The sequence below is a fragment of the Akkermansiaceae bacterium genome (genome assembly GCA_017798145.1).
Taxonomy (GTDB): Bacteria; Verrucomicrobiota; Verrucomicrobiia; order Verrucomicrobiales; family Akkermansiaceae; genus Luteolibacter.
The window spans coordinates 2,189,511-2,245,910 of the sequence record CP059069.1; the positions used below are offsets into that span (position 1 = coordinate 2,189,511).

Genomic DNA, 56,400 nt, shown 5'->3' on the forward strand with positions numbered 1-56,400 from the left:
TCGATAGTCTTCGCTTCCTATGGAGAACAGAAACCAGTAAAGATCGTCCCATCGAGATCCGATTCGCAGTACGCATAGACCGATCCACGCCAGCGACAGGAGTATCTGAGATCTAGGCTTCATCAGTTAATTATGCGAGTGAAACGATTATTATCTGGGAGGCAGCTTGCTTCACGAGAAATTTCTCTGGCGAACGTTATAGGAATGGCGGCGCCGGGGTCAACTCCCAAAATGATCAGACGGCTTCCTCGGCGTCGCCATCTCCGACTTGTTCTGCATCTTGAATTCAGAAAGTAAGTGCACCGCTGGAACCTTGCAAGGGTGAAGGGATAGCGGCCAAAAGCACTTGCCATGAAATACACACAACTGAGCCAGGAGGAGCGGCACCGGATCACGGCGCTGAGGATCGAGAAGAAGAGCTTCGCTGAGATCGGCCGCACGCTGGGGCGGGCGGGCTCGACGATAAGCCGCGAGCATGCGCGGAACCGCTCGCCGTGGGACAACTTCTACAGGGCGTCCCACGCCCAGAACCGCGCCAACAAGCGCCGCAGGGAATCGAGGGCGGGAAGCCGCTTCAGCCCGACGGATCGCGGTGAGGTGGAGCGGCTGCTTCGCAAGGACTGGAGCCCGGAGCAGGTGGCCGGGCACCTCCGGGGAACCGGAGGGCTGCGCATCAGCCACGAGACGATCTACGGATGGGTATGGCTGGACAAGGAGATGGGCGGGACGCTGTGGCAGCATCTGCGCAGCTCGGGCAAGAAGCGGCGGAAGCGCTACGGGGCATACGACAGCCGCGGGAGGCTTGCCGACAAAAGGATGATCGGCGAGCGGCCCGCAGAGGCGGAAAGCCGGGCCACCTGCGGCCACTGGGAGGTCGACACCGTACACGGATCCGGCAAGCACTCGGTGGTGACCCTTGTGGAGAGAAAGAGCGGCTATGTGGAGATCGGCAAGATCGCGGCGGTGACCGTCGCGGAGACGAATCTCTCGATGGCATGCCTGATCGCCAGGAACCTGCGCAGCTACGGGAGCATCACCGCGGACAACGGGGCGGAGTTCCACGGCTACGCCCTGCTGGAAAAGGTCACGGGCGTCCCCTTCTACTTCGCCACCCCGCACCACTCATGGGAGCGGGGAACCAACGAGAACACCAACGGCCTGATCCGGCAATACCTGCCCAAGGGGAAGGATCTCAGGCATGTCACCCAGGCGGACTGCGACAGGATCGCGGCGACCCTCAACCGCCGCCCGCGCAAAAGGCATAACTACAGGACACCGGAGGAAGTTTTCCGCGAATCATCTAACGGTGCACTTCACTCTTGAAGCTAAGCCTCTTTTCTTCATTGCCAGTGATGCCGCCAGTTGCCATTTGATTCCCGATTAACGGTCTCAGAAGATTCGAAGCCTATATGGACTCCGTCCCTACCATCTGCAGGATAATCGAATTGCTTTAGTAGATTGCGAAGCCGGATCATAAGCTCCTTGTCAGCTTCCAGCCTGGCCTTCTCTGAGTCACTGTCCACGCATATCCAATACACGAGATGCCGTGGATGAATATCATTCGCCCCGTAGTGAGTGACCCACAACTTCTCTTGAGTCGTGGATTTCATTAGTTTCTTCATCTCCGCTTCAATCTCGAGCGTGACCTTCTCGATTGGAGATTTCGGCTTGAAGAACATTTTCTTGCAGAACGTTATAGTAGAGCAGCGGCGGTGGAAACCCCCCAATTTAATCAGACGGCGGGTTCGGCGTCGGCTCCTACGCCTTGTTAGGCTTTTTGATTAGGTTCTAGGGTTCCCGATATTCCAAAATCTGACTCCTCCAACCATCGTCATGTTTTGAAACTTCGTAGAAGAAGGTCAGATGTTCCATGTAAATCACCAAATACCAATGACCAACTAAGCAAGACGATGCCTGATGGGGATTTGGATTTTTTAGAATATCAAATAAATCAGAAGGGTTCTCTGCCTTGGCTTTGTCCCTATCAACGATTCTATACTCATTGTCAGAAAAAGGTAAAATCTTGTTCACTGTCATCGCCGCGGATCGTCTCAACTATTTTTTGAGGTAATGGTTACTTCACGCGTCTCTATTCCCTTGTCGATCTCTAGAGATTTAAGATCCACTTTCCTAATTTCGATTAGCACCACTTTCTGATTAAATGCCGTGAGCTTGATGAAGTTCTCTGGTCGCACCATATCAGCCACTGATGTCAGTCCCGCAACCAGATGAACCGCACAAACATAGAGTGTGCAAACCAAGTTGTTCGTCATAATGGTGCGGAGTGACATCAATTCTTTTGCCTAACGTCAAAGGCCTGCCGCCCGCTACTGGGAGCGCACTTCCGACTCGGGTTTAGGGTTTGTGATTACCCTCCGGCTTCGACTCCGGAGCGGTAGCGGGTTGGTCAGCGCCGCCTTGTTCTGCCTTGTTTCCATTTGTTCCGCCAGAGCACGCCTTGACGATTACCGCCGCGATCTTCTCCGCCTCCTCGCGACTGCCGGAATCGACTTGGTAGCTCCTATTCTCCGTGAATGCAGATTTCGGCGTTGTTTCTTGGAGCGGATCAGAGCATGCGGGTCGTGACTCGCACCTTGAACGGTGCCTCCTTATCTTCCTCGCGCTGGCTCCGATAGATCAACACTGCATCTATAGCTTCAGCTCTGACGTAGGTATCTTCCTGCTCTCCTTCATCAACCGTGCGAAGATGGATAAAACGACCCGCATCAACAAGTGAGGTTTGCCCGTGGGCAGACGCGAACAGAAGTAGAAATGCACCAAGAATCTGGATTGTCTTCATATTTGGTATAAATTTCTGAGCCTTGGCACCCCTACCAGGAACGCCACGCCTCAAAAAGGATTAAAGGTTGTAGTTAAACGGTGGATTTGGTCTCGGATCGGGTGGCGGGTTGCCAAACTGCGGCTCGTTGCTCATTTCTTGGTAACACGGCTGCCTGCGGAATATCGATGTAAACTAAAGCCCCCTTGCGATCCGTGTCCCGAATCTTTGGCTGAATTGGAAAAGTATCATTGCCAATCCCAGAAACGAAATACCAACCACCGTTCGAGCAAGCAGACGTTCGCCAAGGCTGGATGTCGCGAAAGCAATGCCTGCGATTTGCTCCGTCGGCAGATCTCCCGTTGGAGACCCCAAGGTCCCCAAATCGGACTTCGTCATTTCCAAACATTACCCTCTGCGATTCAGCCTCTCGCAGGTAGACGGCAGGCATCGAGAGCAGGACTAGACAACCTTGGACGGCTATGTAGATCGCAACAAATCTCACTAGAACGGTTGAAAATGCGGAAGGGTTCATTTGTTCATTTCTTCGCAGAGACCCTATGGCTGCCCGTTGAGCACGGCGCAGCATTTCAGATCCATTCTTTATTGGTTTGAAAGGTGGCGTGTCCGGTTCAATCCGTGGGCTATCCCGAGTGAACGGGACCTATCCAACATTCATATGAACAAACAAATGAAAACGAACTCGGACACGCCACGCGCACTCTACATCGGACTCGACGTCCATAAAGAAAAAACATCCATCGCCATCCTCGAAGCGGAGCGCGATGCCGAGCCACGCCTCTACGGCGAGATCAACACCACCCAGCACGCCCTCGAACGCGCCGTCCGCAGGATCGCCAAAAGCAACGGGCGCAAACTCTCCGACCTCCACGTCTGCTACGAGGCGAGCGGATGCGGGTTCTGGATCGCGCGGCGGCTTTTGCAGATGGGCGTCCGCTGCGAGGTCATCGCCCCTTCCCTCATCCCCACCAAGTCCGGCGACCGGGTCAAGACCGACAAGCGCGACGCCATGAAACTCGCCAAGAACCTCCGCTCCAACGACCTCGTCCCGGTCAACATCCCCGACAGTGTCGACGAGGCCGTCCGCGACCTGTGCCGCGGCCGCACGGATGCCGTCGACGACCTCCGACGCGCCAGGGCCAGGCTCCTCGCCCTGCTCCGCCGACTCGGCTACAAGTACGACGGCAGGACCCACTGGAGCCAGGCGCACATGAACTACCTGCGCGGCCTCAAAATGCCCGACAGCGCCCACCACATCGTCCTCGAGGACAACCTCACCCTCATCGACTTCCATGAGAAACGAGTCGAACGCATCGAGGCGGAAATGCTCAACCTCCTAGGCGGCTGGCAGCGCAAACCCCTCGTCGACGCACTCATGGCCTTCAAGGGCTTCAAGCTCGTCGCCGCCATGGTCACCGTCTCGGAGATCGGCACGTTCAGCCGTTTCGAACACCCCAAGAAACTCATGGCCTTCCTCGGGCTCGTCCCTTCGGAAAACTCCAGCGGGGGCAAACAGAGGCAGGGAGGCATCACCAAATGCGGCAACCCCCACGCCCGCTGGCTGCTCATCGAACAGGCCACCCACTACCGCTTCCCTCCCAAGGTAAGCGAACAGCTCTCGCGCCGACAGAGCGGGCAGGCGCGCTGGATCCTCGAGCTTTCATGGAGCACCCAGCTGCGGCTCAGCACCCGCTTCATGTCGCTGGCCAGGCGCAGGCTGCACCACAACAAGATCAAGGTCTCCGTCGCCCGCGAGCTCTGCGCCTTCATCTGGGAGCTGGGCACCAGGATCGAATCCAAGACACCAATCAGGAAAACGTCCAAACCCTCCGCCATGCCCGCCCGCCGCAGGAACCGATAACCGCACCACTCCACCTTCCCTTTTTCAAATCCCCCGGCGTCCCTTGGGGGGGATTTGAAAAACGAAAGTTTCCGTTACCAGGGACATAAGAAACCACAAAAGAAAGAGACATATACCGGTCATCTGCGTTGCAGACCGGGATGGGAAGCGCCAGCCGGCCCAATCCTCGATAGACGTTCTGGGTTAGTCCGGCATTGCCGGACGAGCACCCGTGCAGAGACTGAAACAAGGGCCACAAACGTGAATAAAGAAACTGTTGGAAAGGCTCCGAAAGGAGCAGCCCACGAATAGCAGCATACCAAGCACTAGGCGAACCTGCTGATCACAACTGGATCAAACAACGCCATTCCCATCCCGGCCTACAGCATAGAGAAACCGGAAGAAACCTCATCAGATACCATCGATGACATAGAGAAACTTTTGCCCATTGACAAACAGGCAGCCATAGCAACGTCTAAGGAATGGCGGCGCCGGTGTAAACTCCCAATTTGATCAGACGGCTTCCTCGGCGTCGCCATCTCCGGCTTGTTCAGCACCTTTTCGTCTCCGCATGATCCCGGCGCTCCCGAACTCGTGGGAACACGCAAGCCGAGCAATCGAATCATGAACGGCTTTCGCTTACAGGAATTCATTCGCCACGTCTGGAACTTCCGAAACCTCGTCGATCCGCCGCCACGGAGCATTATCTTTCCTCTGCGATCCAGGGATTTTTATTAGCTGAACGTCTAAGGAATGGCGGCGCCGGGGTCAACTTCCAAAATGATCAGACGGCTTCCTCGGCGTCGCCATCTCCGACTTGTTAGCCTTCTTTTTTGGTTGTTCTAGTAACGTGCCAGAATAACCAGACCATGCTGAATCCCATCCAGACATATCCAACGGTAGCTAAGTCCGTAGAAAGCTTCTCGTAAGGCATCGAGTGACCCAAAAACTCCGGATCTCCTGCAATCTGGCGAGCTGCACTAAACGAAAATCTATGAGCCCACCAGAGGGGATAAATGAAGCCTAAGAACAATGCACCAAGTAGCGCTTTGATTGTGTATCTTAGGACGGTCATGGTATTGAACTAGAAGGTTCCGACACAGATCTTCATATTATCTGGCTAACGTCTAAGGAATGGCGGCGCCGGTGTAAACTCCCAATTTAATCAGACGGCTTCCTCGGCGTCGCGGCTTTTTGTTATAGTAATGAGGCAGAATCAGTTTGGGTGATGACTTTAGTCTCACGACGCAATCCGGCTTCCTCTTCGAAATAGCCCGCGAACAGGAAGAACATCTCTCCACTGGATTCTCTCTCGCTTATCCCCCCATTGAGTTCGCCGACGAACAGCATCGGTCGCCCATCCATGAATGGCCACGGAATCTCGTTGTTGAGCCAGTTCGGCCTCGCGTTGACACATCGAAACTCCCGCGCGAACCGATCCACAATCCATCTGTTGAGGTCAGCCGGACTACCATCCGATTCGTAAGCCTCATAGATGCCGCTGATCCATTCGAAGCCGCCGCCAGTGATTGAGGCCGAGAACCGTTCGCTGGCTATCTGTATCGCTACCTCAACGAACTCAAGAGGGGGTTTCTTCATTTCTTTGCCGAACGTAATAGGAATGGCGCGCCGGGGTGAAGCTCAAATTTTATCAGAAGGCTTCCTCGGCGTCGCCATCTCTGCCTTGTTAGCCTTCTTCGTTCTTATGGGGAAGGCTGCATTGTGGCCGTGGCGGCACGCAAATCTGCCAACCTCCCACAAAGCTCGAACCCGATAAGCACGAAACCTAGAATGACCAACATGGACTTCATGAGAAACAGGGTAAATGCTGGCCAATCCAGCCACCGGGGCTTCGGGACATCGCTATCAATCGGCTTCGACTTCTGGATCAGCTTAAACTCTTCACGCTCCACATACCACTTCGTCAACAATGCTCCAAAAAGGCTATGAAGAATATCGCAAATAAAATAGGCCACAAAAGCACCAATAGCCCAGTATATCAGGGGAGGGAACGTGAACTGGGTAGTCCGAAATATCCAACAAATGGCAACGCCCGCAAAGCCGAGCTTGCGCGCATGCTCAGTAAGATCGCGGGTATAGCCCTGATACTGAGTCCAAAGAGCGGATGTCTTCATCGGGTCTCTCGGACAGTCCCGAGGTCACGTGTTCCGGGATTCCCAGTGTCGGTAGTTGGTTTCGGCTTTGGTTTTGGTTTCGATGCCATGGTAATTTCTTTGACTAACGTAATAGCAATGGCGGCGCCGGCTTGCACGCACAAAATGATCAGACGGCTTCCTCGGCGTCGCCATCTGCGACTTGTTCTGCCTTATCTTTATCGACCGCGACTTCATCGTGAATCATCCACCCTCCAGGCACAGGCCTGTAACGCGTAACGACATCAACAGAGCCTGGTTCCCAAGCAAAATAGTAGCGCCACAAAACGCCTGCAGCCCTGTCGAGAAAGAATGATGAACGGCCTACGGAGCCATCACCTACATAATCGACAGACTCCAGCGATACACCTCGAAAACGTCGAGATGTAACAGCCTCTTTGGCGATCAGATCATGCGCGTATGAAACTGTTGCCTCATGGTAGCTATGGGGCGGCAAAGCATATACGAAATCCTTAACGGAGGACGTTCTCATGTCCAGAGCCTCGATATTCGGAGCCGCTGAAAACGATTCGCTCAGTTGAGGGGAGACATTCCGCCCTGTTCCAACGCAGCCATATAAAAAGGGAATGACCAACATGACCGCGATTAAGGGAACTCTCATTTATTTGCAGAACGTCTAAGGAATGGCGGCGCCGGTGTAAACTCCCAATTTAATCAGACGGCTTCCTCGGCGTCGCCATCTCCGCCTTGTTCGGTTTCTTATTCGTTAGTTGGCTGAGATATTCTTGCATGTCCGGGGAGAATTGATCGTTCCGCACTCGAAGGGTACCGCCATTGTTGGAATACATGTAACTGGACACCAACACGGGGTATCTTGCCTTGAAACTCGCAAGACTCTCTCGCGAGATCTCCCCACTGACGACGATCAGCGTAGAGCCATGATGTAGAATTAGGAGCGGATAAAGGGTAATAGCGTTCCCGATCAATGTCGCAGCAATAAAAGATAGCCACCGTGGCACGGGCTTCTTGATCCTCATGATTAAGGACACCCCAACGATGTATGCTCCAAGAGCTGTCCAAGGGATATAAGGAATGGCAGCCGAGCCAGAAAGGTCTAGCTGCTGTGCAAAGCGGCCGTGTATCGCAGCGAATGAGCTTCCGTTCATGAAGATCGTTATTCCGAAGAGTATGGCGAATGCGATCATCATTATTTACCGAACGTCTAAGGAATGGCGGCGGCGGGGTCAACTTCCAAAATGATCAGACGGCTTCCTCGCCGTCGCCATCTCCGCCTTGTTCGCCTTTTTGTCTTATTGTCGGAATGTAGATGGAACAACAAGTCCAGGAAACCTAAATCTTAACCGAAATCTGGTCACTTCCTTCTCGCACGCCATTCTTTGATACCTACGATGAAACTGAATAGCCCAACAATGAAGATTGCAAATCGCCACAGAGGCGTTCCGCTATGAAATACGGTCTCTGGAGGCCATAAATTCGTTGAAATCTTCCCGATGCCAAAGACGGTCATCAGGAGAAGGCCGACACCAATTGTCACTGGGATTATTGGATGATCGCGCATTGCGCTGTGTCTATTTTTATTGGCGAACGTCAGAGTAATGGCGACCAGAGGCTCAGAGCCAGATGGATTACCGGAAGAGTTTGAGTCATCCCAGAAAATTGATCAGACGGCTTCCTCGGGGTCGCCATCTACGCCTTGTTCATCATCTTCATTGTTTGATGGCGCGGAGTCTAGCGATCAGCGAAACCGCGGCTTCTCGCTCAACGAGAATGGATCGCCCGGGATCGGATCGCAAGCGGATCTCGACGTGGGGGCTTCGGGGACAGGTGATGCCAATCGTGGAGATGTCATCGATGTTGATCCACGTCTCCATAGGGACGGAGGCGGGAGTAGTGACCATCTCTTTGGAGTTGGGTATGAGGAGGAGCTTCGGGAGCGGCATATGTTGGGTTGGTTGAGGGAACGGTTAGTCGAATGCGGTGGGAATTCGCTGGCACTTCACCATACGGACGCATTCGGTGGCAATACCAGAAGACTGCTGGCGTTCATGCAGGTGGTCGGTCGGGGAGTGACTCTAGTCGGAGAGCGTGACTGTCGAATTGAAATGAGAGGTGCTCATCTTGATATTTTTTGGATGAACGTAATAGCAATGGCGGCGCCGGCTTGCACGCACAAAATGATCAGACGGCTTCCTCGGCGTCGCCATCTGCGACTTGTTCTGCCTTATCTTTATCGACCGCGACTTCATCGTGAATCATCCACCCTCCAGGCACAGGCCTGTAACGCGTAACGACATCAACAGAGCCTGGTTCCCAAGCAAAATAGTAGCGCCACAAAACGCCTGCAGCCCTGTCGAGAAAGAATGATGAACGGCCTACGGAGCCATCACCTACATAATCGACAGACTCCAGCGATACACCTCGAAAACGTCGAGATGTAACAGCCTCTTTGGCGATCAGATCATGCGCGTATGAAACTGTTGCCTCATGGTAGCTATGGGGCGGCAAAGCATATACGAAATCCTTAACGGAGGACGTTCTCATGTCCAGAGCCTCGATATTCGGAGCCGCTGAAAACGATTCGCTCAGTTGAGGGGAGACATTCCGCCCTGTTCCAACGCAGCCATATAAAAAGGGAATGACCAACATGACCGCGATTAAGGGAACTCTCATTTATTTGCAGAACGTCAAAGGAATGGCGGCGCCGGGGTCAACTTCCAAAATGATCAGACGGCTTCCTCGGCGTCGCCATCTCCGCCTTGTTCGCTTTGTTGCTTCTGAGAAATGTTGCCATAACGGGCGGTGCGGCAGGGTAGGCCAACGACATCTCATGCTGTCGAATGATGTTGCGTAAAATGAGAGCGAGAATCCCAAGTATCGCTAACTCTATTCCAAGAATACAGTAGTTCAGGCTCTTATAATGCTCGAAAAAATACCACGGTGCAATAGCCGGTGGTATCCATTACGTTCGCCATGCCGTATGGCTGGTAAGTCCAAAAATGAAAATTCAATGAGAAGAACCAATCAACGTTGAATAGCGGCGGACGAGAAGGACTCGAATACTCGATCCACGGTGGAAAACAGAAAACGACTGCACACACCAAAAAGTAACCGAACCACATTCCGAAACGGAAGCGGGATCTTATTGGCTTAACCTCTGATCTATCCATTTTTCTTAGCGAACGTCAAAGGAAAGGCGGCGCCGCGATGAAACGTCCAACTTCATCAGACGGCTTCCTCGGCGTCGCCTTCTCCGCCTTGTTAGGCTTCTTATTTTTGGGTGCGCGTGTCATTCGGGGAACGTGGAGTCAATGTCTGCATCCACATCGAGAGCGCGTGGAGGTCGATCATCAACCAGTGCCGCAATCTGAGGATTCATCGCCTCAAGGTGCTCGTAAAACTCCTGCAAAGAGTCCACTTGGATTTGGGCTGCGTCGATACCGTCAAGTCGCCGATCAACTACACGCAGCTCCTCGACTACCGCATGTAAAGATGCGACCTGCCCATGAAGTCTTGCAACTTCGCGAGCAAGCCAAAGTGTCAGCACGGCTAAATCATTCGCGTTCATGTGGAGATATTCATTCTTCGCCTAACGTCTAAGGAATGGCGGCGCCGGTGTAAACTCCCAATTTAATCAGACGGCTTCCTCGGCGTCGCCATCTCCGCCTTGTTGTGCTTCTTTTTGTTTGATTCTGACGGCTCAGGATCACCCTCTCGGATTACGAACTGGAAATCATCCGCAGTGGCTGAACCACCACCGAAAGCGCTCACATGGACTACAGCTAAAGGGTATCCGTGGGATCGGTAGTATGCTTCGATACGTGATGCACTATCCGTGAGTAGTTCGGGTGTTGGAGGCTCTGCATTCTTGCCGCGTCTGATCTCAATCTTCTTCGCGAGATTCTGATCGGAGAACGCCGCATTGCCTACGAATAAGACCTACTCCATGGTAGGCCTCGTCGTGACCTCGAAGATCAAACCGACTTTGTCGCCCTTAGGTTCGGCCAGCACTCGAATGTCGTCCACGTAACCGCTCTCGAATAGAGCCCGGATATCAATATCCACAGCATGAGCTGTGTAGGTGTCTCCAGTTGCAGATCGAATAATAGACTTGAGCTTGTTCTCATCGATAAACTTCTCTCCGACGAGATCAATCGCGACAGTCTCGATGACCTTCCCTCGGGAGTCCAAGTCTGTTCTTGGTGATCGCACGAGACCAAGCCGAGCATTGAGATCATAATAAAGATTGCGAAACGACTCTTCATTTCTTGCACAACGTCTAAGGAATGGCGGCGGCGGGGTCAACTTCCAATATCATCAGACGGCTTCCTCGCCGTCGCCATCTCCGACTTGTTCAGCATCTTTTCGTCTCCGCATGATCCCAGGACTCCCGAACTCGTGGGAATACGCAAGCCGAGCAATCGAATCACGAACGGCTTTCGCTTACAGGAATTCATTCGCCACGTCTGGAACTTCCGAAACCTCGTCGATCCGCCGCCACGGAGCATTATCTTCCCTCTGCGATCCAAGGATTCTTTCTTGGCTGAACGTCTAAGGAATGGCGGCGCCGGTGTAAACTCCCAATTTAATCAGACGGCTTCCTCGGCGTCGCCATCTCCGCCTTGTTAGCCATTGTCCGTTTTGGTGATACGGACGGTTCGTAGGGGTAACTCCGTCATCCCTCCTTCTTCGTGAACAGGTCAAACTTGGCCGAACCAATCAGATCCTTCTGGAGAGCGAAATAGTAGTGAATCTTGCCATTCTTCTCTCTGCCAGAAATAGCCCAAGAAGCTATGAGCCTTCCCTTGTCGTCCCAGGCAGCTAGGTTCACCCCCAGATCCGGTTCTAGAAATCCCTTTGCCACAATCAGTTCGCCGGAAATTGCACCGGCGTTGAACTTGTCTTCCTTAAGTAGGCATCGGACGGCCTCATTGTCGGTCTTGCCGGTTCGACTATTCGCGTCACCCTTGATCTGTGGAAATGCGATCGACAGCCCAAACGCTTGAAAGGAAAAATGCGAAGAGAATTAGAGTTGCGAATACAGTTCTCATTTTTTGGCTAACGTCTAAGGAATGGCGGCGCCGGTGTAAACTCCCAATTTAATCAGACGGCTTCCTCGGCGTCGCCATCTCCGCCTTGTTCGACTTCTTTATTGGTTTGATTGTCTTAAGTATTGAAAATGGAAAGTTCGTGTCAGAAGGTAGCGACTTAGCATCACCTACTAAGAGCCCGTAAACGAAGAAATCGCCAAAATTTATTGAAACTGTGTAAGACACAATATCAGATCCCATCACTTTTCCTTCGTGTCTGCTAAGTATACAAAACGGATGCTTGCGATAATTTTTTGTCTTTGTGGCTGACCATCTCCGTCCTCCCTGACCACTTTAGCGAAGCGAAATCGCCTCTCAAACGTGTCTTCCAAAACTTCTCCCAGCCATCTTCAACGGCTGGATACTTCATTGCGGTGAAAACGACATCGCCTGATGCGCTCTCTATCTGATAGAGCTCATCGCCTCCGGTCTTCTTCCAGCCATCTGGAACTGTGATTGTGTAGCTCTCGAATAACGACAATTCGACGGACTTCGATTCACTATCCTCAGAATTGGAGATCCCAGTTCCCAGAAAGGTCACTAAACATGAGGCGATTAGTCTAAGTCTTTTCATTTTCCTGTCGAACGTCTAAGGAATGGCGGCGCCGGTGTAAACTCCCAATTTAATCAGACGGCTTCCTCGGCGTCGCCATCTCCGCCTTGTTCGCCTTGTTGTTGTCTTTGCTGGATAGTTCTAAAATGCCCGAAACAATGTCTTTGATCGAAAAGTATCGGTGAGCAAAATCAGCTCGAAAAAATTCGACGATGTCGGCATCGTCCACACGATCAGGCAACCTTCGGACAATTCGGAAAACTCGTAAGCCTTGGAACACGAGACAAGCAATGAGAAACGCTAAACCTCCACCGATCCGATTGCTGATCCCAAGGCCGCCATTAAAGATGAAGGCAAAACCGAACAGCACGATCAGAACCAGTATCCACCAGTTGATCATGCAAAGAATAGTCTTTGGTGCGAATTTGATCACGTATCGATTGATGTGTGTGCTCGAATCAATGAGGAAGTTCTTTGGCGAACGTCTAAGGAATGGCGGCGCCGGGGTCAACTTCCAAAATAATCAGACGGCTTCCTCGGCGTCGCCATCTCCGCCTTGTTCTGCCTCTTTATTTTGCATCGGTGTGAGGATCAGTAGAGCCATAAACGCAAGCATGTGGGCAGCGAAGAATGGCTCTATATGCTGCCTGAACCCACCGACCGAAGCCATGACAGTATAAACCAAAATTCCTATCGCCGCTGCAATAAGGATACTCGAATGCGAAGACCCCATCAGCAGCCCGCCTACGAGTGCAATAGCCAATGCGAGACCCGCGACAAGCGCTAGAGAAGTCCACGGTTCACGCCCCTTGCTGATTGATGTGATCGGTAACGAGAGATAGCCACCGCCGATGATACCAAGAAGCGGTATTATCAGGATCAAAGCTGGATCGAATTTCTTTTCCATAATTCCGGCTCTTCTTTCTTTGCAGAGACCCTATGGCTGCCCGTTGAGCACGGCGCAGCATTTCAGATCCATTCTTTATTGGTTTGAAAGGTGGCGTGTCCGGTTCAATCCGTGGGCTATCCCGAATGAACGGGACCTATCCAACATTCATATGAACAAACAAATGAAAACGAACACGGACACGCCACGCGCACTCTACCTCGGACTCGACGTCCATAAAGAAAAAACATCCATCGCCATCCTCGAAGCGGAGCGCGACGCGGAGCCACGCCCCTACGGCGAGATCGGCACCACCCAGCACGCCCTCGAACGCGCCGTCCGCAGGATCGCCAAAAGCAACGGGCGCAAACTCTCCGACCTCCACGTCTGCTACGAGGCGAGCGGATGCGGGTTCTGGATCGCCCGGCGGCTTTTGCAAATGGGCGTCCGCTGTGAGGTCATCGCCCCTTCCCTCATCCCCACCAAGTCCGGCGACCGGGTCAAGACCGACAAGCGCGACGCCATGAAGCTCGCCAAAAACCTCCGCTCCAACGACCTCGTCCCGGTCAACATCCCCGACAGCGTCGACGAGGCCGTCCGCGACCTGTGCCGCGGCCGCACCGATGCCGTCGACGACCTCCGGCGCGCCAGGGCCAGGCTCCTCGCCCTGCTCCGCCGCCTCGGCTACAAGTACGACGGCAAGACCCACTGGAGCCAGGCGCACATGAACTATCTCCGCGGCCTCAGGATGCCCGACAGCGCCCACCACATCGTCCTCGAGGACAACCTCACCCTCATCGACTTCCATGAAAAGCGCGTCGAACGCATCGAGGCGGAAATGCTCAACCTCCTCGGCGGCTGGCAGCGCAAACCCCTCGTCGACGCACTCATGGCCTTCAAGGGCTTCAAGCTCGTCGCCGCCATGGTCACCGTCTCGGAGATCGGCACGTTCAGCCGTTTCGAACATCCCAAGAAGCTCATGGCATTCCTCGGGCTCGTGCCTTCGGAAAACTCCAGCGGGGGCAAACAGAGGCAGGGAGGCATCACCAAATGCGGCAACCCCCACGCCCGCTGGCTGCTCATCGAACAGGCCACCCACTACCGCTTCCCTCCCAAGATAAGCGAACAGCTCTCGCGCCGACAGAGCGGGCAGGCGCGCTGGATCCTCGAGCTTTCATGGAGCACCCAGCTGCGGCTCAGCACCCGCTTCATGTCGCTGGCCAGGCGCAGGCTGCACCACAACAAGATCAAGGTCTCCGTCGCCCGCGAGCTCTGCGCCTTCATCTGGGAGCTGGGCACCAGGATCGAATCCAAAACCCCCATCAGGAAAACGTCCGAACCCTCCGCCATGCCCGCCCGCCGCAGGAACCGATAACCGCACCACTCCACCTTCCCTTTTTCAAATCCCCCGGCGTCCCTTGGGGGGGATTTGAAAAATGAAAGCTTCCGTCACCAGGGACATAAGAAGCCGCATAAGAAAGAGACATATACCGGTCATCTGCGTTGCAGACCGGGATGGGAAGCGCCAGCCGGCCCAATCCTCGATAGACGTTCTGGGTTAGTTCAGCATCGCTGAATGAGCACCCGTGCAGAGACTGAAACAAGGGCCACAAACGTGAATAAAGAAACTGTTGGAAAGGCTCCGAAAGGGGCAGCCCACGAATAGCAGCATACCAAGCACTAGGCGAACCTGCTGATCACAACTGGATCAAACAACGCCATTCCCATCCCGGCCTACAGCACAGAGAAACCGGAAGAAACCTCATCAGATACCATCGATGACATAGAGAAACTTTTGCCCATTGACAAACAGGCAGCCATAGCAACGTCTAAGGAATGGCGGCGCCGGTGGAAAGCCCCAAAATTAATCAGACGGCTTCCTCGGCGTCGCCATCTCCGCCTTGTTCAGCATCATTTTTTTGCCTCCGCATAATCCCGACGCTCCCGCAGAAATGTCTTCACGCAAGCCGAGAAATCGAATCATGAAACGCTTTCGCTTACAGGAATTATTCGCCACGTCTGGGACTTCCGAAACAACGTCGATCCGCCGCCACGGAGCATTATCTTTCCTCTGCGATCCAAGGATTCTTTTTTGGCTGAACGTCATAGGAATGGCGCGCCGGGGTGGAGTCCAAAATTGATTAGATGGCTTCCTCGGCGTCGCCATCTCCGGCTTGTTCTGCATCTTGATTCTACAATGGTTTGCCGAGGTATCCATAAATTGCTGCTCTGACAAACACGAGAACCACCCAACTCAAAAATCATGATGCCTCCAATCGCCATGAACTCTCCCATCGGAAGCAATCCCTTCATTCGTGTAACTAGCATCGGAATACCGACAGAGAAAAAAATGCCGCGAAGAACAGTAAGTTGCCGAATTCCCCTCAAGGCTAGCTGCGATAATCATCACGACTGGCATGATTGCCGCAATGATCACTAATCGAGGGTGCTTTCTGATTATGGCCATCTGTATTAGTCTTCAATTCTTAGCAGAACGTCTAAGGAATGGCGGCGCCGGTGTAAACTCCCAATTTAATCAGACGGCTTCCTCGGCGTCGCCATCTCCGCCTTGTTCGACTTCTTTATTGGTTTGATTGTCTTAAGTATTGAAAATGGAAAGTTCGTGTCAGAAGGTAGCGACTTAGCATCACCTACTAAGAGCCCGTAAACGAAGAAATCGCCAAAATTTATTGAAACTGTGTAAGACACAATATCAGATCCCATCACTTTTCCTTCGTGTCTGCTAAGTATACAAAACGGATGCTTGCGATAATTTTTTGTCTTTGTGGCTGACCATCTCCGTCCTCCCTGACCACTTTAGCGAAGCGAAATCGCCTCTCAAACGTGTCTTCCAAAACTTCTCCCAGCCATCTTCAACGGCTGGATACTTCATTGCGGTGAAAACGACATCGCCTGATGCGCTCTCTATCTGATAGAGCTCATCGCCTCCGGTCTTCTTCCAGCCATCTGGAACTGTGATTGTGTAGCTCTCGAATAACGACAATTCGACGGACTTCGATTCACTATCCTCAGAATTGGAGATCCCAGTTCCCAGAAAGGTCACTAAACATGAGGCGATTAGTCTAAGTCTTTTCATTTTCCTGTCGAACGTCTAAGGAATGGCGGCGCCGGGGTCAACTTCCAAAATGATCAGACGGCTTCCTCGGCGTCGCCATCTCCGCCTTGTTCGCTTTTGTTATTTGGTTGGTTAGTAGTCACCTTTGCCGTCTGGATATCTCGATTGTTCGGCTCCAAGACCTCCACGCGATTTGATCAACTTGCTAATCTTCGCTGAGTCGTAGCGTAAGGTCTCATGCAACTTGTAGTCGTAGGCAGATGTAAATGAGGTATCATCCTTCACGACCACTACACTTCCATCCGAACTCCAGAATACGCGAGAGTCAGACCCCTCTGAGAATAGAACCGACTCGAGAGAAACTGGTTTAGTGAACGTATGCGGCCAATCCGACGCACACAAAACAAAGGAAAGATCTCCGAAACTACGATTCTCAATGAACGCTCGATTTGAGGATCCAGATGATCCGACCACTTGAGTCCTGCCCGGCGGGTAGAATCTCGATCGCACTACTAAGAGCAAAACAACAACGACGAGTATCGCGAAGGTAAATAAGATGCGAATCAGGATTCGTGCGAACTTTGACTTGGCTTTGGGCGCTGACATATCGTCTCTTTTTCTTAGCGAACGTCGAGGCTAGGCACGCCGCGAAAGACTCCGACTAAATCACAGGGCGGGACGGCGTTGCCTACGCCGTCTTGTTAGCCCTCTTTTGAACAACCAAACGACTATGCAAACACTAAAAACAATCGGGCAAGAAGCCCACGAAATCAACGCTAGCAACGGGTGGGACACCTTCCGCCCCGAAGACTGGAATGCTGAAGTCTCCGACGCAGATAAAATCGCCGCGTGGGACTTCCCCGCCGCTCATCTGGTGACAGGGAATGAAAGCCAAGATGGATCTTGGATGCCCGACTACTGGCGCGTGTTCGCCTCTCGGAAGAGCGACGGTGAGGTTGTGTCGGGATATGGAAAAAGCCCCGATGAGGCAATGGCCGCCGCACATATCAGAGTCCTAAAGGAAAGTGAAACGCTCAAGCTCTGCACCCACATGGCGCTCGTTCATTCGGAAGTGAGTGAGGCGACTGAGGCGATCCGTCACCGCGACCGCGCAAACTTCGATGAAGAGTTGGCGGATGTGGTGATCCGCGTCGCGTCGATTGCTCACGGACTCGGCACCGACCTGGATGCCGCGATCCGTGCGAAGCTGAAAATCAACAAAACACGCGGACTCCACCATGGCGGCAAATCTGTCTGAGGCTAACGTCTAAGGAATGGCGGCGCCGGGGTCAACTTCCAAAATGATCAGACGGCTTCCTCGGCGTCGCCATCTGCGCCTTGTTCTGCTTCTTCGTTCTCACGTCGAAAGCTTGATTGGGGTTCGTGATCCGTAACCGTCGTGCGAGACGATCGTGACCGGAATTATTATAGCTTGGACATCAACCCCATCCCAAACGGTAGTCAACCAATCCGCCGCACAATCCGTCAGAGCATCGTGAACAGAGAAATCCTCATCGAACGGATCCATCAGTGGCATCGGCGGAACCATCTGTCCGTCTACCATCTTCGTGTCGAACAATAGAGCACAATCCTCTATAGCCTTGTTGATAACGTAAAGATCCGAGCCGTCTAACGTCGCTCTGACAGTCAGGAAACCTTCGCCGTCCTGATCTACGAATATCGTAAGCTCGATTGCTCTCGCCGCGTTGGGCAAGAGTCCAGGAAGCTTGGTAAGCTGCGACCGTGCCTGATCGGTATGACCATCGAGAATGGATCGCACTTCATCTGTGTATTCCGACTCAGTCATTTCTTGCAGAACGTTATAGGAATGGCGGCGCCGGTGTAAACTCCCAATTTAATCAGACGGCTTCCTCGGCGTCGCCATCTCCGCCTTGTTCGCTTTTTTATTAAGTTATGGCGCTCACGACCGAGGTTAATCCAAATGCAATTCCCGAAGACAGGAAAACCTTCCAACTCCATTGCCAGGCTATCGAAACCAATCGTGCTTTGGGATCAGGATCCAACGCGAGCGAAGAAAGCACGAACCGATATTCCCACTTCATCCTAGATGGCTCTAGAATGGAAGACTGCCCCATAATGCCATTCTCTTTGAAGTCGCTAAATTGCTCCTCGCTCAGAAATCGTGCTGAGACGAAAGAACGAAGGAGATGGATAGAGATTAAAGCGAGAACGAAAAATGCAAGTGTGGTCGTCAGGACTATCTGGACGGGTGCATTCATTTCTTAGCGAACGTTATAGGAATGGCGGCGCCGGGGCAAAGCTCAAAATTAATCAGACGGCTTCCTCGGCGTCGCCATCTCCGCCTTGTTGGGCTTCTTTTGTATTCTTGCTTTACTTAGCGCACCCTCAACGAACTCTAAAGCACCAACAAAATCTGGGTCGTAGTAATCAGAATCGTGTGGATAGACCGATTCCGGCGTATTGAGAACCTGATAAGCGAGTCGAAGATCATCCAATAGTCCGCCAATCAGGGATCTACATTCTCCGAGAGCAGCCCGTGACTCAGAGCTTAGATCCTCCTCCTGTATAGTTCGATGTAGCGCTCCACGCAAATCGAGCAAAGCCTCCTCAATTCGGCTGAGCATTGGTGAAAACTGCGCAATCATTGGCAGAACCTCTGCGGCTCTCGCTCTCGCACCAGCAAGATCCTCCTGCGTCTTCCAGTCCATCGGCTCGTCTGAAAGTTCAACCTGCCGAAGTATCACGAACTCTCTTGTCGCTCTAATAATCAGATCGAGCCTCGGAAATTCTTCGATCGCTACGCGTGCCCGCATGAGGCTTTGTTGCGCCAAAAGGATTCGGCTCTCCTCCGCAGACCCAATGGAGCTTGAGTGCTGAGGAGCTTCGTCGCTATCACAGCCAGCAATGAGTGCCGCTATTGCGATAATTGCTACTTTCAGGCTCCTCACATTGTTGTAACGGTCTCGCGGGAGTTTTCTTTGCCCAACGTCTAAGGAATGGCGGCGCCGGGGTCAACTTCCAAAATGATCAGACGGCTTCCTCGGCGTCGCCATCTCCGGCTTGTTCAGCACCTTTTCGTCTCCGCATGATCCCGGCGCTCCCGAACTCGTGGGGAACACGCAAGCCGAGCCATCGAATCACGAACGGCTTTCGCTTGCAGGAATTCATTCGCCACGTCTGGAACTTCCGAAACCTCGTCGATCCGCCGCCACGGAGCATTATCTTTCCTCAGCGATCCAGGGAATTTATCAGCTGAACGCCCGATGAATGGCGACCCGAAACCCAACGCACCGCAAACCATGAGTGATCCAATCCCCAAAAAATAAGCCCGAAGATCAGAAAGCTTCCTTGGGGGTCGCCATCTCAGACTTGTTGTGGTTCTTTGCCGGAAAAGCCTGCACACACCGATCCATGCAACGGCTGCGGACTGTGCTGCATGCTGCAAATATGCCCAATCGGAGAAATGACGTTCCCCGGCCAGCAAGCGCCCTGTCCTGCCCTGATTATGGATGATGGGAAAGCGCGTTGCGGAATCGTGATGATGGAGGCGGCTGCGGGGATGGAACCATTGGCTGCTAAGTCTCTTGGGATCGGGTGCGGATGTTCGATGCCCGACGAAGATACGACCGAGGAAGAAATTGCCGCCTTCGATCTCCGCTCCCGCGCAATGGTTTATCACCACAACGTCTAAGGAATGGCGGCGCCGGGGTCAACTTCCAAAATGATCAGACGGCTTCCTCGGCGTCGCCATCTCCGCCTTGTTCGGCTTGTTGTTGGTTGCTTATGGATGGCGTAACGAGATGGACGATGCTGGGTATGGCGGCAAGGAAGCCGATCACGATCAGCGCAACGCCACGCTTCCCGATCTGCGGAATCAGTCCCGCAAGCGGCAGCAGCATTAGGAGCACTGAAAATGAAATCCACACGATCTGAGCAGTAGTCAATCCCTGAACATCGTAGATCGCTCCGCTATACGAGGCCACGAATATCTCGATGACGTATCCGTAAACGACAAAGATTCCGAGGACTCCCGCGCAAGCAACGAAAGGTAACATGTGACGATACATCGAATGACCTTCTGGAGCTTGAATCATCCAGTAGATCGATGCCGCTACCATCGCAATGCAGGCTAGTAAATGGAAGGCCACGGAGATCATGTATTTCTTTGCCGAACGTCTAAGGAATGGCGGCGGCGGGGTCAACTTCCAATATCATCAGACGGCTTCCTCGCCGTCGCCATCTCCGACTTGTTCAGCATCTTTTCGTCTCCGCATGATCCCAGGACTCCCGAACTCGTGGGAATACGCAAGCCGAGCAATCGAATTACGATCGGCTTTCGCTTACAGGAATTCATTCGCCACGTCTGGAACTTCCGAAACCTCGTCGATCCGCCGCCACGGAGCATTATCTTTCCTCTGCGATCCAGGGATTTTATTAGCTGAACGTCTAAGGAATGGCGGCGCCGGGGGTCAACTTCCAAAATGATCAGACGGCTTCCTCGGCGTCGCCATCTCCGCCTTGTTCGGTATTCTTCTTGTTAGTTGCTTCGGCGGCTTGAGTGGGATGCTGCCTTAAGGTCAAACTTGCTGCCGTTAAAGACAGTAGCGCGGCAATCGGCATCCAAACCGCTAGAAACACTTCTGTGAGTCCGCCGACTGCAAATAGGGCTGTATTCGGCTGGAAATGCGGAAAAAAATGATTCCGCAAACCTCGCAACCCTATCCGGAGTTCCGGCGAGTGTCCTCCCGCCAGATTGAAAAAGAACTAACGAAGCAGGGATCGCATAGAACGATGCGTTGCAGATCCAGAAGAATAGCGAAGATCCACGCTGCTTGCCGTGGAGGATGTTGCCATAGCCGATGATGCAAAGGAACGTAAGAAAGGCTAATGCGAGGCCTAAGCCAGTAGAGCCTGGGTCTACCATGCAAGTGACGAATGATTCCTTCTTCGCGTATGCCAAATAGGGTAATAACGAGATGTAACCAACTATGCGCAGGATGTGGCAAATGGCTCTCATCGTTTCTTACCGAACGTCTAAGGAATGGCGGCGCCGGGGTCAACTTCCAAAATGATCAGACTGCTTCCTCGGCGTCGCCATCTCCGCCTTGTTCGCCTCGCTGTTTTATTGATGAATCGGGTCGCCTTCTCACAAAAATACCTCTCAGAATCAATGATGGGACACACCCGATCAGCGCGAGTAGCCAGCCCGCCATCATTATTCCTACATTGCCGCCTACGCCATCGTAACCGATATTCCCCGATCGACGCGCGGCATCGATTAAAATTGGAAGTGTAAGAAGCCGATGAGCTATGAGTCCCGCCCAAACGAGAAGAACTGTAGCCGATAGTCTAGCGACCATAGATCGAGGCCAAACTGGTAGTCGAGGCCACACTAGCAGTAAAAGGAAGGCCGAACCAAATTAGCATTTGGCTCGCATCAACCCAAGTTCTGCTTGTGATCATGATTTCTTGGCGAGACCCTATGGCTGCCCGTTGAGCACGGCGCAGCATTTCAGATCCAATCTTTATTGGTTTGAAAGGTGGCGTGTCCGGTTCAATCCGTGGGCTATCCCGAATGAACGGGACCTATCCAACATTCATATGAACAAACAAATGAAAACGAACTCGGACACGCCACGCGCACTCTACCTCGGACTCGACGTCCATAAAGAAAAAACATCCATCGCCATCCTCGAAGCGGAGCGCGATGCCGAGCCACGCCTCTACGGCGAGATCAACACCACCCAGCACGCCCTCGAACGCGCCGTCCGCAGGATCGCCAAAAGCAACGGGCGCAAACTCTCCGACCTCCACGTCTGCTACGAGGCGAGCGGATGCGGGTTCTGGATCGCGCGGCGGCTTTTGCAGATGGGCGTCCGCTGCGAGGTCATCGCCCCTTCCCTCATCCCCACCAAGTCCGGCGACCGGGTCAAGACCGACAAGCGCGACGCCATGAAGCTCGCCAAAAACCTCCGCTCCAACGACCTCGTCCCGGTCAACATCCCCGACAGCGTCGACGAGGCCGTCCGCGACCTGTGCCGCGGCCGCACCGATGCCGTCGACGACCTCCGGCGCGCCAGGGCCAGGCTCCTCGCCCTGCTCCGCCGCCTCGGCTACAGATACGACGGCAAGACCCACTGGAGCCAGGCGCACATGAACTACCTTCGCGGCCTCAGGATGCCCGACAGCGCCCACCACATCGTCCTCGAGGACAACCTCACCCTCATCGACTTCCATGAGAAACGGGTCGAGCGGATCGAGACCGAGATGCTCAACCTCCTCGGCGGCTGGCAGCGCAAACCCCTCGTCGACGCACTCATGGCCTTCAAGGGCTTCAAGCTCGTCGCCGCCATGGTCACCGTCTCGGAGATCGGCACGTTCAGCCGTTTCGAACACCCCAAGAAGCTCATGGCCTTCCTCGGCCTCGTGCCCTCGGAAAACTCCAGCGGAGGCAAACAGAGGCAGGGAGGCATCACCAAATGCGGCAACCCCCACGCCCGCTGGCTCCTGATCGAGCAGGCCACCCACTACCGCTTCCCTCCCAAGGTAAGCGAACAGCTCTCGCGCCGACAGAGCGGGCAGGCGCGCTGGATCCTCGAGCTTTCATGGAGCACCCAGCTGCGGCTCAGCACCCGCTTCATGTCGCTGGCCAGGCGCAGGCTGCACCACAACAAGATCAAGGTCTCCGTCGCCCGCGAGCTCTGCGCCTTCATCTGGGAGCTGGGCACCAGGATCGAATCCAAAACCCCCATCAGGAAAACGTCCGAACCCTCCACCATGCCCGCCCGCCGCAGGAACCGATAACCGCACCACTCCACCTTCCCTTTTTCAAATCCCCCCCGGCGTCCCTTGGGGGGGATTTGAAAAATGAAAGCTTCCGTTACCAGGGACATAAGAAGCCGCATAAGAAAGAGACATATACCGGTCATCTGCGTTGCAGACCGGGATGGGAAGCGCCAGCCGGCCCAATCCTCGATAGACGTTCTGGGTTAGTCCGGCATTGCCGGGCGAGCACCCGTGCAGAGACTGAAACAAGGGCCACAAACGTGAATAAAGAAACTGTTGGAAAGGCTCCGAAAGGAGCAGCCCACGAATAGCAGCATACCAAGCACTAGGCGAACCTGCTGATCACAACTGGATCAAACAACGCCATTCCCATCCCGGCCTACAGCACAGAGAAACCGGAAGAAACCTCATCAGATACCATCGATGACATAGAGAAACTTTTGCCCATTGACAAACAGGCAGCCATAGCAACGTCTAAGGAATGGCGGCGCCGGGGTCAACTACCAACTTAATCAGACGGCTTCCTCGGCGTCGCCATCTCCGACTTGTTCTGCTTTTTTATTTCTTCTCGCCTTCGGGTTCTGAGGCTGAGACAATCCACTGCGTATTAAGCCATAGCTTTTTGGTAAATGTCTTTGGCTCCTCAGGGGCAGGTTGTGGAGTCCCCTGGCGTAGCAACTCGTGGGGGAGGCCAAACCTTTGTGGTGAATTCGACGAAGATCCATGATCCTTCGCCCTTGCGGATGATCTTAATCTGCCCATTGCTTTGTCGCGCATTCTCAGCAAACGAGACGTTGTATGTTTTCCCCAGTTCGGGGAAGGTTTCATTGTCGGCGTGCGCGAAAGGACTACACGCCACTGCCATGATAGCGATTAGTGCGATTCTCGATAGTGGTTTTTTCATTGGTATGGTTTTCTTGCAGAACGTCTAAGGAATGGCGGCGCCGGGGTCAACTTCCAAAATGATCAGACGGCTTCCTCGGCGTCGCCATCTCCGCCTTGTTAGCCTTCTTTAATTTGGATCCTAGTATTGTCGTCTTACGTAGTTCTGTGGGGGAATGTCTATGTATCCTGTCTAGCAAACCAATGCGCTAATTCATCAACCGCGCGGGACAGATCAAGCAGATCGTCAGTTGTTAGTCTCTTTGCCTTAGCTTGCCATAATCCTTCTTCACCGACCGCAGTAACTCCAGTCGTGTCCATCGCTTGCTCGATAGTCGCGACCCACTCCAAGGCGTCTTCATCAAGTGACTCCCTATCAAGATCATCGAATGCGAACATACAGGAAACAAATGCTGCTGATACTGAGGCCTCCGCATTCGGGACGTGCGGAAGCATTAAACTGCGCCTCGCATATGACAATCGCTGGCTCTGATACGAGTATTTCATTTTCTTGGCTAACGTCTAAGGAATGGCGGCGCCGGGGTCAACTTCCAAAATGATCAGACGGCTTCCTCGGCGTCGCCATCTCCGACTTGTTATGCTTCTTTGATTTATTCGGCAAACGGATCGCTGTCATCCTGGTGTCTCGTATTCTCCTTCGGAGCCACCGCTTCCTTCTTCGGTTGCTCCTGTCGGTAGAGCGCTGTGTAATTCGATGAATCTTCGAGTATTGGAAGACCGAATTCGCGACACAATGCTTCCAAGGCGACGAGATCTATCAGGTTCGATACACCCTTGGGTCGAGCAACATAATCATCGCATAAGAAGCAAATATCGATCGAGGCAACCACCTTCCAATCCCGATCGTAAAAGACGAATGCGTGATGAGGATCGTAACAATCGACATCACCATGCTCGCTCTCTGAGTCGGTCGATAGCAATGCTCTCAACTTTACGGTTTGAGCATCATTGAGCCTTAGCGTTGTTGCACGGATCACGCCTTTGTGAAGGCTGCCATCGGGGAAAGTGATCGAACTACCTCGTTGATCCTGCGTGAAGTCATAGCAGTATGCCACGACGTGCTGGAACGGTTCAGACGGCCACTGCTTGGGCGTGTCATCAGCGTGCACGATGGTGATGAGGAATATCGCAAGCAGAGTCTTCATTTTTCTTTGCATAACGCTCAAGGCATGGCGGCGGCGGAAACGGCTCCCGAAAATGATCCCTCAACTTCCTCGCCGTCGCCATAGCCGCCTTGTTCTGCCTCTTAATTACGAATCACCAAACAACACCTATGAAAGTAACAACCCGGTATGAACCACCAACGCAGGAACTCGATGTGGAAATCACCGTCGAAGACATCACTCGCGCCCTAAAAGAATCCCCCGACTCGCCATCCGAGTACTGCAAATCATGGGCGCTATTGCTCAATCGTTAAAAGCTACGACAGACGAAATCATTGCGGGGATGCTGCCCACACAGAAGAAGATCATCGCTGAATTCCTCGCGGATCAGTCAGCACGATTCTGGGAGAACGTCATAGGAATGGCGCGCCGGTGTAAAGCCCGAATTTAATCAGACGGCTTCCTCGGCGTCGCCATCTCCGCCTTGTTAGGCTTCTTTGTTTGTTTGGATCAGGGCTTATAGCGGTTAGGACTATTGTGCATCTTTGAAACTACGAACATCGCGATTAGACCGATGAACGATAACAGTCCAAGAAGACACCAAATTGGCTCGATTCGCAGCGCCTTCGCGTAGAAATGGCATCCGGTCATCCATAGACCAATCGAAATAATGTTGATTATCCACCATCCGACAATCGGACTCAGACCTAGCGCGAAATCGGGCGGAATGGCACCACTGCCAAATCGAACAAGCAAGCCGACAACAAGAAATGCAACTGCATATAGCTGGTTGTGTCGGTTGCTCCGAAACCGACCATGCGGCTTCTCATCTCGGACTATCTGCCCAGCTTGCCTGTACTGTGGTCTTTCCATGTTTTTCTTGCCTAACGTCAGAGGAATGGCGCGCCGGGGTCAACTCCCAATTTAATCAGACGGCTTCCTCGGCGTCGCCATCTCCGCCTTGTTAGCCTCTTTGGTTTGTTTGGCTCGCTTCGCCTCACCAGAAACCTCCAAGTATTCGGTAGTCGCAACGCCAATAGCTGGAGCCACGCTACACCAGAGTCTGATCTCACCATCCTTCCGAAAATACCAATAACCAGGTTCTGTGTCGTGCCACCCACTATCCCCGGCATACCCTCTGAGCACATGCTTAAGATCGGGAATAGGAGCAGAGTGAGACGACCAGTAAACAATCGAGCACGCTACTCCCTTCCATGCGGTAATAATGACTTCGTGAAAAGCGCTAGGCTGGAACGTGTAGCACATTGCTCCGTCTAAGTCCTCATGTTCCGTTGTCTCAATTGGATCGCCATATGTCACGATTACATCAGCAATCGGAGTGTTCAGTGGGATAAGTTCGATATGCTCTAGGCGATTCCACTTTAGGAAGACGCGACCGAACCAAAAAAATCGAAGGCGAAAGTGCGAGAGCTACCTTTGTAAGTAGTGGTGAAAGCTCGTCGGAATCGCTCATTTCTTTGGCTAACGTTTAAGGAATGGCGGCGCCGGTGTAAACTCCCAAATTAATCAGACGGCTTCCTCGGCGTCGCCATCTCCGCCTTGTTCTGCTTCTTCATTGTTAGCTCCTTGAGTGCACCAAGCAATGTCTTGTCAAAGCAGGTGCCCGCCTCACCTCGATGCGATGAGCCTTCAAAAACATTTGGGACGTTCCCGATTGGTCTAAGTGCTCCAATAGCTACCCGAGAGCCGTTGAACGTCTTGTTGTCCTTCTTGTATTCAAAATATGCGATGTAGAATCGGCCTTCAGAATCCTTGAGGAGATATTCGATTCCTGATCCGAAAAAGGGATCGTTGGATCTATCGTGCTCTGACGCCTCTTTGAAAAGCGCAGTGAAATCATCGACTTCTACAGTACTCCACCTTGTCTCCTAAACGAAACAGGGTTAGGTATGTGGTGTTGTCTTCGTCGCCGCCTTCATCCCACTCAATATCTGCATTCTTCGAGTCGCAAAAATAAACTTCAACTTTCTCGGCATTCGCACTCAAAGCGATGAGGAACGTTAGAATGAGCGTTAGTAAGGTCTTCATTTCTTTGCAGAACGTTAGAGGAATGGCGGCGGCGGGGTCAACTTCCAATATCATCAGACGGCTTCCTCGCCGTCGCCATCTCCGCCTTGTTCAGCATCTTTTGGACTCCGCATGATCCTGGCGCTCCCGAACTCGTGGGAACACGCAAGCCGCCATCGAATCACGAACGGCTTTCGCCTACAGGAATTCATTCGCCACGTCTGGAACTTCCGAAACCTCGTCGATCCACCGCGACGGAGCATTATCTTCCCTCTGCGATCCAAGGATTCTTTCTTGGCTGAACGTCTAAGGAATGGCGGCGCCGGTGTAAACTCCCAATTTAATCAGACGGCTTCCTCGGCGTCGCCATCTCCGGCTTGTTCGCCTGTTTGGTTCCTTGCGGTTGTGATCTCTGACGATGAAGCGACCTTCAGTATGGGAGGAATGGTATCTCCCCACGGGATCGGAGATTCAGCAGAGCGATCAGGCCTCGGAGTAAGGGGTGAAAAACGCGAATTGCCACAGTAATGCGAAGCAGCTGATTATCATCACTGCGACTGCAATGTAACCCAACCCTGGCCACCAGCCATATTCCCTGGAAAACATCGCCCCGACAAAACCGCCTAAACCGCCACCCACTCCACCCATCCACCTCAATGATCGTAGGCTGAACTCGGAAATCTCTCCGCATTCACTACACCGATAGCCTTTGCTCTTCCTGTAGGCGAAGAATCGCAACGGATTGCACAAATTGTGACAGTGGGGACAACGGGTCATTTTGTGGCGAACGTCTAAGGAATGGCGGCGCCGGTGTAAACTTCCAATTTAATCAGACGGCTTCCTCGGCGTCGCCATCTCCGCCTTGTTCTGCCTCTTCATTTCTTAATCACCGGCGTTGAGAAATGGCTGTAATCTGTGTCTACCAACCCGATTAATCAGTGTCAGTCCCAGTATCCACAGCGACCCGCAAATGCCCATCGCCACAATGACGTGCCAAATACACAACACGACGACATTGCTAAGAAGATCGATGTCTACAAATTGGTTAATTCTGTATGCTAGCTCATTGCATAATAGGTGAACCTCAAAACCAAGGCTGAGTGTCGCCCAGCCCATCCACCAATCATCAGAAGTAACGGGGTAAGAAGTGAAGCGAATCAGGAAGAGGATCGTTGAAATGAGACAATATGCCGTCGCGATCATCCAAATCGTGTTCCATCGACGAAGCGTGATCATTTTCTTGCAGAACGTCATAGGAGAGCCGCGCCGGGAAGGAGGCTCGAAATGATCAGACGGCTTCCTCGGCGTCGGCTCCTCCGGCTTGTTCTGCCTCTTCGATTCATTGGATGTAAGGCTCTAAAACTTTGGATGCGATTAATGAGAAGAATCCAAGAGCCAGGAGAATATTGCGAATCCTATAAAACAGCGCAGATTTATCGTTCAAGGCTTCCATGGAGGATTCAATTTGTTCAGCGGCCTTCTGATGCTGCCCGTATAAAACGCGTGCTTTCTCAACGGTGAAATACTCACCAGTAGAACCATTATAGCCATCCTTACCCGCAGCCACTACTCCCATCATGCTCCCTGCCTTCTCCGAATGCTCAAGAAGCTGCCCGTTGGTGAATAACATAATGTGGTGCATCTCAATACGACGGAACCCGAAATAGACGGAAACAGCAAGTAGTAGCAGAGAAAAATAGATTGATCGTGAAGTAATTCCAACCAAGCCGCTCCGGCACAAGATGATTAACCAGATAAGAAAAAACGGCTCCCGTGAGTGCCGTAATGAAATAGTCAAACTTGCGGGACGCCTCCTGTCCGGTAGCGATGGTCTTATAGGCGGTAGTCTCGCTCATTTCTTGCAGAACGTCTAAGGAATGGCGGCGCCGGGGTCAACTTCCAAAATGATCAGACGGCTTCCTCGGCGTCGCCATCTCCGACTTGTTCTCCTTGTTTTTGAGTATTGGGATGCGCTACTTCCCGGCAATGGCACGAATCTTCTTCCGCAAAGCAGGTGGCATTCGAAACCGTTCGGCACTCTTCGGGCTATATCCAGTTCCGGATATGGAACCAATACGGAAATGCCCATCCGTATCCCTGATCTCAAAAAAATATAGCGGTGCTCCCGGAGTCGCTGGAAAGAATTGTTTGGCTGCCGGAAACCTCCATACTCCCTCTTCTTCATCGTATTGAGGCTTAGCCAAGGTGAATCCATCGTGAAATTCGGCCGTGCTCTTGTCGCCGAGGATTATGGCACCAATCGCACTGACGTTCGCTTTCGTTAGCGTGGGTTCAACTGCGCTGGCGCTACCCGCCATGATAGTTGTAGCGATCAGCAGTGATGCAAAAGTCTTCATTTCTTTGGAGAACGTTATAGGAATGGCGGCGCCGGTGTAAAGCTCGGATTTAATCAGAAGGCTTCCTCGGCGTCGCCATCTCCGCCTTGTTCGGCTTCTTCCATTATTCGATCAAGTGGTTGTTCAGAAGATACTTCCGCCCCTTGGGTATCACAACATGGTGAGGGGTCTCCCAAGGCTCCATAATCTGGTCGATCATGCCCGCCTTAACAAGTTCGTGGAGGCAGTCGTCAACCCGCGCTTGCGAAAGCTGGGTAACTTCAGAAAGCTTCGAGTCATCCTCGCCCGCCTCATACACGGCGACGAGAACTTGGTCACGGTGAGTAACTTCCTTCAAAGCTGGGGAGGGGCGAGACTGCAATGAAAGAATCTCCTTCTCCAACTTGGAAATCTTGGATCTCAGACGGGTGGTTGCTCTTGCGCCGTTCCAAAGTGAAATTCCGAGACATATTGCTAGGATGGCTATTCCTAACGCTACTAGCTGCATATCTATGTGTGGGGCTGCAATCGCTAGAAGTGCTGACAAGGCCGCTACCACCACTATGGCACTCCACGCTCCAACTCGCGACAACAGCCATCGCAGGATTTGGATTTCTGTTGGTTCTACCTCTCGCATTGCTTCTTAATTTATTGCCGAACGTCATAGGAATGGCGCGCCGGTGTAAAGCTCCGAATATAATCAGACGGCTTCCTCGGCGTCGCCATCTCCGCCTTGTTCTGCTTGTTGATTTTGTAGTATGGTATTACTGATCTCCTCAGAAATGGTGAAAACGATCTTAGCGTCACCGGAATCTGTTCCCACCGTTAGCTGCTTGTGCGTTCCTAGTCTCCCACTGTCTCGAAACTCGGAAAACGGGATTCTAAGAGGACGGTGAAACAGGCTGAAGATGGCTGTAGGAACAAAAGCGACCCATCTTTCGACTTCTTCGACCTTCACATTACAAGAGTATGAGGTTGATCCCCACGCCGAACCACTCATTCCGAACGAGTCTCGCTTGCTTCCGCTGAAATTCGGAACCGGATCAAAAAACCTACTGAGCTTCTGCCATCCACTGAGCTTACGCATCAGTAGAATGCCGAACAACCAAAGCATCACAAAACCCACAAGCGCCGGAATTACTATCAACGGATTTTCTATGGTCGCGAACAAAGGCATTTCTTGCAGAACGTCTAAGGAATGGCGGCGCCGGTGTAAACTCCCAATTTAATCAGACGGCTTCCTCGGCGTCGCCATCTCCGCCTTGTTCTCCTTCTTTTTTGAAGTCGAAGGTTCTCGATCCAATCTGTTCGGAGTCGTATGCAAGATCCACGACTAGTCTATCGAAGCTCTTCATGTCGTAAATTACTAGCTGGGGTGCTGGGGAAGCCATGTCGCCCTTTGCCACAGTGAGCCATCTGCTAGACGCCTGCTCTTCGACCTGTACAAAATCTCCATCGCTAGACTTGAATAATACGATGATAATCTCCAGCAAACTTGCGTCGTAGGCTTCTTGTTCAGTTAGTGTGAGCGTTATCTCATTCTTCGGTTCATCCCAAACCGCCTCTTGGATAATGACCGGCGCAGTATCTTCGACTTGCTCCTCGTCCGGCGTTCGCTCAATTGCTGAGGAAGGCTTGCAAGACGCGACAATAAGAGAAAGGCAAGGAACGAAGATAATTGGTGATACTCTCATTTCTTGGAGAACGTCTAAGGAATGGCGGCGCCGGGGTCAACTTCCAAAATGATCAGACGGCTTCCTCGGCGTCGCCATCTCCGCCTTGTTCTCCTTCTCTATTTGGTTGCTTGTCTCCAAGTGTGAGGTTCAATCCCATCCATATCGAATGTCGCTGGGCTTAAGATTGAGGCTCAGAAGCTCATTGAAAAGGTCAGCAGCGAAAGATTCGCCAGCATTAGGTGGTATGCGTGATATCCAGCCAATCCCGTCCCTATTCAAAATAAAAGCATCGGGATCCATTCGTTTGCGCAGTGTGGCGGCGGAAATACGGAGGTCAGTAAATCGCTTGCTCAGATGATCCGCCGACTGCATGGGAAGTTCTGCATCTACCACCAGATAAAGTTGGTGATCTAGATCCATACAGATCGCCCCAAGGCTACCTTGGTTAAAGGATAGCCAGCAATTCTGTCTGAATCCATCTGAGGAGCGTAAGTCGTTGGTGTTCCCCAAGAACGTTTGGACAGCGCGGTTCTCCACGCAGATTGTTGCGGCATCCTGTGTTGTTGATATGGCGTGAGACCCGTTGCTGCAGCCAAGCAACAAGGAGAAGATCGCCATCAAAATTGGGTGATGCCAGCGCATGTATTTCTTTGGAGAACGTCATAGGAATGGCGCGCCGGTGTAAAGCTTGAATTTAATCAGACGGCTTCCTCGGCGTCGCCATCTCCGCCTTGTTAGCCATCTTTTTTGATTAGCATGTGAAAGCCCGTGAAGTCGTAACGCTTGAGCAGATCCTCGTAGGACATCAGTAGTCTGCCACTAAGTGGCTCGCCGACAACGAACAAGTCTCCCTCCATGCCCAAAATGGCGATGAAATGGCCTATCGAACCAAGTCTGACACCCACCATGGCAGGAAGACGCACATTCGGATTAAAGCCCGACCCGAACTCAAACTCTACATCATATCCTCGTGCCCTCGCCGAACGAGCCAGATACCACGCTTCCGTCCCACCCGCATACGAGTGAGCTTCTCTAGCTATCTCTCGCTCCGTTACTTGAGTGCCTAAACTCCGAATTACAGAGGCTGTCGAAGCCGCTCCGCATGTCGATGGAGTGCTCTGGAGGCAAATCTCGCCATCCCACTTATCCTTGAACGTGTCTTCCGCGATCGATCCGATAAATGGCTTGATGAATGGAACAATCGAAAACGCAGCGATTCCGAGTAATGGCACAACCAATAGTAGTCGAGGCAAGAAAGTCGCTGCTAATCCGCCCGCCAAGCCGATAAATACTATGAGAAGCTCGCTGCCTGCGATGCTTCTGAATTGGTAATACCAGCTTGGCTCTGGAAAAATGTGCGCGTAGTAGGCAGCGAAACTTAAGCCGGGCAAAGCGAGAATTGTCGCTACTAGGAGGTAAGCAGCTCTAGTCTTGAGACTCTTGTTCAACGCGAATCTGTAGGCAACGAAGAACGCCGCAAAAGATAGAAGTGCGGATGTGACGCCGAGCCAGTTAGGATTCATTTTCTTTGGCTAACGACAAAGGAATGGCGCGCCGGTGCGACTCACAAAATAATCAGACGGCTTCCTCGGCGTCGTCCATCTCCGCCTTGTTGTGCTTCTTCATTTTAGTGCACAGTCTGGTAGTCGATGGGCACCGAGAAACGGATGCGGTTCGAGTGGGAAGATTCCTTGCTGGCCTCACCGCCTCCGCCGAATCCGGCCATGCCAATAGAAAGCTTGCCGCCCCCCTTGGTTGCCGCAGTCACCTCGACATCGAAGTCCACGAGGAACCCGACGCCGTATTGACCTACGTGGACGCCCTTCCCGACTATCTCCTGACCACCTCTACCCACCCGGACGGCAATCCTGTCAGGGTGATCCTTCTTCGCCAGATCCACCCCGTTAATAATCTGCGTGAGGGTGGCACGCACAAACTCGTCTAATTCCATGAATGTAAGTATATTTGTTGTTAATGTGATGGAGCAGATTCGCAAAGGCTGCGAGTCTGCTAAGTGTGAAATTCCGGATAACGTGTCATTCGATTTAGGTCTGTCTGCATATGACGATGAGATTGATGTGACTGGAACCGATGGAGCGCGTGTAAAGTTCTGTCTTCCTTTCTTGCACAACGTCTAAGGAATGGCGGCGCCGGTGAAAAGCTCAAAATTAATCAGACGGCTTCCTCGGCGTCGCCATCTCCGACTTGTTCTGCCTCTTCGACTAATAATTCTGGCTGCCGCTCAAAAATGGTCACTAAGCTCTCTCGCAACTCCGATAGCGACGTCTCATCGAGATCCAAATGCATGTCGAACTTTGTCGCGGTGAGGCTTGGATGAAGTGGCTTGTCGAGCATGACAAGGACTCGATCGGAGCCAACCAGGACTTTGTCTATGATGCGAATGCCGCTGTAAAGCTGATCTCTATACTCGAACTGAACACCTTCGTCCTCCTCATGCGCTTCTGACAAGTATCGTTGAAAGCTGACATACTCACCGTGATCATTGGCGAGTCCGACAGTGAGAACGTTGAATACGTATTCTTGACCGAGGGACGTAGCCGTAAATGTGATCGTGTCCGTATCTGGCATTCTATTTCTTGCAGAACGTTAAAGGAGAGGCGCGCCGGTGAAAACTCCGAAAAGATCAGACAGCTTCCTCGGCGTCGGCTCCTCCGGCTTGTTCGGGACTTTCATTGTGCTAGGCATAAGTGGCAGGCTTGTCACGGGCTTCTCTGATGCGGCGATCCATGTCTTTAAGCCTCTTCTTCAGTGCTTCCTTCTCTGCCTGCTGTTGTCTGGATTGTGCCATGCCAATAAGGATGCCGATGGCGTTGATAGCGATGCCGCTCCCGGCGATAGATCCACTCACGATATCGAACTTCCCAAGGCTCGCTCCGTAGCACAACCCGCTGACGGCGATGATACTTCCGCCCCAAGTGGTGACGTTCTTCCAGAATCCAAGGGTGTTGATCTTCATCTGTTGCTGCTCTGCTTTGTGGGTTCTTATGTCGGGGTGACGATCTTCTACCAAGTAGGAGATTTGATAGTGACGAGATGGATCAAGAAAACTTCTTCCCCGAACGTTATAGGAATGGCGGCGCCGGTGTAAAGCTCGGATTTAATCAGAAGGCTTCCTCGGCGTCGCCATCTCCGCCTTGTTCGGCTTCTTCCATTATTCGATCAAGTGGTTGTTCAGAAGATACTTCCGCCCCTTGGGTATCACAACATGGTGAGGGGTCTCCCAAGGCTCCATAATCTGGTCGATCATGCCCGCCTTAACAAGTTCGTGGAGGCAGTCGTCAACCCGCGCTTGCGAAAGCTGGGTAACTTCAGAAAGCTTCGAGTCATCCTCGCCCGCCTCATACACGGCGACGAGAACTTGGTCACGGTGAGTAACTTCCTTCAAAGCTGGGGAGGGGCGAGACTGCAATGAAAGAATCTCCTTCTCCAACTTGGAAATCTTGGATCTCAGACGGGTGGTTGCTCTTGCGCCGTTCCAAAGTGAAATTCCGAGACATATTGCTAGGATGGCTATTCCTAACGCTACTAGCTGCATATCTATGTGTGGGGCTGCAATCGCTAGAAAGCTACTGACAAGGCCGCTACCACCACTATGGCACTCCACGCTCCAACTCGCGACAACAGCCATCGCAGGATTTGGATTTCTGTTGGTTCTACCTCTCGCATTGCTTCTTAATTTATTGCCGAACGTTATAGGAATGGCGGCGCCGGGGTCAACTCACAAAATAATCAGACGGCTTCCTCGGCGTCGCCATCTCCGGCTTGTTCGCCTTGTTTTTCGTTGATTGCGCCCGAATCCAGATCAGTTCAAATCCATTCAAAATTCTATCGTAACCTTCTTGCCGCGATTGAAAGTCTGGTTGTCAGAAGTCATCTTGTCTATCAGTTGGGACTTAGACGTGAAAATTATTGCTTCAGAATCCTTTGAATTGGATGTGAGTTCATATTTGTAGTGCCCCTCTTCCTTCGTGATCAACGCAGAATTCTGGTTCTTCGGAAAGCTGCCATACCAATAGAAGATACCAAACGAACTCGGTGAGGAGTCGATGATCGATGAGAAATCTGAATGGAATGCGCCGATGACCATTTTCTTGGCGAACGTCTAAGGAATGGCGGCGCCGGTGTAAACTCCCAATTTAATCAGACGGCTTCCTCGGCGTCGCCATCTCCGCCTTGTTCTGCCTCTTCTATTCTCGAATGATCCCAGCGGCTCAATCTCATGAAATCTGTAAAAGTCAGGTTGCAAGACGCTTGGCCACGACGGCGATAATCGGGACAGAGCTGATGAAGACGCCAGCCCAGGAAAGGTAACGCGGACGCTCTCTCCGAACGACTCCAACGACTGATAGCAGCAAAACGATAGGTGTCGTGACGACTAGGACAGCTATGACGGCAAAACCTTCGTATCCACTGGTCTCAGCCTCTGTGCGACTTAACTCGGTCATCACGTAAACAGCCCACATGACTGCGAAGGCCGCTACCGCCAATCCAGCCACGGAAAATATAGGAGTCTTTCTGGTTTTCAATGGCTGGTTATTTCTTTGCAGAACGTCTAAGGAATGGCGGCGCCGGGGTCAACTTCCAAAATGATCAGACGGCTTCCTCGGCGTCGCCATCTCCGCCTTGTTCGGCTTTCTTGTTTATTCGTCATCGTTATTCTTACGCGATCTTAGCGAAGAATAGTGAACTGCCCAATACAACGCCAATCCAGCAATGCCAAATACAAAGGCGAGCAAGCCCCAGAACAGCGGTATGAATAAAAATGGATCTTCGGACTCAAACTCGGACTCCAGCCTCTTCGCATCGTTACTAACGACAAATGCCATAATTATGTGAACGATCAGGATGAGTGCTCCATAAGCGACTGCGACCGCCCCAAGGCCTTCCCCGCTGATTACTGGAATTCCGAATGAGTTCATGATTTATTTTGTGTTGGTTATCGGGTTGCGGCTACGAATGCTCTTTTCTTATTTATTTGCCGAACGTTAAAGGAATACCGCGCCGGTGCGACGCTCAACTTGATCAGACTGCTTCCTCGGCGTCGGTATCTCCGCCTTGTTCGGGTTCTTCATTGTCTTCGGAAGGAGGTGATGCGTGAAAACTACGAAACCGAAATGCGGATATTGTGGTGAAGTGTCAAAATGGGGATACTACAATATGGACGGACAAAAGATCTGCGACGATTGCGGCGACTTCGTGAGGAGTGCTACGCTAGAGCCTAGATCTCGGATCAAGCCCGTGATAGGAACATGCGGCGGAGATGAACGTCCTAAGCAACTCGCGGTCAAACCAAGTCTTCTCGGAAAGGTGCATCACCCAATAAACGATCTGAGAATGAGTGGAGCAAGAATCCAGGTCGATGTCGTAATCAGCGCCATCAGGGTCGAGAACGAGATTCCCGCCTTCTATCTTAGATCTAGGGCTATCTATTCGCGAATTGAACTTATCAAGGAAGTTGTCAGCAAGTTCTTTGGAGTCTGTCATAAGTGGATACGTTGTTTTAGAAATTTCTTATCGAACGTCAAAGGCCTGGCACCCGCTACCGGGAGCGCCCCTCCGCACCAGGTTGAGGTTTGTCACTACCATCAGACTTCGACTCGGGGCGGGTAGCGGGTTGCCCAGTGCCGCCTTGTTCGGCTTCTTTGTGCGGATTGTAGATCACGGCTAGCCTGTTCTCCAGTATGATAATCTTCTTCGCAAATTGCTCACGCAGTAGCTTAGTCTTCTCCTCATCTATCCCTTGAAGAACGATCTCATTTTTGTTCGTTCGTTCACCCTCCTTAAAAACTACACGAGTCCGCATCATCTCTCTGAGTTGTTGAATCGCATATGATACCCTAACGCCCTCAGGAACCTTGTCGCTGGCCATGAAGTGCTGTAAAGACCATTTAGCATTGTTCAGTGCAGCTTTGCGTTGGCCTTCAGGACTTCGATCTAGTCCATTGTTAAAGCCAATGAATCCCGGGAGCGTCTGCTGCATAATCTCGTCCGCAGTTTCTGCGCTGCTGATAATGCATGATGCGAGGAAGATGATTGAGAGAGTCTTCATGTTTTCTGCCGAACGTCTAAGGAATGGCGGCGCCGGGGTCAACTCCCAAAATGATCAGACGGCTTCCTCGGCGTCGCCATCTCCGACTTGTTCGGTTGTTTTTTGGATTCAAGGCGCTCTTTAACCAGGAAGAAAGGTAGCCACAATAGACTCCAATTCGACAGATCTAGGAGTGGGATAATAAACATCCATTCAGCGGGACGAAGGGGATAAATCAAGTATGCCGCTATTGTCGCAATCACTGACATGATTGGCACCATCGAGCTATGCTTGTCGATTCCTCGATTTTTGTTTCGAGTGCTTACGACCACCGCGATCCAGTTCATCAATACGACGAATATGGCAAAAAGTAGCAGCGCGACTGCTAAAACGATGCGGGCAGTAATCATCTATTTTCTTACCGAACGCACAAGGAATCCGGCTCCGGGATGGAGCCGGAAATCATCACACAGCTTCACCGGAGTCCGGATCTCCGACTTGTTAGGCTTCTTCCGAACCGCCAGAAAACTATGACCACAAAATACGACATCAAAAGAGGCGAGGTTCATCTCGCGAAATACGGACACAACCCCATCCCGCTGGACATCATCGACGTGCTGGAAAGAAAGGATGGTGAAACGATGATCCGGCACAATTACGGGTGGGAATCGCTCACCGAGTTTATGACTAGGCGTCCCGCTAGAATGGGGCGCATCCGCAAAATCCTCGGCATCCGATGCGGGGTCATTCGTGAGCCTAACGTTATAGGAATGGCGGCGCCGGTGTAAACTTCCAATTTAATCAGACGGCTTCCTCGGCGTCGCCATCTCCGACTTGTTCGCCTTGTTGTTTTCGTTATTGAAGCAGGTCTTCGAGCTCATCCTCGCCACACCAGTCTTCGGTATCCCGCAAAACAACATCCCGTAAGAACGCGAAAAGGCTCGGATGCTTAGAGTTCACAAGGCGCGAATGAGTTGAGCCGTTAAAGGATGGATGAAAGTAGACGACTTGATCTGTAATCTTCTCTCCGTCTAATGCAAATCCTGCGAAATCGTCGCAATCTTGCCGTGCCGCAAATACACGCACTCGATCGCCAGTCGCCGACTCCTGGGCGCACGCCTTCTCTGCCGACTCACCCTCATCGGAATCGAAGAAGCGCCAAGGTCGGAGTTCTGAAACGCCATTGGCAAGGATCCAGCGTAGGGCTAATGACGACTGATGACTCATTTTGTGGCGAACGTCTAAGGAATGGCGGCGCCGGGGTCAACTTCCAAAAATGATCAAACGGCTTCCTCGGCGTCGCCATCTCCGACTTGTTCGCATTCTTCGTTATTAGTCGTGAGAGTAAGATCTGATTGGGGACTAATGTTGGCTCCATGCCTGATACACCTTGCCAATCTCATTTGCGGATACTTCATTGATTGGGTAGCGATCTGAACGAGCTATATCCGATGTGTGCCATAGTTTGGTATCGAGGAGGTGTAGCGGTAGGAATACTGTTGTCATAGATCCATCCCATCGAAAGTCTTCCACAAAGCCTCGGGGTGCCCACGTATACCACTTGACTCCGTTCAATCCGATGTGCGATGGCTCATAACGTCCTTGTATGCTAAGGAAAAAATAGCTGACAACGTAAAATCCAACGGCCGCGCCGAGACTAAACACAATCCGTCGCCTGGTGAAAAATCGAGGTCTGGGAGCTGTCATGTTTTTCGCGAACGTTAGAGGAATGGCGGCGGCGGGGTCAACTTCCAATATCATCAGACGGCTTCCTCGCCGTCGCCATCTCCGCCTTGTTCAGCATCTTTTGGACTCCGCATGATCCTGGCGCTCCCGAACTCGTGGGAACACGCAAGCCGAGCCATCGAATCACGAACGGCTTTCGCCTAAAGGAATTCATTCGTCACGTCTGGAACTTCCGAAACCTCGTCGATCCGCCGCCACGGAGCATTATCTTTCCTCTGCGATCCAAGCGATTCTTTCTTGGCTGAACGTCAAAGGAGAGCCGCGCCGGGAAGGAGGCTCGAAATGATCAGACGGCTTCCTCGGCGTCGGCTCCTCCGACTTGTTCTGCCTCTTTCTTTATTGCGGTGGGTCATGGCTGTGGAACGAAAGCTCCAATGGCCATGGATGCCAATGACAATACGAATCCAAGATAAAACAATCGAACGATGCGAGCTTCGGACTTGGTCAGGTCAATTATTGAAGTTGCCTCCCAGCCGTCTTTATCAGGGTATTTCTCTAGATTGCCCCACAGGTGGCGTGCTAATCGCTGTGAAGCGTTCGCCTCAAATGAAATGCAGTAAGATCCGGTGATAATCGAAACGACAATCATGCAGATTGAAATCTTAAACGCTACCGGGTGCATGGACGTATGCTGTGCGAAAGCAACCAACACGGTGAGGCTTCCGGCTAATAGTCCGGTAAGAAACCGAACCCATGCTAGAAGTGATCTCAGACCGTTCAGCGTTAATTCGTGGATGACTTGCGATTGCTTCATTTATTTGCAGAACGTCTAAGGAATGGCGGCGCCGGGGTCAACTTCCAAAATGATCAGACGGCTTCCTCGGCGTCGCCATCTCCGCCTTGTTCGCTTTTTTATTGTTTCGGTTCGCTTGGGAGTCGCTTCAGGTTCTTCACGTATCTCTCATTACTGAATTCGCCCTGATTCTGCAAAAGGTCAAAAACTTCGATGCTGATTGCTTGGGCAATGTAAACCTTGGCATCATCTTCTGATATTCCTTGATTCATCAAACGCGCCAAGGTTTCCCGCGCTTCTGGTGGGTCGTTATTCTCCAGTTGGTTTTCAACTGTTTCGATAAATGCCGCTTTTAGATGTGGGTTGTGATCGTCCATTTCTCTTTCATTAGCGAACGTCTAAGGAATGGCGGCGCCGGGGTCAACTTCCAAAATGATCAGACGGCTTCCTCGGCGTCGCCATCTCCGGCTTGTTCTCCTTCTTTTGCTGTCTGACATGTTGAGTGCTTCTTGGCTAAAATGCTTAGCACGTTGTATCCAGCAGTTGGGATATCGTCATTCTCTGAAATCGCTTGTGGCCAATCCCACCAAGGATCGACTTCACCGATAATCTCACCGCCACTCATCAAAAATCGTCTTGATATGAGCGAATCGCGTCTCAATCACCTCCCGCTTCTCAATCTGCGATGCAGTGGGTGGCGCATCACCAGTCCAGTTCAGAAGTCCGGCAAGAAACGATCGGGTTTGCCGCTTGCCGTCTCTATTCAAATGCAGTGAGAGGACTACTCCGCAACCGAACCGACCTTCATCAATCGGAATGCTCCAAAAATGCCCCCGGCTTCAAATGGCTAGTCGACTTGGGGGGCGAAAGTCTTCATTTATTGGAGAACGTCTAAGGAATGGCGGCGCCGGGGTCAACTTCCAAAATGATCAGACGGCTTCCTCGGCGTCGCCATCTCCGACTTGTTAGCCTTTGTTGGTTGATTAGTAGTCGACCGTCAGCGCTTCAAAGGTTCCGACCTTGATTCCTTCGTCACGCCACGAACCTTCAATCTCTTGAATGTCTTTCTTGATCTGTTCGAGTCCGCCTAACCAACCACGGTAGACCATCTTCACCGGAAGCCGTTCGCTGAGCGTCTTAACGGACTTGATGAAGTGCTCACTACGCTCTATCGGATTCCTCAGAACGTTGTAGCCCAAGCGAATCCCATCAAACGGCCCCGGGTGGTGGTGCACGATCTCTCCATCGACGAGCGGGAACAGCCAGACGGCAACGTCGTCGCCCTCACCTGAGATCGTCTGCACTCCGAAGTAGTCATCGACCTGCGAGAATTGGAGATCCTCGAACTGCTTGAAATCGAAGCGCCCCGATGGAGGGAAGTTCGGGTTCTCGTATCCACATATCGTGAACAGATCTCCGAACCCTGGGCGATCATCACCGAACAGGAGATCGACCACGATACCTTCGTAACGTGCGGAATCAGGAAGATCGTCCATCGTGATGTTTTTGGGCTAACGTCTAAGGAATGGCGGCGCCGGGGTCAACTTCCAAAATGATCAGACGGCTTCCTCGGCGTCGCCATCTCCGCCTTGTTGGGCTTTTCAGTTAAGAAGCTAGGTCTGGAACTACTCTTCAGTGGTCTTAGCGAAGTCCATCCGGACTCTCCTGCCGGCAAATATCGCAGGTCGGATCTCTACTGACAATACCTCCTTGCCCTCCGCGAAATCGCTCAGATTACTCCACTGACTAAACGGTGCAATCGACAGGATCACAGACTGCCCCGGATCAAGCTCAAGCCACCGAGTTCCCGCATCTTCACGCAAGTTCTCTATCTCCCCAAGTGCCTGATGATTATTGAAGGCATTCGGCACCCGGTTGCCTTCGACCCAGAGATCGTAAGACTCATCCATGCATAAACGCATCCATGAGACCTTCACTTCGTGCTTCGAAGTATTCGTCAGTCTGACCCCGAGGAGCTTCTTGTCCGATTCTACATCGACCACAAGCTCTAGAGTCCCGCGAATGGCCTCGTAGAAGCGCTGATCTCCTTCTGCAGCCCAATTTGTCCGCTTCTCTTCGGGTGTGATCTCTTTGGTGTCGTTTTCTGGAAGTTGGGTAACCGATACCAACTCAAGTTCTCCTCCGTGCAAGCTGCACTGGATGAAAAGAGCAATTAAGATGAAGAGTCTGGAGATCATTTCTATTGAATGTATGACGCCGCTCTAGCCCAAGGTGGAGCAGCATATTTGATGCCCAACGTCTAAGGAATGGCGGCGCCGGGGTCAACTTCCAAATTGATCAGACGGCTTCCTCGGCGTCGCCATCTCCGCCTTGTTATGCTTTTTATTCGTCTGATTTGAATTCGATGCCCGCGACATTCTCTTCGGGAATCCAAAGCTTCCGCCCCGACCTCAATTCGATCACGATGTAGTCTGAAACAATTCGAGCTTCGCGGCCAGTGAGGTCTTGGTCGGGAATCTGATTGATCAGTGTAATCTGCTCAATAATCCCATCCTCGACTGTGGATGTTCTACCACCCAAAATCAGCTTGTATCCGAGTGGGATGCCAATCAAAAACACGGCAAGAAAGCCGATTGGGAATAGGAAGGCAGAAATCTTGCTCATCAAGGATTCAGTAGGTGGCTGTTGATAGATCGGGGGTTTATCGTTGAGACGCTTGTAGCAAGGCGCACAGTAGCCGTCGTAAATCTCCGCAGTCGATTCTAGGATCTTCGCACCGCAGGATTCGCATGAGACTCGTGGTTGAGGATCGATCATGGATTTCTTTGCATAACGTAATAGCAATGGCGGCGCCGGCTTGCACGCACAAAATTAATCAGACGGCTTCCTCGGCGTCGCCATCTGCGCCTTGTTGGGCTTCTTCGATCTTCGCCGACACTATCTTGATGAGTCGATCTCGCTCACTCATCCGATCCTTCTTGAACTCAAGCCAATCTGCAAGCCAGGCAGGATCTGCAAGCCCCCCGCTCGGCTAGCAAGCCCACACAGCGAACATCATTATCGTAGGCATCAGGATGTGTAGCAACCATGGTAAGAATATTACGAAGATCTGCGAGCGCGGCATCACTCCATGCGGGAAAGACTTTAGTAAATAGGCGGTGCCTCAACCAGCAATTCTCTCGATGGAGCGCCTCGGCAATCGCTGGAGAAGCTGAATCACCGACCTCGGCGAAGTAAGCCGCAAAGGCATCTGCGACTGGCGAATCAGCAACACGCATACAGTAAACCATATCCTTGTGGACTGGCTCAATGACAGGGTAACCAAGTCTGAGTATCCGGTTGGCTCCCTCAACGTCTGCCGCATTCTTCGGCATAAGCAGCATCAGCTCTTTTTCGAGTCATAGGTTTCTTGCAGAACGTTAGAGTAATCCCGCGCCGCGATGAAGCCCGAATTTCATCAGACGGGTTCCTCGGCGTCGGGATCTACGCCTTGTTATGCTTCTTTTGTTTATTAGGTAGCGGTCGTATTACCGCCAAGGAAGTTGACAAATTGGGTGATCCGATAGGTGGAATTATCGTGGATCATGAGAGAACGATATGCGAAGGGAGTGTCCCCGTTGGGGTCGGTGCCCTGAAACTCCTTCCAAGCGGCATCGAGGCGATCCTGTCTAAATGGAAAAACCAAAAGAGCACGATAGCGGTAATACGCAGACAAAGCCTCATCCATATAGACAGTCCACGGTTCGCTTCCTCTATCCCCGCCAGCGGTGCTCTTGCCTTGCTTGAGGTGAACTCCCATCCGGACGACGACGCTACGAAGGTTGTGTCGAGCGACCTCCGCAGACTGCCAGTAGATAAACCATCCAGTCACAAGCCCGCAAACTCCCCCGCCGAGGATAGCACCGATGAGTCCGCTCAACAGAAGGCTGGCAGCACCATCAAGGCACGCGATTGTGAAGGGATAACTGGTCATGGAATTGTAGTCGATGCAATTGTGGTGATCGTGATGATTGTAGTCGGAATTATTATAGAGCGGCGTGGCCTCTTCTCATCTGGGACTTCGTATTGAAGGGGGGGATATGCTAGGAGTCTTCCTGTTCCGTAGAGACACAAAAAAATGAACACTCATTCGGAAATCTTGCTGTTAAGCACCCTTATCAGTTTGTACATGTTGGCAGCCGCCTCCGCTTCCTTCTCATCTTTGAAGCTGTCTGAAACGCCGTCCAATCTCGCTCGCAAATCCGCGATGTTGGTATCGCTTAGTGCCATTTTATTGTTGATCGCGAACATTGAAAGCAGCACAGCGACATTGAGTTCCACATTCTTGTCGAAAAGGAAATGGACTTCCTTATTATTCTTGAAAACCGATAAACTACAAAGAATGTCCCTCGTCATCCGACGGGTTGTTTCTGGGTTGGAAGTCGCCAAATCAGTAATTAGGATTCGTGCTTCCAGATATTCCTCCCTAGACATCTTATCAAAGTCCATGTCTAGAAATTTTCCTGCCTGCGCGATTTGGTATCCTTTGAACTCCGATTTTTTCTTCCGCGTTCGCTTGCGGAGCGATAATCGCAAAAACGGAAAGGAACAGGATCGTTTGAATATTGATTTTCATTTGATGGAATTTTCTTTGCATAACGTCTAAGGAATGGCGGCGCCGGGGTCAACTTCCAAAATGATCAGACGGCTTCCTCGGCGTCGCCATCTCCGCCTTGTTCGGCTTCTTGAATTCATCGGCTAGTTAAGCGTCGCCTGAAACAGAACCTGTCTTGCTAGGAGCCATCAGGTAGCTAATGAAACCATCAATGAACTTCCACGATCCGAAACCCAACGCCGCAAAGCATCCATACAGAAGTATCTTCGGGATGAAGCCCAAGCCATACCAACATCCGCAAAGGTTACAACTGCTGCTGCAATAAGTCCCAGACCTATCATAAGATCGTGAAAGCAATCACTGCGGATAGTGCGAATCCGATCTTCTCTTGCAAGTGCGTATAGTTGATCTGCTATTTCTTTTGGCACGCTATTAACGGTAAGGCGACGGTAAATATCTTCTCGGCTCTCGCCCCACAAAACCATCTTCAGCACCAGGTTGTATGAGCGATGTTCAGTCAAATCGGTCGTGGGTTCACCGTTGTCGGAATCTTCCACGCTGGACTCTTCGTTCGATGTCTCGTTGGTGCTCATTATTTTGCCGAACGTCTAAGGATTGGCGGCGCCGGGGTCAACTTCCAAAATGATCAGACGGCTTCCTCGGCGTCGCCATCTCCGCCTTGTTCTGCCTCTTCTTGATTAGCCAGGCTTGCTCACTCAAGCGCTCATCGAAATGTGACGGCTTCAGATCTGGATAGTATTCAAAGACCCTGGCTTCCAGTGATGCGAGCTGCTCGATAGCCTCCCGCTCGGTGGCTGTGTGTGGATCAAGATAGATTCGGCGCAAGGTATCGGGATTCTTGGTGAAGGCGACCCCTGTGAGAGCCATCTTGTAATGCGAATAAGCACCGTCCGCCTGATAGTTCAGAAGATCTCTCATGTGCTGTTCCGATGGGTCGGCGTCCAATCGAGCAGCAAGCAAATCGAGTTCTTCGTAATGGTTCTTAGCGCCTGCAAAGATGACGACACAGCAGATGACGATTAAGGCCACGAGACCCATGAAAGCTATCACGCTCCTCACTATCATCTTTCTCATCGTGATTTTTCTTGCAGAACGTCAAAGGAATCCCGCGCCGGTGCGACTCCCAACTTGATCAGACGGCTTCCTCGGCGTCGGGATCTGCGGCTTGTTGTGCTTATTCGGAAGATTCGCGCCGCCTCGACTGGCTGGACGCGCACAAAAAGAACTGATCGAGTGTAAGCTAGACGGGACTGCCCGCCGTGTTTTGGTGATCAGGGATCTTGAGATAAGCGATGATCAAAAAGGCGACCCCATCCGCGATCTCATCGACCGCGCTGCATCTCAGCACAACGTCATAGGAATGGCGCGCCGGGGTAAAGCCGAAAATGATCAGACGGCTTCCTCGGCGTCGCCATCTCCGACTTGTTCTGCATCTTTGGTTCTTAGCCTCGAACCAGCCATCAAAAGCGTGAAAAACTGACCCACTATCATGACCCCCCAAGAAAACGTATATCCGAACATCAGAATGAGTGACCTGAACCGAACCCCTTAGCTTGTCCAAAATGAAAAAAGATGAATAGAAAATACAGCAGCCCAAAAAGTGTCAGCAAGAAATCGATCTTCTTCCAATGCCTCGTAATAAAGCTAGGTGCCGCCTTAAGCAGTTTCTTGGCCGTTGTTGCGCTATGCTTAATCCCAGCAGTGAACAGCTCCTTAACGAGCGCTCCGATCGCTGCGGCTATTGCAATGGCTATGAGCTTGTCGCTATCCATTTTGTTTGAGTGGATTTTTCTTGCAGAACGTCATAGCAATGGCGGCGCTTAGCTTGCACGCACAAAATGATCAGACGGCTTCCTCGGCGTCGCCATCTGCGCCTTGTTCGCCTTTTTGGTGGTTCTGTTACGTATTCCAAGAGTTTGCCTTTTAAATTGATCGGTATTGGAAGGCCATTCTCATCTGGACGAGTGCCTGGAAATCGATCCATACGCTCGGGTATTGGCAAGTCGAATGCTCGATCAAACCTGTATCCGTTCATCACGAGAAATTCAGATTGAAGCGCAATCGGAACATGATGAGCGCCCTTGAACATTGATCGCGTGGTCTTACTCAGGGGATATCGTAAAATTCCATCTTTCGTTGTCCAATATTGGAACCATGAAATCACGATTCCCATGTCGGTTCGCTGTTCGTAAACACACGTTCGGTCATCGGTCACGTGCCAAATACAAGCAGGGATACCGTCGTGCATCGCGTCATCTTCTGACGTGTGGATCCACGATCCTAGCAACGAAATATCTCTCTTCATTTTTGTGGCGAACGTCTAAGGAATGGCGGCGCCGGGGTCAACTTCCAAAATGATCAGACGGCTTCCTCGGCGTCGCCATCTCCGCCTTGTTCGGCTTGTTTTTGTCTTCTTTTCATTGGCTAGAAAGTTGATGGATCTGAGGAAGTCTTCTTCCTGTTGTTGAGGAAGAATGTTGAAAGCAGGCCGAGAAGAATTCCAACTGATATGAGAGCAAGTCCTCCGTAAAGAACCATCCCATGCCCAATGCCGTCGGTTGGATCAGCTGCGAGTGGGAGCAGTGATCGGTAATGTAAAAACCATTGATTGAGTGCACAAAGAGACCCCCGAATGCGGCAACAAGGATAAGACGAATTAAGCTCCGAATCTGTGACCTCTTCATCTTCATTTATTGCCGAACGTAATAGCAATGGCGGCGCTAAACTTTGCACGCACAAAATTAATCAGACGGCTTCCTCGGCGTCGCCATCTGCGCCTTGTTCTCCGGTCTTTTTGCGCCGACTGATCCTGACTGCCCGACTAAACGACATCTGCGAGGAATCCGTACACTGAATACGAATGAACTGTGGTCTAATCGAGTTGTTCCATTAGATCGAGATAGAAAGTTACGCGCGCTTGTTCCTCTTCGCTTCGGTCGTCCAAGCTCCCGATCTCCTGCCTCATGATTCCTTTGAGATATTCGCGCTCCCCTGATCGCCTGAATTAAGGTCAGCAAGGAACTGCTCCAATGCGCCAACTGCTGAATCCGGATCGATTACCGAATCATCTGAAAGCTCTACGAAAGCTGCGAGATTAAGAAGAGCTTGTGCAATGGCCTTCATTTCTTGGAGAACGTCTAAGGAATGGCGGCGCCGGTGTAAACTCCCAATTTGATCAGACGGCTTCCTCGGCGTCGCCATCTCCGGCTTGTTCAGCACCTTTTCGTCTCCGCATGATCCCGGCGCTCCCGAACTCGTGGGAACACGCAAGCCGAGCAATCGAATCATGAACGGCTTTCGCTTACAGGAATTCATTCGCCACGTCTGGAACTTCCGAAACCTCGTCGATCCGCCGCCACGGAGCATTATCTTTCCTCAGCGATCCAGGGAATTTATCAGCTGAACGTCTAAGGAATGGCGGCGCCGGGGTCAACTTCCAAAATGATCAGACGGCTTCCTCGGCGTCGCCATCTCCGCCTTGTTCGCTTTGTCTTTGTATTTTGTGGTTCGCGGTAATAGGGATCTTGTCGCCGTCGAATAACGACCAGCACTGATCGCAGAGAATCCGCCCATCTTCCACACGCCAGCCTGATGAAACTACACTCGTCGGATGCGAATTCTCCTCTGGTATCACCCAAGTATCGCAATCTGAACATCGGATCGAATCTGGAATGATCTCTGAACCCAAATGCAGAAAACATGTCGAGTCCCAAACATGAGGAATCTGAAGACTCTCCAATTGCGCCGAAATCACCTTCTGCAACTTCTCGGCGATCTCCCCGTTATAGCGACTCGTATCACCTTCCAGCATCGCGTCGGGAAACAGATAGTTGAGCGACATCATAAGCTCTTTTTCCGGCTTCATATTACGTATTGAGCAAACCCATATTTCTTAGCGAACGCCCGATGAATGGCGACCCGAATCCCAAGACACCGAAAACCATGCAAGATACTATCACCAATCCAAGCCCGAAAATTAGACAGCTTCCTCGGGGTCGCCATCTCAGACTTGTTCTCCATCTTCTGAATTATGAAAACTACTGCAACACCTGAAACGAATGAACTGATCCGAACGCAACTCGCACGCGTGGGCATCACCCCGACCGCGCTTGCGGCCAAGCTCACGCTGAAATGTGAGGATCTGGAGCGCGAACGCGATGAGGCGCGGAAAATCGCCGAAGAACTCCGTGATCTCGTCCCGTGGAGTGAATCCGAACCGTGGAATTTCTCTTGGGAGAACGTCATAGGAGAGCCGCGCCGGTGCGACTCCCAAAAAGATCAGACGGCTTCCTCGGCGTCGGCTCCTCCGGCTTGTTCGATGTCTTCATTATCGAAAGGAGAGGTGGCATGATCATCCTATATCTTATGCTATTTGGGATCGGCATGATTGTTGGGTTGGTGTGGATTGGAATAGCGGTCGCTGAACAGAGAATCAAAGACGAGGACGACGCGCCGCTGAATCTAGCTTCGACGCAAAATTGCGGAGCGTCGTATTTAAGTCCGTTGCGACCTTCTTCCTCTCCGCTGAATCAAGACGCGCTTGAGCACGCAGGAAGTCCAACTGTTGCTTCAAGAGGCGACGTTGGAAAAACGTAGGCCAGCCGTGCGCTTATCCACGCGCCTACTACGGCTCCTAGGACTATTGCTCCTGCCCCATACCAGAATGACTCGTAATTCATATTCTTCTATTTCTTTATCGAACGACCGATGAATGGCGACCCGAACGCCAAGACACCGCAAACCATGAACGATACTATCCCCAAAAAATCAGCCCGAAGATCAGACAGCTTCCTCGGGGTCGCCATCTCAGACTTGTTCTCCATCTTCTGAATTATGAAAACTACTGCAACACCTGAAACGAATGAACTGATCCGAACGCAACTCGCACGCGTGGGCATCACCCCGACCGCGCTTGCGGCCAAGCTCACGCTGAAATGTGAGGATCTGGAGCGCGAACGCGATGAGGCGCGGAAAATCGCCGAAGAACTCCGTGATCTCGTCCCGTGGAGTGAATCCGAACCGTGGAATTTCTCTTGGGAGAACGCCAAGGAATCCGGCGGATACCCCAGCGCCAGCCCGATCACCCCAGAACCTTTACCAACCCAGAAATTTAAACAGACGGCGGGTATCCGTCGGGATCTCCGCCTTGTTCAGCATCTTCTCTTCCGAATAAATGAAACACTCTCGCACTAAGATGACCAAGACCGAAACGGCGGTCGAAACAACGCTGCGGAAGTCCGCTGCTCTGGGATTGCTCGGGGCTGCTTCCGCTTGGTTGTCCCAATGGCGATCCCGCCCAAAGAGTCAACGGGCTTCATGCCCGGAAGCAAGCTACGATGGCGACGGCCTAGCTTGCTCGCTCTTTGGCGCGGGAAAAACTTTCCCAGATGAACGTCTAAGGAATGGCGGCGCCGGGGTCAACTTCCAAAAATAATCAGACGGCTTCCTCGGCGTCGCCATCTCCGACTTGTTATGCTTCTTTGAATTATTTGCATTATTCGGATTCGATCATGAGATGAAAGGAGAAACTACGCGCAGTATCAACACGGCGAGTAGGACAGCGGCAAATCCGACTAGAACTCCCACTCCGATAGCGATTCCAGTAGTGGGTTGCTTATCCCGCTTCTTGAAAGCTGTAAAATTCAAGGTCAGCAAGATGAGCAGTGGAATCATCGATATCGCTGCCAGAATCAAAAGGGATATGAAATCGGGTGTGGGACTAGCTACGAATACGCCAACTAGCGTCACAACTATTGATGCAAAGACGACCGCTGCTCTAGGATTTTGTGACTTTGCGGAGGTATTCATTTTCTTGCATAACGATATAGGACATGCGCGCCGGGGGTGAAGCCCAAAATGATCAGACGGCTTCCTCGGCGTCGCATGATCCGCCTTGTTCGGTTTCTTGTTATTTGCGTTGGGTTCTCTTCGACGGTGTCTGATTCTAAAGTCCGGCAAGACACGCTAGGAAGCGTCCATCTCCTACTCGTTCACTTAGATCCAAAACCGGTGACTCAACTGATTGATATGCGATATCCCTCGCTACAATTCGATCCGCCGCAATCTCAAACTCGCATATCCATGTTCCATTCGGATGTGTTCGTTCAGCGCGATACAATACATGTTCGATCCCGCTGAAAATCTTACTCTTGGTAAGCTCTGAAGTTTCGATCAAATGGAGTATATCTGTAGTGGGTGAACCAATACTTACAGCTTCAAACTCTCTAGGGCGTTCAGGTCTCCCTCGAAGCTTCTTGGGCACGGCGAACCAACAAATCAGCCAGTAAAGAAGCAGGAATATGAAATAGCTCGCGATCCAAACGAGAAAAAATCTTAACGCTCAATTCTTGCGTGAATGTGAGACCAGCGACTATGAGGAACGCTAGTGTGGTTCCGACGAAGATCAGTGTATGTCGCTGTTTGCGTTCCATCGTCTTTATCTTACCGAACGTTATAGGAATGGCGGCGCCGGGGCAAAGCTCAAAATTGATCAGACAGCTTCCCCGGCGTCGCCATCTCCGCCTTGTTCTCCTTGTATTATTCTTGAGAGACGGCTCTCGATCTCTGGTAGGCGCGACCGGAATATCGTCCTTAGAAGGAAGTAGAATGGGATCGAGGTTACAACTGCCCAAATAAGCGGAATCGCAAGAGGGTAGCCGATCGCCGAAGACATGCTGCCCGACAGATAGGAACTGATCATGAGTACCGGAATACCGAAGCAAAATGCCACCAAAAAATCCCAGCGCAATCAACAATAAGATCTGGATGGGGTGAGTCCATCGTATTGTGCCAGAAACGGAGCACCCTTGCGTGCCTTGCGTCAGCCATCCTTCTAGCACACTCACTGGCTCTGCCGAATTGGGCTCATAAACTAGGATGAAGCGGTTCCCATCGATATGGACGCGCATCCCGGCTTGCTGAGTTTGTAATGCCTCTGTCAGCCTCTCAACAGAGGTGTTGAATGGCAGCTCAATTTTTCGTAGGGATGAGGCCAAACATTTCTTTGGAGAACGTCTAAGGAATGGCGGCGCCGGTGTAAACTCCCAATTTAATCAGACGGCTTCCTCGGCGTCGCCATCTCCGCCTTGTTATCCTTTGTTGTTTTGGTGGGAAAGGCGGCACCTAATGCATCAGCCATCAAAGCTGCAACCCGGTTCGGCAACCTCTCATCAATGGTAATCAGTCGCTTATCAGTTTGCAGCACAACGCCACCATATGATCGACCATCTTGCAGGTATTCCGTAACGTATTCAATCCTGTCCCAAGGGTAGCGCCGAGAGATCGATCCCAATGGAAACTTCCGATGGAGTGAAATACCGGTCGAGTCCGCAAGAACTTCGAGGCGAGAGAATGCGCGGAGAAATCCTGTTCTGACGAAAAACGCTCCTCCGATGAACCAAAGTAGAAGCCAGAGCGACAGGAACACCCTGACGCCGACACTCATCGTCTCTGGTGAGATCTGGCCAAATACGCCGAGCAGCCCAAATAATCCAAACCCAGCCCAAGGAATCACCCACGACACAAACGCGATGATCTCTATCCAGGGACGCTTGGCAAAAGTGGAGATCGCCACGCCCCCCGCCTGAGTGTTCAATAATGGCGTCTCTCGAAGGAAACATTCTTTGGATAACGTCTAAGGAATGGCGGCGGCGGGGTCAACTTCCAATATCATCAGACGGCTTCCTCGCCGTCGCCATCTCCGCCTTGTTCGGCATCTGCTTGTGATTCGCGATACCAAATGGTAACACAGGCCAGCATTCGAGTGCAGGTCGTATCGATGGAAATTACTTCGATGCAGGAATTATTGTTCATCCATTCTTCCGCATCTGATTGCGCATAGGCTATCATCCTGCTGTCGCGACCGGCTGTAAAAAATCCATTCAGCCGAGATTCAAACCGCTCGAACTTTATCGGACTTTGCTTAGCAAGATAGTTTATTGCACTGGTCATATTATTCGTGCTTAGGATTCATTGCCGAACGTCTAAGGAATGGCGGCGCCGGGGTCAACTTCCAAAATGATCAGACGGCTTCCTCGGCGTCGCCATCTCCGACTTGTTAGGCTTTCTTGATTTGCACTCGCTCATCGACGATTGAATGATGAAACTCTTCCCAGTCGGAACTCTTTACCGGCTCAAAACCGCCAGAATCATCACCTGACCCCGCTTCCGCTGGAACATACTTTGTCCACTCGATGCTAGGCAGAAAATAGTCATCACCGATCTTCACACAGTCTAAGTAGGAAAATTCTTTATCTGGGCATCTCTCGATCAACGCGCGACCTTCGAGATTCAGCGTTTGCGTAACCGAGGCTGTGATCCTTAGCTGTTTCATTTATTTGTAGCCTAACGTCATAGGAATGGCGCGCCGGGGTCAACTTCCAATTTGATCAGACGGCTTCCCCGGCGTCGCCATCTCCGACTTGTTCGCCTTGTTATTGGAATCTTCGTCCGCGAAACTTCCGTCCGGTCTCATAATAAAGGCTTCGGATAGATGGGGCATAAAAATCGGTAGGAACCCCAACAGACGTCTTTGAGGTTCGGCAGATAATGCCCCGAGCACTCGGATGTCGCCATCTGGCTTGTCGTCCCAGAATGCGTTGAATTCGATTTGGTATTGTGTGCCATCGGAACCAACGCCATCGATATGTTCGAGGCAGTCGCCATTTCGATTGTCTGTCTCGACACGCTCGGCAAGCGAAGAATACGACCATGAGCGGAAAACTGCCAAGCGCATGTGTAGTATCTCATGCATCTCGTCTTTGTTCATGGTGGTTTCTTTGGCGAACGTCATAGGAGAGGTGTCGCCGGATAGCGGCACCGAACTTGATCAGAAAGCTTCAACGGCGTCACCTCCTCCGCCTTGTTCTCCTTCTTGATTCTCTTCGGCGTCACATGCCGCTGAGTTGTGAGTTCGGAATGCAAGCCCGCTGAAAACATGGAAAACATCAAAGATAAACCGCCAATCAACCTATTCCGTCTCCCCATATCGGGTGTCGATACGGTCGAAGATACGGACAAACTCGCTGAACGTATCATCCACGAATGGAAGAAAACGAGAGACGAATGGAGGCCGAACATTCTCATGGTGGATCTAAACGTGGATCTACATCTATACCGAATACTCAAGGCTGAGGGCTTGCCTGTGTCCGCTCTGCCGGAAGATGAAAGTCGCAATAGACATGCTGCTCATAATAGACGGTATCACCCAAACTCGTGCAGGAATGCACAACCCGGTTCACAATCGCCTGATGCCCCTGCTGGTTCAGCGGCCAAGCAAGTGTCGAAAACACATCCCCAGCCTGATACCGAGGAAATGGAGTGCTCGAAGGAAAGTGCAGCAGAACATACCGTGGTTCCTTCTCGTCACGTATCTGAAGGAGATACTTTGCGGGTTCGCAAACGTCCGATCCAGGCTCTAAATCACATGATGACATCGTTTTTGGTGTGGTGTGGGGTTAAGAAAATTTCTTTGGAGAACGATAGAGGAATGGCGCGCCGCCTTGCACGCACAAAATCAATCAGACGGCTTCCTCGGCGTCGCCATATCCAACTTGTTATGCTTCTTTGATTCAAGTAAGGAGAGTGCTTGATTTGAGAATGTCTGAGTGTTGCGAAAAGATCCGAATATACGCCCGATAAGGGTCTTTGGAGGAGTGTCAGTGAAGGTAAACATCGGATCTCCTCTTAATACTTCTGGCCAGAGAATACGACTGGCAAAATCAGTGGAATGCGCAAGTCCAAGGGTCAGCTCGACACCCAGAACCTTTGCGAGTTCGTTCAGGAACTCCTCTCCGCCATCCGAGTAAAAGGACACTTCTCGCCACCCTAAACTGTCTGTAGCAAAGCAAAGAAAATAGTCATCTGCAAACGAGCTAGTTCTGATTCGTCGACTCGCCGAGTAATTGCAGCTCTTCGATTCGCATGTTCCAGCTGGGATACAAGCTAGATGTGTAGGTAATGATTCCGTTCGCAAGCGTGATGCGTGACTCAATGTCAGGTATCTTTTTTCATTTTCTTGCATAACGTCTAAGGAATGGCGGCGCCGGGGTCAACTTCCAAAATGATCAGACGGCTTCCTCGGCGTCGCCATCTCCGGCTTGTTAGCCTTCTTTTTGGTTGTTCTAGTAACGTGCCAGAATAACCAGACCATGCTGAATCCCATCCAGACATATCCAACGGTAGCTAAGTCCGTAGAAAGCTTCTCGTAAGGCATCGAGTGACCCAAAAACTCCGGATCTCCTGCAATCTGGCGAGCTGCACTAAACGAAAATCTATGAGCCCACCAGAGGGGATAAATAAAGCCCAAGAACAATGCACCGAGTAGCGCTTTGATTGTGTATCTTAGGACGGTCATGGTATTGAACTAGAAGGTTCCGACACAGGTCTTCATATTATCTGGCTAACGTTTAAGGAATGGCGGCGGCGGAGTCAACTTCCAATATCATCATACGGCTTCCTCGCCGTCGCCATCTCCGACTTGTTCAGCATCTTTTCGTCTCCGCATGATCCCAGGACTCCCGAACTCGTGGGAATACGCAAGCCGAGCCATCGAATCACGAACGGCTTTCGCTTACAGGAATTCATTCGCCACGTCTGGAACTTCCGAAACCTCGTCGATCCGCCGCCACGGAGCATTATCTTCCCTCTGCGATCCAAGGATTCATTCTTGGCTGAACGTCTAAGGAATGGCGGCGCCGGGGTCAACTTCCAAAATGATCAGACGGCTTCCTCGGCGTCGCCATCTCCGCCTTGTTCGGTTTCTTTTTGGTTTTGTTGGTGCCTCGGCAATGGCTACTTCTAAAGTCCGGTAAGGCAAACTAGGAAGCGTCCATCTCCGATCCGTTCACTGAGATCTAAGACAGGTGACTCGATTGACTCATATGCGAAATCTAGCGCTAAGATCTGATCCCCTGCAATCTCGATCTCGCATATCCATTTGCCATTCGGATATTCCCGTTCTGCGCGGTATAGTACATGTTCGATCCCGCTGAATATCTTGCTCTTGGTAAGTTCCGACGATCCGATCAATTTGATCGCCTCGGGAGTGGGTGAACCAAGACGGACTCTATCGAACTCCTGCGGGCGTTCAGGTCTCTCCCGAAGCTGCTTAGGCACGTTGAGCCGACAGATCAGCCAATAGAGGATAACGAATGCGAAATAGCTTGCGAACCAGGTGAGGAAAATCTGGATGCTCAATTCCTGTGTGAATGTGAAGCAAGCGACTACGAGAAATGCAAGTGTGGTGACGACGTAGATCAGTGTATGTCGCTGCTTACGTTGCATCGTCTTTTTCTTACCGAACGTTATAGGAATGGCGGCGCCGGTGTAAACTCCCAATTTAATCGGACGGCTTCCTCGGCGTCGCCATCTCCGACTTGTTCTGCTTCTTCTTAATTAGCCAGGATTGCTCACTCAAGCGCTCCTCGAAATGCGACGGCTTTAGACTTGGATAGTATTCAAAAACCCTTGCTTCCATTGATCCGAGCAGCTCGATAGCTTCCCGCTCGGTGGCTGTGTGTGGCTCCAGATAGATTCGGCGCAAGGTATCGGGATTCTTGGTCAAGGCGACCCCTGTGAGAGCCATCTTGTAATACGAATAAGCACCGTCCGCTGGATAGTTCAGAAGATCTCTCATGTGCTGTTCTGATGGGTCGGCGTCAACTTGAGCGGCAAGCAAATCGAGTTCTTCGTAATGGTTTTTATCGCCTGCAAAAATAACGACACAGCAGATGACGATTAAGGCCACGAGCCCCATGAAAACTATCACGCTCCTCACTATCATCTTTCTTATTATGATTTTCTTGCAGAACGTTATAGGAATGGCGGCGCCGGGGCAAAGCTCAAAATTGATCAGACAGCTTCCCCGGCGTCGCCATCTCCGCCTTGTTCTCCTTGTATTATTCTTGAGAGACGGCTCTCGATCTCTGGTAGGCGCGACCGGAATATCGTCCTTAGAAGGAAGTAGAATGGGATCGAGGTTACAACTGCCCAAATAAGCGGAATCGCAAGAGGGTAGCCGATCGCCGAAGACATGCTGCCCGACAGATAGGAACTGATCATGAGTACCGGAATACCGAAGCAAAATGCCACCAAAAATCCCAGCGC

Annotated in this window: 65 protein-coding genes (1 of these 65 cut by a window edge); 11 read left to right on the forward strand and 54 right to left on the reverse strand. The window is 51.8% G+C overall.

The window, feature by feature from the left end:
- Window positions 1–351: 351 nt before the first annotated feature.
- Window positions 352–1,323, forward strand: a complete 972-nt coding sequence (locus tag HZ994_09220) for an IS30 family transposase (GenBank protein QTN32501.1) — start codon at window positions 352–354, stop codon at window positions 1,321–1,323.
- 17 nt (window positions 1,324–1,340) lie between these two features.
- Here HZ994_09220 and HZ994_09225 read toward each other — a convergent pair whose 3' ends face one another.
- From HZ994_09225 to HZ994_09235, 3 genes are all read right to left on the reverse strand, one after another.
- Window positions 1,341–1,679, reverse strand: coding sequence for a hypothetical protein (locus HZ994_09225; GenBank protein QTN32502.1), 339 nt, complete (start codon window positions 1,677–1,679; stop codon window positions 1,341–1,343).
- A 372-nt stretch (window positions 1,680–2,051) separates the two neighbouring features.
- Window positions 2,052–2,291, reverse strand: a complete 240-nt coding sequence (locus HZ994_09230) for a hypothetical protein (GenBank protein QTN32503.1) — start codon at window positions 2,289–2,291, stop codon at window positions 2,052–2,054.
- Between the two features lie 275 nt (window positions 2,292–2,566).
- Entirely contained in the window at window positions 2,567–2,800 is a 234-nt protein-coding gene (locus HZ994_09235) for a hypothetical protein (protein QTN32504.1), read from the reverse strand.
- A gap of 670 nt (window positions 2,801–3,470) precedes the next feature.
- On the opposite strand from HZ994_09235, the gene HZ994_09240 reads away from it, so the two are divergent.
- A complete protein-coding gene (locus tag HZ994_09240; protein ID QTN32505.1) occupies window positions 3,471–4,661 on the forward strand; it encodes an IS110 family transposase in 1,191 nt (396 codons plus the stop codon).
- A 799-nt stretch (window positions 4,662–5,460) separates the two neighbouring features.
- Here the strand turns inward: HZ994_09240 and HZ994_09245 are convergent.
- The 11 genes from HZ994_09245 to HZ994_09295 form a co-directional block, all read right to left on the reverse strand.
- Window positions 5,461–5,715, reverse strand: a complete 255-nt coding sequence (locus HZ994_09245) for a hypothetical protein (GenBank protein QTN32506.1) — start codon at window positions 5,713–5,715, stop codon at window positions 5,461–5,463.
- Between the two features lie 122 nt (window positions 5,716–5,837).
- Entirely contained in the window at window positions 5,838–6,239 is a 402-nt protein-coding gene (locus HZ994_09250) for a hypothetical protein (GenBank protein ID QTN32507.1), read from the reverse strand.
- A gap of 104 nt (window positions 6,240–6,343) precedes the next feature.
- Window positions 6,344–6,775 carry a hypothetical protein gene (locus HZ994_09255; GenBank protein ID QTN32508.1) on the reverse strand — a complete coding sequence of 144 codons (432 nt, stop codon included), beginning with the start codon at window positions 6,773–6,775 and terminating at the stop codon, window positions 6,344–6,346.
- Window positions 6,776–6,923: 148 nt separating this feature from the next.
- A complete protein-coding gene (locus HZ994_09260; GenBank protein ID QTN32509.1) occupies window positions 6,924–7,391 on the reverse strand; it encodes a hypothetical protein in 468 nt (155 codons plus the stop codon).
- Between the two features lie 1,562 nt (window positions 7,392–8,953).
- Window positions 8,954–9,421 (reverse strand): hypothetical protein, encoded by a 468-nt coding sequence (locus HZ994_09265; GenBank protein ID QTN32510.1) that lies wholly within the window; start codon window positions 9,419–9,421, stop codon window positions 8,954–8,956.
- A gap of 640 nt (window positions 9,422–10,061) precedes the next feature.
- The gene (locus HZ994_09270) at window positions 10,062–10,340 is read right to left on the reverse strand and encodes a hypothetical protein (protein ID QTN32511.1); all 279 of its coding nucleotides are present in this window, start codon (window positions 10,338–10,340) and stop codon (window positions 10,062–10,064) included.
- A 62-nt stretch (window positions 10,341–10,402) separates the two neighbouring features.
- Window positions 10,403–10,660, reverse strand: coding sequence for a hypothetical protein (locus HZ994_09275; protein ID QTN34359.1), 258 nt, complete (start codon window positions 10,658–10,660; stop codon window positions 10,403–10,405).
- A gap of 51 nt (window positions 10,661–10,711) precedes the next feature.
- On the reverse strand, window positions 10,712–10,963 hold the full coding sequence (locus HZ994_09280; GenBank protein ID QTN32512.1) for a hypothetical protein: 252 nt from the start codon (window positions 10,961–10,963) through the stop codon (window positions 10,712–10,714).
- Window positions 10,964–11,447: 484 nt separating this feature from the next.
- The gene (locus HZ994_09285; GenBank protein ID QTN32513.1) at window positions 11,448–11,636 is read right to left on the reverse strand and encodes a hypothetical protein; all 189 of its coding nucleotides are present in this window, start codon (window positions 11,634–11,636) and stop codon (window positions 11,448–11,450) included.
- Window positions 11,637–12,485: 849 nt separating this feature from the next.
- Window positions 12,486–12,848 (reverse strand): hypothetical protein, encoded by a 363-nt coding sequence (locus HZ994_09290; GenBank protein QTN32514.1) that lies wholly within the window; start codon window positions 12,846–12,848, stop codon window positions 12,486–12,488.
- A gap of 90 nt (window positions 12,849–12,938) precedes the next feature.
- On the reverse strand, window positions 12,939–13,322 hold the full coding sequence (locus tag HZ994_09295; GenBank protein ID QTN32515.1) for a hypothetical protein: 384 nt from the start codon (window positions 13,320–13,322) through the stop codon (window positions 12,939–12,941).
- 163 nt (window positions 13,323–13,485) lie between these two features.
- Between HZ994_09295 and HZ994_09300 the strand changes: the two genes are divergently transcribed.
- A complete protein-coding gene (locus HZ994_09300) occupies window positions 13,486–14,676 on the forward strand; it encodes an IS110 family transposase (protein QTN32516.1) in 1,191 nt (396 codons plus the stop codon).
- A gap of 2,692 nt (window positions 14,677–17,368) precedes the next feature.
- Window positions 17,369–17,635: a hypothetical protein gene (locus tag HZ994_09305; protein ID QTN34360.1), complete on the forward strand. Its 267-nt coding sequence runs from the start codon at window positions 17,369–17,371 to the stop codon at window positions 17,633–17,635.
- A 99-nt stretch (window positions 17,636–17,734) separates the two neighbouring features.
- Here HZ994_09305 and HZ994_09310 read toward each other — a convergent pair whose 3' ends face one another.
- The 3 genes from HZ994_09310 to HZ994_09320 all read right to left on the reverse strand — a co-directional run bounded on the left by HZ994_09310 (window position 17,735) and on the right by HZ994_09320 (window position 20,516).
- Complete coding sequence (locus HZ994_09310; protein ID QTN32517.1) at window positions 17,735–18,184, reverse strand: hypothetical protein; 450 nt, start codon at window positions 18,182–18,184, stop codon at window positions 17,735–17,737.
- Between the two features lie 481 nt (window positions 18,185–18,665).
- Window positions 18,666–19,307, reverse strand: coding sequence for a hypothetical protein (locus tag HZ994_09315; GenBank protein ID QTN32518.1), 642 nt, complete (start codon window positions 19,305–19,307; stop codon window positions 18,666–18,668).
- A gap of 777 nt (window positions 19,308–20,084) precedes the next feature.
- Complete coding sequence (locus HZ994_09320; protein QTN32519.1) at window positions 20,085–20,516, reverse strand: hypothetical protein; 432 nt, start codon at window positions 20,514–20,516, stop codon at window positions 20,085–20,087.
- A gap of 1,456 nt (window positions 20,517–21,972) precedes the next feature.
- Here HZ994_09320 and HZ994_09325 point away from each other — a divergent pair.
- Window positions 21,973–23,163, forward strand: a complete 1,191-nt coding sequence (locus HZ994_09325) for an IS110 family transposase (protein ID QTN32520.1) — start codon at window positions 21,973–21,975, stop codon at window positions 23,161–23,163.
- A 1,044-nt stretch (window positions 23,164–24,207) separates the two neighbouring features.
- Here the strand turns inward: HZ994_09325 and HZ994_09330 are convergent.
- Both HZ994_09330 and HZ994_09335 read right to left on the reverse strand, forming a co-directional pair.
- Window positions 24,208–24,426: a hypothetical protein gene (locus HZ994_09330; GenBank protein ID QTN32521.1), complete on the reverse strand. Its 219-nt coding sequence runs from the start codon at window positions 24,424–24,426 to the stop codon at window positions 24,208–24,210.
- Window positions 24,427–24,638: 212 nt separating this feature from the next.
- A complete protein-coding gene (locus tag HZ994_09335) occupies window positions 24,639–25,193 on the reverse strand; it encodes a hypothetical protein (protein ID QTN32522.1) in 555 nt (184 codons plus the stop codon).
- A gap of 128 nt (window positions 25,194–25,321) precedes the next feature.
- Here HZ994_09335 and HZ994_09340 point away from each other — a divergent pair, with 128 nt between their 5' ends.
- Complete coding sequence (locus HZ994_09340) at window positions 25,322–25,465, forward strand: hypothetical protein (protein ID QTN32523.1); 144 nt, start codon at window positions 25,322–25,324, stop codon at window positions 25,463–25,465.
- Between the two features lie 1,543 nt (window positions 25,466–27,008).
- Here HZ994_09340 and HZ994_09345 read toward each other — a convergent pair.
- From HZ994_09345 to HZ994_09410, 14 genes are all read right to left on the reverse strand, one after another.
- Window positions 27,009–27,200, reverse strand: coding sequence for a hypothetical protein (locus HZ994_09345; GenBank protein QTN32524.1), 192 nt, complete (start codon window positions 27,198–27,200; stop codon window positions 27,009–27,011).
- Window positions 27,201–28,518: 1,318 nt separating this feature from the next.
- Window positions 28,519–28,809 (reverse strand): hypothetical protein, encoded by a 291-nt coding sequence (locus HZ994_09350; protein ID QTN32525.1) that lies wholly within the window; start codon window positions 28,807–28,809, stop codon window positions 28,519–28,521.
- Between the two features lie 343 nt (window positions 28,810–29,152).
- Window positions 29,153–29,536 (reverse strand): hypothetical protein, encoded by a 384-nt coding sequence (locus HZ994_09355; protein QTN32526.1) that lies wholly within the window; start codon window positions 29,534–29,536, stop codon window positions 29,153–29,155.
- A 103-nt stretch (window positions 29,537–29,639) separates the two neighbouring features.
- The gene (locus HZ994_09360; protein QTN32527.1) at window positions 29,640–30,062 is read right to left on the reverse strand and encodes a hypothetical protein; all 423 of its coding nucleotides are present in this window, start codon (window positions 30,060–30,062) and stop codon (window positions 29,640–29,642) included.
- Between the two features lie 153 nt (window positions 30,063–30,215).
- On the reverse strand, window positions 30,216–30,692 hold the full coding sequence (locus tag HZ994_09365; protein QTN32528.1) for a hypothetical protein: 477 nt from the start codon (window positions 30,690–30,692) through the stop codon (window positions 30,216–30,218).
- Between the two features lie 52 nt (window positions 30,693–30,744).
- Window positions 30,745–31,209 (reverse strand): hypothetical protein, encoded by a 465-nt coding sequence (locus HZ994_09370; GenBank protein QTN32529.1) that lies wholly within the window; start codon window positions 31,207–31,209, stop codon window positions 30,745–30,747.
- 129 nt (window positions 31,210–31,338) lie between these two features.
- Window positions 31,339–31,833 (reverse strand): hypothetical protein, encoded by a 495-nt coding sequence (locus HZ994_09375; protein QTN32530.1) that lies wholly within the window; start codon window positions 31,831–31,833, stop codon window positions 31,339–31,341.
- Between the two features lie 92 nt (window positions 31,834–31,925).
- A complete protein-coding gene (locus HZ994_09380) occupies window positions 31,926–32,714 on the reverse strand; it encodes a peptidase C39 (GenBank protein QTN32531.1) in 789 nt (262 codons plus the stop codon).
- A gap of 104 nt (window positions 32,715–32,818) precedes the next feature.
- A complete protein-coding gene (locus HZ994_09385) occupies window positions 32,819–33,142 on the reverse strand; it encodes a hypothetical protein (protein QTN32532.1) in 324 nt (107 codons plus the stop codon).
- Window positions 33,143–33,363: 221 nt separating this feature from the next.
- Complete coding sequence (locus HZ994_09390; GenBank protein ID QTN32533.1) at window positions 33,364–33,780, reverse strand: hypothetical protein; 417 nt, start codon at window positions 33,778–33,780, stop codon at window positions 33,364–33,366.
- Window positions 33,781–33,889: 109 nt separating this feature from the next.
- Complete coding sequence (locus tag HZ994_09395; protein QTN32534.1) at window positions 33,890–34,168, reverse strand: hypothetical protein; 279 nt, start codon at window positions 34,166–34,168, stop codon at window positions 33,890–33,892.
- 195 nt (window positions 34,169–34,363) lie between these two features.
- The gene (locus HZ994_09400) at window positions 34,364–34,840 is read right to left on the reverse strand and encodes a hypothetical protein (GenBank protein QTN32535.1); all 477 of its coding nucleotides are present in this window, start codon (window positions 34,838–34,840) and stop codon (window positions 34,364–34,366) included.
- Between the two features lie 1,012 nt (window positions 34,841–35,852).
- Window positions 35,853–36,131, reverse strand: coding sequence for a hypothetical protein (locus tag HZ994_09405; protein QTN32536.1), 279 nt, complete (start codon window positions 36,129–36,131; stop codon window positions 35,853–35,855).
- Between the two features lie 620 nt (window positions 36,132–36,751).
- Complete coding sequence (locus tag HZ994_09410; GenBank protein ID QTN32537.1) at window positions 36,752–37,261, reverse strand: hypothetical protein; 510 nt, start codon at window positions 37,259–37,261, stop codon at window positions 36,752–36,754.
- A 246-nt stretch (window positions 37,262–37,507) separates the two neighbouring features.
- Here HZ994_09410 and HZ994_09415 point away from each other — a divergent pair, with 246 nt between their 5' ends.
- Both HZ994_09415 and HZ994_09420 read left to right on the forward strand, forming a co-directional pair.
- The gene (locus tag HZ994_09415; protein QTN32538.1) at window positions 37,508–37,774 is read left to right on the forward strand and encodes a hypothetical protein; all 267 of its coding nucleotides are present in this window, start codon (window positions 37,508–37,510) and stop codon (window positions 37,772–37,774) included.
- Entirely contained in the window at window positions 37,771–38,028 is a 258-nt protein-coding gene (locus tag HZ994_09420; protein QTN32539.1) for a hypothetical protein, read from the forward strand. Before HZ994_09415 ends, HZ994_09420 begins: the two co-directional genes overlap by 4 nt.
- Before the next feature lie 1,307 nt (window positions 38,029–39,335).
- Here the strand turns inward: HZ994_09420 and HZ994_09425 are convergent.
- The 14 genes from HZ994_09425 to HZ994_09490 form a co-directional block, all read right to left on the reverse strand.
- Window positions 39,336–39,575, reverse strand: coding sequence for a hypothetical protein (locus HZ994_09425; GenBank protein ID QTN32540.1), 240 nt, complete (start codon window positions 39,573–39,575; stop codon window positions 39,336–39,338).
- A 263-nt stretch (window positions 39,576–39,838) separates the two neighbouring features.
- Window positions 39,839–40,096: a hypothetical protein gene (locus HZ994_09430; GenBank protein QTN32541.1), complete on the reverse strand. Its 258-nt coding sequence runs from the start codon at window positions 40,094–40,096 to the stop codon at window positions 39,839–39,841.
- A gap of 59 nt (window positions 40,097–40,155) precedes the next feature.
- Window positions 40,156–40,344, reverse strand: a complete 189-nt coding sequence (locus tag HZ994_09435) for a hypothetical protein (GenBank protein QTN32542.1) — start codon at window positions 40,342–40,344, stop codon at window positions 40,156–40,158.
- 358 nt (window positions 40,345–40,702) lie between these two features.
- Window positions 40,703–41,215, reverse strand: coding sequence for a hypothetical protein (locus tag HZ994_09440; protein QTN32543.1), 513 nt, complete (start codon window positions 41,213–41,215; stop codon window positions 40,703–40,705).
- 129 nt (window positions 41,216–41,344) lie between these two features.
- Window positions 41,345–41,917: a hypothetical protein gene (locus HZ994_09445; GenBank protein QTN32544.1), complete on the reverse strand. Its 573-nt coding sequence runs from the start codon at window positions 41,915–41,917 to the stop codon at window positions 41,345–41,347.
- Window positions 41,918–42,062: 145 nt separating this feature from the next.
- Window positions 42,063–42,497: a hypothetical protein gene (locus HZ994_09450; protein QTN32545.1), complete on the reverse strand. Its 435-nt coding sequence runs from the start codon at window positions 42,495–42,497 to the stop codon at window positions 42,063–42,065.
- Between the two features lie 694 nt (window positions 42,498–43,191).
- Complete coding sequence (locus HZ994_09455; protein QTN32546.1) at window positions 43,192–43,653, reverse strand: hypothetical protein; 462 nt, start codon at window positions 43,651–43,653, stop codon at window positions 43,192–43,194.
- Between the two features lie 152 nt (window positions 43,654–43,805).
- Entirely contained in the window at window positions 43,806–44,168 is a 363-nt protein-coding gene (locus tag HZ994_09460; protein ID QTN32547.1) for a hypothetical protein, read from the reverse strand.
- On the reverse strand, window positions 44,158–44,295 hold the full coding sequence (locus tag HZ994_09465) for a hypothetical protein (GenBank protein QTN32548.1): 138 nt from the start codon (window positions 44,293–44,295) through the stop codon (window positions 44,158–44,160). The genes HZ994_09460 and HZ994_09465 overlap by 11 nt, the downstream gene beginning before the upstream one ends.
- A gap of 167 nt (window positions 44,296–44,462) precedes the next feature.
- Complete coding sequence (locus HZ994_09470; protein ID QTN32549.1) at window positions 44,463–44,867, reverse strand: hypothetical protein; 405 nt, start codon at window positions 44,865–44,867, stop codon at window positions 44,463–44,465.
- Window positions 44,868–44,904: 37 nt separating this feature from the next.
- Complete coding sequence (locus HZ994_09475; protein ID QTN32550.1) at window positions 44,905–45,369, reverse strand: hypothetical protein; 465 nt, start codon at window positions 45,367–45,369, stop codon at window positions 44,905–44,907.
- A gap of 446 nt (window positions 45,370–45,815) precedes the next feature.
- Window positions 45,816–46,067, reverse strand: a complete 252-nt coding sequence (locus HZ994_09480) for a hypothetical protein (protein QTN32551.1) — start codon at window positions 46,065–46,067, stop codon at window positions 45,816–45,818.
- Window positions 46,068–47,256: 1,189 nt separating this feature from the next.
- The gene (locus HZ994_09485; protein QTN32552.1) at window positions 47,257–47,418 is read right to left on the reverse strand and encodes a hypothetical protein; all 162 of its coding nucleotides are present in this window, start codon (window positions 47,416–47,418) and stop codon (window positions 47,257–47,259) included.
- Window positions 47,419–47,740: 322 nt separating this feature from the next.
- The gene (locus HZ994_09490) at window positions 47,741–48,160 is read right to left on the reverse strand and encodes a hypothetical protein (protein ID QTN32553.1); all 420 of its coding nucleotides are present in this window, start codon (window positions 48,158–48,160) and stop codon (window positions 47,741–47,743) included.
- 165 nt (window positions 48,161–48,325) lie between these two features.
- Here HZ994_09490 and HZ994_09495 point away from each other — a divergent pair, with 165 nt between their 5' ends.
- Window positions 48,326–48,646 carry a hypothetical protein gene (locus HZ994_09495; GenBank protein ID QTN32554.1) on the forward strand — a complete coding sequence of 107 codons (321 nt, stop codon included), beginning with the start codon at window positions 48,326–48,328 and terminating at the stop codon, window positions 48,644–48,646.
- Between the two features lie 482 nt (window positions 48,647–49,128).
- The gene (locus tag HZ994_09500; protein QTN32555.1) at window positions 49,129–49,488 is read left to right on the forward strand and encodes a hypothetical protein; all 360 of its coding nucleotides are present in this window, start codon (window positions 49,129–49,131) and stop codon (window positions 49,486–49,488) included.
- Window positions 49,489–51,343: 1,855 nt separating this feature from the next.
- Here HZ994_09500 and HZ994_09505 read toward each other — a convergent pair.
- The 4 genes from HZ994_09505 to HZ994_09520 all read right to left on the reverse strand — a co-directional run bounded on the left by HZ994_09505 (window position 51,344) and on the right by HZ994_09520 (window position 53,062).
- Window positions 51,344–51,868 (reverse strand): hypothetical protein, encoded by a 525-nt coding sequence (locus HZ994_09505; protein QTN32556.1) that lies wholly within the window; start codon window positions 51,866–51,868, stop codon window positions 51,344–51,346.
- A 98-nt stretch (window positions 51,869–51,966) separates the two neighbouring features.
- Window positions 51,967–52,245: a hypothetical protein gene (locus HZ994_09510; GenBank protein ID QTN32557.1), complete on the reverse strand. Its 279-nt coding sequence runs from the start codon at window positions 52,243–52,245 to the stop codon at window positions 51,967–51,969.
- A gap of 106 nt (window positions 52,246–52,351) precedes the next feature.
- Window positions 52,352–52,627 (reverse strand): hypothetical protein, encoded by a 276-nt coding sequence (locus tag HZ994_09515; protein ID QTN32558.1) that lies wholly within the window; start codon window positions 52,625–52,627, stop codon window positions 52,352–52,354.
- 39 nt (window positions 52,628–52,666) lie between these two features.
- On the reverse strand, window positions 52,667–53,062 hold the full coding sequence (locus HZ994_09520) for a hypothetical protein (GenBank protein QTN32559.1): 396 nt from the start codon (window positions 53,060–53,062) through the stop codon (window positions 52,667–52,669).
- A gap of 168 nt (window positions 53,063–53,230) precedes the next feature.
- On the opposite strand from HZ994_09520, the gene HZ994_09525 reads away from it, so the two are divergent.
- On the forward strand, window positions 53,231–53,863 hold the full coding sequence (locus HZ994_09525; protein QTN32560.1) for a hypothetical protein: 633 nt from the start codon (window positions 53,231–53,233) through the stop codon (window positions 53,861–53,863).
- A gap of 480 nt (window positions 53,864–54,343) precedes the next feature.
- Here HZ994_09525 and HZ994_09530 read toward each other — a convergent pair whose 3' ends face one another.
- The 3 genes from HZ994_09530 to HZ994_09540 all read right to left on the reverse strand — a co-directional run.
- A complete protein-coding gene (locus HZ994_09530; protein ID QTN32561.1) occupies window positions 54,344–54,649 on the reverse strand; it encodes a hypothetical protein in 306 nt (101 codons plus the stop codon).
- Between the two features lie 984 nt (window positions 54,650–55,633).
- Window positions 55,634–56,041, reverse strand: a complete 408-nt coding sequence (locus tag HZ994_09535) for a hypothetical protein (protein QTN32562.1) — start codon at window positions 56,039–56,041, stop codon at window positions 55,634–55,636.
- A gap of 104 nt (window positions 56,042–56,145) precedes the next feature.
- Window positions 56,146–56,400 carry the 3' portion of a hypothetical protein gene (locus HZ994_09540; protein ID QTN32563.1) on the reverse strand. The gene runs 252 nt beyond the window's last position, so 255 of the gene's 507 nt are visible here — the last part of the coding sequence; the start codon falls outside the window, past its right edge; it ends in the stop codon at window positions 56,146–56,148.

Excerpts from the sequence above, each read along its gene's own strand:
- HZ994_09350 (QTN32525.1), bottom strand. The coding sequence starts at position 28,809 with ATGTTATTCACCAACGGGCAGCTTCTTGAGCATTCGGAGAAGGCAGGG.
- HZ994_09445 (QTN32544.1), bottom strand. The coding sequence starts at position 41,917 with ATGATCTCCAGACTCTTCATCTTAATTGCTCTTTTCATCCAGTGCAGC.
- HZ994_09470 (QTN32549.1), bottom strand. The coding sequence starts at position 44,867 with ATGAGCACCAACGAGACATCGAACGAAGAGTCCAGCGTGGAAGATTCC.
- HZ994_09480 (QTN32551.1), bottom strand. The coding sequence starts at position 46,067 with ATGGATAGCGACAAGCTCATAGCCATTGCAATAGCCGCAGCGATCGGA.
- HZ994_09245 (QTN32506.1), bottom strand. The coding sequence starts at position 5,715 with ATGACCGTCCTAAGATACACAATCAAAGCGCTACTTGGTGCATTGTTC.
- HZ994_09330 (QTN32521.1), bottom strand. The coding sequence starts at position 24,426 with ATGTTCGCATTCGATGATCTTGATAGGGAGTCACTTGATGAAGACGCC.
- HZ994_09400 (QTN32535.1), bottom strand. The coding sequence starts at position 34,840 with ATGGCTGTTGTCGCGAGTTGGAGCGTGGAGTGCCATAGTGGTGGTAGC.
- HZ994_09495 (QTN32554.1), top strand. The coding sequence starts at position 48,326 with ATGAAAACTACTGCAACACCTGAAACGAATGAACTGATCCGAACGCAA.
- HZ994_09425 (QTN32540.1), bottom strand. The coding sequence starts at position 39,575 with ATGATTGTCGTTTCGATTATCACCGGATCTTACTGCATTTCATTTGAG.
- HZ994_09310 (QTN32517.1), bottom strand. The coding sequence starts at position 18,184 with ATGACTGAGTCGGAATACACAGATGAAGTGCGATCCATTCTCGATGGT.
- HZ994_09460 (QTN32547.1), bottom strand. The coding sequence starts at position 44,168 with ATGGACTTTGATAAGATGTCTAGGGAGGAATATCTGGAAGCACGAATC.
- HZ994_09255 (QTN32508.1), bottom strand. The coding sequence starts at position 6,775 with ATGAAGACATCCGCTCTTTGGACTCAGTATCAGGGCTATACCCGCGAT.
- HZ994_09530 (QTN32561.1), bottom strand. The coding sequence starts at position 54,649 with ATGACCGTCCTAAGATACACAATCAAAGCGCTACTCGGTGCATTGTTC.
- HZ994_09220 (QTN32501.1), top strand. The coding sequence starts at position 352 with ATGAAATACACACAACTGAGCCAGGAGGAGCGGCACCGGATCACGGCG.
- HZ994_09370 (QTN32529.1), bottom strand. The coding sequence starts at position 31,209 with ATGAGAGTATCACCAATTATCTTCGTTCCTTGCCTTTCTCTTATTGTC.
- HZ994_09440 (QTN32543.1), bottom strand. The coding sequence starts at position 41,215 with ATGGACGATCTTCCTGATTCCGCACGTTACGAAGGTATCGTGGTCGAT.
- HZ994_09340 (QTN32523.1), top strand. The coding sequence starts at position 25,322 with ATGAAAGTAACAACCCGGTATGAACCACCAACGCAGGAACTCGATGTG.
- HZ994_09515 (QTN32558.1), bottom strand. The coding sequence starts at position 52,627 with ATGAAACAGCTAAGGATCACAGCCTCGGTTACGCAAACGCTGAATCTC.
- HZ994_09420 (QTN32539.1), top strand. The coding sequence starts at position 37,771 with ATGACCACAAAATACGACATCAAAAGAGGCGAGGTTCATCTCGCGAAA.
- HZ994_09225 (QTN32502.1), bottom strand. The coding sequence starts at position 1,679 with ATGTTCTTCAAGCCGAAATCTCCAATCGAGAAGGTCACGCTCGAGATT.
- HZ994_09395 (QTN32534.1), bottom strand. The coding sequence starts at position 34,168 with ATGAAGATCAACACCCTTGGATTCTGGAAGAACGTCACCACTTGGGGC.
- HZ994_09230 (QTN32503.1), bottom strand. The coding sequence starts at position 2,291 with ATGTCACTCCGCACCATTATGACGAACAACTTGGTTTGCACACTCTAT.
- HZ994_09450 (QTN32545.1), bottom strand. The coding sequence starts at position 42,497 with ATGATCGATCCTCAACCACGAGTCTCATGCGAATCCTGCGGTGCGAAG.
- HZ994_09510 (QTN32557.1), bottom strand. The coding sequence starts at position 52,245 with ATGACCAGTGCAATAAACTATCTTGCTAAGCAAAGTCCGATAAAGTTC.
- HZ994_09415 (QTN32538.1), top strand. The coding sequence starts at position 37,508 with ATGATTGGCACCATCGAGCTATGCTTGTCGATTCCTCGATTTTTGTTT.
- HZ994_09385 (QTN32532.1), bottom strand. The coding sequence starts at position 33,142 with ATGGAATTAGACGAGTTTGTGCGTGCCACCCTCACGCAGATTATTAAC.
- HZ994_09365 (QTN32528.1), bottom strand. The coding sequence starts at position 30,692 with ATGCCTTTGTTCGCGACCATAGAAAATCCGTTGATAGTAATTCCGGCG.
- HZ994_09265 (QTN32510.1), bottom strand. The coding sequence starts at position 9,421 with ATGTTGGTCATTCCCTTTTTATATGGCTGCGTTGGAACAGGGCGGAAT.
- HZ994_09300 (QTN32516.1), top strand. The coding sequence starts at position 13,486 with ATGAAAACGAACACGGACACGCCACGCGCACTCTACCTCGGACTCGAC.
- HZ994_09305 (QTN34360.1), top strand. The coding sequence starts at position 17,369 with ATGGCCGCCGCACATATCAGAGTCCTAAAGGAAAGTGAAACGCTCAAG.
- HZ994_09490 (QTN32553.1), bottom strand. The coding sequence starts at position 48,160 with ATGAAGCCGGAAAAAGAGCTTATGATGTCGCTCAACTATCTGTTTCCC.
- HZ994_09320 (QTN32519.1), bottom strand. The coding sequence starts at position 20,516 with ATGATCTCCGTGGCCTTCCATTTACTAGCCTGCATTGCGATGGTAGCG.
- HZ994_09525 (QTN32560.1), top strand. The coding sequence starts at position 53,231 with ATGGAAAACATCAAAGATAAACCGCCAATCAACCTATTCCGTCTCCCC.
- HZ994_09240 (QTN32505.1), top strand. The coding sequence starts at position 3,471 with ATGAAAACGAACTCGGACACGCCACGCGCACTCTACATCGGACTCGAC.
- HZ994_09390 (QTN32533.1), bottom strand. The coding sequence starts at position 33,780 with ATGCCAGATACGGACACGATCACATTTACGGCTACGTCCCTCGGTCAA.
- HZ994_09380 (QTN32531.1), bottom strand. The coding sequence starts at position 32,714 with ATGAATCCTAACTGGCTCGGCGTCACATCCGCACTTCTATCTTTTGCG.
- HZ994_09355 (QTN32526.1), bottom strand. The coding sequence starts at position 29,536 with ATGAAGACTTTTGCATCACTGCTGATCGCTACAACTATCATGGCGGGT.
- HZ994_09485 (QTN32552.1), bottom strand. The coding sequence starts at position 47,418 with ATGAAGGCCATTGCACAAGCTCTTCTTAATCTCGCAGCTTTCGTAGAG.
- HZ994_09520 (QTN32559.1), bottom strand. The coding sequence starts at position 53,062 with ATGAACAAAGACGAGATGCATGAGATACTACACATGCGCTTGGCAGTT.
- HZ994_09250 (QTN32507.1), bottom strand. The coding sequence starts at position 6,239 with ATGAAGAAACCCCCTCTTGAGTTCGTTGAGGTAGCGATACAGATAGCC.
- HZ994_09405 (QTN32536.1), bottom strand. The coding sequence starts at position 36,131 with ATGAACTCATTCGGAATTCCAGTAATCAGCGGGGAAGGCCTTGGGGCG.
- HZ994_09335 (QTN32522.1), bottom strand. The coding sequence starts at position 25,193 with ATGAAGACTCTGCTTGCGATATTCCTCATCACCATCGTGCACGCTGAT.
- HZ994_09430 (QTN32541.1), bottom strand. The coding sequence starts at position 40,096 with ATGGACGATCACAACCCACATCTAAAAGCGGCATTTATCGAAACAGTT.
- HZ994_09500 (QTN32555.1), top strand. The coding sequence starts at position 49,129 with ATGAAAACTACTGCAACACCTGAAACGAATGAACTGATCCGAACGCAA.
- HZ994_09345 (QTN32524.1), bottom strand. The coding sequence starts at position 27,200 with ATGAAGACCTTACTAACGCTCATTCTAACGTTCCTCATCGCTTTGAGT.
- HZ994_09295 (QTN32515.1), bottom strand. The coding sequence starts at position 13,322 with ATGGAAAAGAAATTCGATCCAGCTTTGATCCTGATAATACCGCTTCTT.
- HZ994_09235 (QTN32504.1), bottom strand. The coding sequence starts at position 2,800 with ATGAAGACAATCCAGATTCTTGGTGCATTTCTACTTCTGTTCGCGTCT.
- HZ994_09410 (QTN32537.1), bottom strand. The coding sequence starts at position 37,261 with ATGAAGACTCTCTCAATCATCTTCCTCGCATCATGCATTATCAGCAGC.
- HZ994_09455 (QTN32546.1), bottom strand. The coding sequence starts at position 43,653 with ATGACCAGTTATCCCTTCACAATCGCGTGCCTTGATGGTGCTGCCAGC.
- HZ994_09435 (QTN32542.1), bottom strand. The coding sequence starts at position 40,344 with ATGAGTGGCGGTGAGATTATCGGTGAAGTCGATCCTTGGTGGGATTGG.
- HZ994_09325 (QTN32520.1), top strand. The coding sequence starts at position 21,973 with ATGAAAACGAACTCGGACACGCCACGCGCACTCTACCTCGGACTCGAC.
- HZ994_09375 (QTN32530.1), bottom strand. The coding sequence starts at position 31,833 with ATGCGCTGGCATCACCCAATTTTGATGGCGATCTTCTCCTTGTTGCTT.
- HZ994_09475 (QTN32550.1), bottom strand. The coding sequence starts at position 45,369 with ATGAGAAAGATGATAGTGAGGAGCGTGATAGCTTTCATGGGTCTCGTG.
- HZ994_09465 (QTN32548.1), bottom strand. The coding sequence starts at position 44,295 with ATGAAAATCAATATTCAAACGATCCTGTTCCTTTCCGTTTTTGCGATT.
- HZ994_09260 (QTN32509.1), bottom strand. The coding sequence starts at position 7,391 with ATGTTGGTCATTCCCTTTTTATATGGCTGCGTTGGAACAGGGCGGAAT.
- HZ994_09270 (QTN32511.1), bottom strand. The coding sequence starts at position 10,340 with ATGAACGCGAATGATTTAGCCGTGCTGACACTTTGGCTTGCTCGCGAA.